Consider the following 55440-nt stretch of genomic DNA (forward strand, 5'->3'; position numbering starts at 1 on the left):
GCGTTCAATCTGAGCCATGATCAAACTCTTCAATTTAAGTTTGGTTGCCTATAAAGGCGGCTCAATGAATTGCTGAATTAACTGCTGCAACTAAAAGTTGCTTTGGTCACTTCATCAGACATTGAAAATCAAAAATTGTTTTTGATGCTCGATGCTGTGAGTGCCCACACAGATTGCTTGATTCAAATTGTTAAAGAGCAGGGTCTGAAACTATAACCCTCACCAACTTGCTTTGCAAGGTGGACCAGACGCGCACTGCGCCGTGCTGATGGAGGCGCATTATAGGGAGCGATTCTTGGCTGACAAGCAGAAATTGCGATTTTTTTTGATAAACGACGCCGACTGTTTAAGTAACGACCAATTCGAGTGATATACAAACAAAAAGGGCCCCGAGAGGCCCTTTTCAATTCCGTTGCCGCGACAAATCAGATGGAGAAGCTGGAGCCGCAACCACAGGTGGTGGTGGCATTGGGGTTGGTCACGGTGAAGCGGGAACCTTCCAGACCTTCGGTGTAATCCACACTGCCGCCTACCAGGTACTGCAGGCTCATGGGATCGATCACCATCGTCACACCACTTTTCTCAACGACGGTATCCCCGTCATTGATTTTCTCATCGAAGGTGAAACCGTACTGGAAACCGGAGCAGCCCCCCCCGGTGATGTAGACCCGCAGCTTGAGCTCGGGATTTTCTTCTTCGGTGATCAAGGTCTTCACCTTGTTTGCTGCCGCATCCGTCATCTGGATAGGCAAGGGGGCTTCTGCTACTGCACTCATTACTGACCTCACAACCGTTAAATCCACGAACATGGAAACCGTGAAATTATCCAATACCCGACCATTCAGTTCAAGTATTCACCGCTCCCTTACTGCGCCGCCGGCAGAGGCGAGGGTTGAGTCACCATGGGTTTGAGCACGTCCCCCCACTCCACCAGCAATTCCTGGGCGGGTTGACGGCCCTCCTTGGCGATGACGATCTTCACCCGGTCGGGCGTGAAGCCCTCCGGCAGTTGCCAGTTGCCTTCGAGCAGCTGGAAGTAGCGCAGTGAATAACGCCCCTCTCCGGCCTTCATGCCAAGATCCCGCCCAGTCAGGGTCTTGGGCTGGTCTGCCAGGCTGCCTTCCACCCGGATCTGCACCTGTCCCCGAAACAGCTCCCGCTTCTTCGCGGGCTGGGTCAGGGCCAGGCGATAGTGATAGCGACCCGGCACGCTGGTCTCCTGCAGGGTCAGGTTGTCGATAGATACCCCCACCTGATCACCGGTAGGGCGCATGATACGCTCGAAGAAGGCCAGCTGGCGCTTCTGCTCCTGAACCTGGACCTCCTGATCCTTGAGCATCTGCTGCAGCTGTTCGAAGGCCGCCTTCTGGGTAGCCAGCAGGGTGTCCTTGACCCCCAGATCCGTCTTGAGCTGACTGATGGCCTTGCTCTGTCGCTCCAACGTCTCTTGTTGCACCGTCATCAGGCTGCTCTGGGCGAGTTCCTGCCGATTCCCGACGAAATACCCGATGCTCGCCCCCACTGCCAGCACCACCAGTAACTTCACGATTTGGGACATAAGGCCTCTTCTATATATGCCGACATCATCACGGCCTGTATCCCTTCACTATACGCGACCTTGCTGGATTGCGCGGATAAACAAAGAGTTAACTTCCAGCCATGCTGCTTTCACCCCGCTTTTGACGCGCCGCAAGCCGTAAAGTTCGCTCTAGGATCTGGGAATAGATGGGACGTCCCCCCAGCCATTGCGCCACCAGAGTGGCGCCTATGGTGGTGATCATCATGGGCAGGATCAGCTGATAGTTGTCGGTCATCTCGGTCACCAGCACTATACCGGTAATGGGCGCACGCACGGTGGCAGCAAAAAGCGCCCCCATGCCGGCAATGGCGAAGGCGCCCGGCTCTATGCCCAGCTCGGGGAATGCCGCATGGAACAGATGACCGAAGATCACCCCGAACAGGGTGCCGAGGGCCAGTGTCGGCGCAAAGACCCCGCCGGGGGCACCGGAGCAGAAACAGACCAGGGTTGCGATCAGTCGCACCGAGAAGATGAGGAAGAGCGTGGCCATCGCATACTGGCCATCCATCAGATGAGGGATGAGCTCGGTGCCCCCGCCGGTCACCGACGGGGCGAAGAGAGACAGCACGCCGAAGGTGCCCGCCACCAGCATGCCGATGGCGACGAAACGATGGCGTTTGTTCTGGTGCAGGGCCAGGTAACCGTCCTGGCAGGCGAGTACCAGTTTGTTGAACACGAAACCCAGTACCCCGAAACAGCCCCCCATGAAGAGGAACAACCAGAGGGCTTTCAGGGCCGGTGCATCGTAGTGAGGCAGGGTGATGACGGGGGCCTGCCCTTTCATGTTTTGCAGCATCAGGGTCGCCATCACGGCCGAGATCCCCACCGCCTTGATGGCGAGGAAGGAGTAACGAAACTGCGGGCGCATCTCTTCCATCACGAAGAGGATCCCCGCCAGCGGGGCATTGAAGGCGGCGGCCAGGCCACCCGCAGCCCCGGCCGCCAGCAGGGCGTGGCCATGCTCCCTGGGCAGCCGGAAGATATCCGCCACCATCTTGCCGAGGTTGCCCCCGATCTGGACCGAGGGCCCCTCACGCCCCAGCACCATGCCGGAGCTCAGGGTGCAGATGCCGCCGAAGAACTTGACCGGCAACACCCGCCACCAGCGCACCGGCCGCAGCTCGTCCATGGCGCCCTCTATCTCGGGGATCCCCGAGCCCCCCGCCTCCGGTGCAAAGGCATGAGTGAGGAAATAGCCGATCATACCCAGCAGGGCGCTGAACCCGAACCCCAGCAGACCGAGCTGCCACCAGGGGCGCTCGGCCAGCAGATCCAGCCGCTGCCCGACCAGCCAGTGCACACCGGATTCAAACAATCCGCACACCAGGCCGGCCAGGACCCCGACCAGGGCGGCCAGTACCAGCACGAGGAGTGGCATCTTGTCCTGCCGGATCAGGCGCTGCAGGACAGGAGCACGACGCGGCGCGGCCGCCTCGCCGAGGGGGAGAGTTTGTTGCACCATGAGTAACCACATTCAACTGACGAGGATCGAAAACCCCGGTCTCGGCTCGGCTGCCCAGCACAGGGCCTTTCTGCTATAGTCGGCCCGTTTCATTTATCACGGGTGCAGACCGAGAGTCCGGGTAGCGAGATCGCAAAGCATACTCCTCCCGCCATGACCTGCCGAGCCGCAATCCGCAGCCTGCGCCCGGATGACGACCAAAATCCCATTAAGGATGATCCATGTCAAAATCAGATCAGCTGTTTGAACAGGCCCGCCAGACCATTCCGGGCGGCGTCAACTCACCGGTCCGCGCCTTCAATGGGGTCGGTGGCACTCCCCGCTTCATCGATCACGCCGATGGCGCCTACCTCTATGACGTGGACGGCCAGGCCTACGTGGACTACATCGGTTCCTGGGGCCCCATGCTGCTGGGTCACAACCACCCGGCCATCAAGGCCGCCGTCATCAAGGCCGTCGAGAAAGGCCTGAGCTACGGCGCCCCTACCGAGATAGAAGTGCTGATGGCCGAGAAGGTACGCCAGATCGTTCCCTCCATGGAGCAGGTGCGGATGGTCAACTCCGGCACCGAGGCCACCATGAGCGCCATTCGCCTGGCCCGCGGCTACACCGGCCGCGACAAGATCGTCAAGTTTGAAGGCTGCTACCACGGCCATGCCGACTCCCTGCTGGTCAAGGCCGGCTCCGGCGCCCTCACTCTGGGCCAACCCAACAGCCCGGGTGTACCGGCCGACTTCGCCAAGCACACTCTCACCTGTGTCTATAACGATCTGGATTCGGTGCGCGAGGCCTTCACCCAGTACGGCAGCGAGATTGCCTGCATCATCGTCGAACCGGTGGCCGGCAACATGAACTGCATCCCGCCGGTCCCTGGCTTCCTGGAAGGGCTGCGCGCTATCTGCGACGAGTTCGGCGCCCTGCTGATCCTGGACGAAGTGATGACCGGCTTCCGCGTCTCCCTGCGTGGCGCCCAGGGCCACTACAATATCGACCCGGATCTGACCACCCTCGGCAAGATCATCGGTGCCGGCATGCCGGTGGGCGCCTTCGGCGGCAAGAAGAAGGTGATGCAGCACATCGCCCCGACCGGCCCCGTCTATCAGGCGGGTACCCTCTCCGGCAACCCGGTTGCCATGGCCGCTGGCCTTGCCATGCTGGATCTGCTGCTGGAGCCGGGGCTCTATGAGCAGCTGAGCGCCAAGACCGCCCGGGTGGCCGAGGGGCTCAAAGCCGCCGCCGCCAAGCATGGCATTCCGCTTACCATCACCTATGTGGGCGGCATGTTCGGCTTCTTCTTCACCGAAGAGACCGAGATCACCCGCTACGAGCAGGTGACCCGCTGCGACATGGAACGCTTCAAGCGCTTCTACCATCTGATGCTGGAAGAGGGCGTCTACCTGGCGCCGAGCGCCTACGAGGCGGGCTTCCTGTCGCTGGCCCACGGCGACATGGAGATCGAACACACCCTGGCCGCCGCCGAGCGCAGCTTCGCCAAGCTGGCAGGCTGAGCCGCTGCCGGATGAACAAAGGGCCCCTCGGGGCCCTTTTTGTTTTTGCGCGCCACTGTGGCTCCTTCTGGTGCAACGTCCTCCTCCTATCCCCGGGCTTGCCACTTCCCGGTGCAACCGACGCCACAAAGGCTGTCATAAAACGGGCCCACTATTTGCACCACCCAGGAGACAGGAGCCCAGTTGAGCGAGGTTCATATGGCAGAGATGAGTCCCATCGATGTGCTGCGGCGCTATCAGGAGTACGAGACCGAGCTGGCCCCCCTGCTGCTGGGGCTGCTCACCCTCCCCCGGGAGACGTTCAAGACCTACCCCTTCGTTCAGGACGTCCGGACTCTGGCGGCGCACCCGGCCAAGCCCTGCATCCTGGCCCCCATGCCGGCGGCGCAGGGGCAACTGCGCCTGCTGGTGCAGGGCCACGGCCGCGAGCTGGAGATCAACCTGCACCAGCTGATCGCCTGGCTGATGGGAGACAGGGAGCGGCGCCGCGCCATCCCCTGGTTCAGGGCCGTTTATATCGTCCTGAGCCTGGCCCTGTTTCTCATCGTCGCCACCCTGATCTGGCACGGCCTCGAGCAGCTCTATCTGCTGCTGTGCGGCACCCAGCAGAACCGGCTTGGCGCCTTCAGTGCCATCATCTTCCTGACCCTGGCGCTGGCGGTGTTCGATCTCGGCAAGACCATACTGGAGGAGGAGGTGCTGCTGCATAAGGACATCTTCCGCCACAGTGCCATCCGCCGCACCATCACCCGCTTCATTGCCGCCATCCTGATCGCGGTCTCCATCGAGGGGCTGCTGTTGCTGTTCAAGGGCTCTCTCGGTCAGGTCGAGCTGCTCTGGCCTGCGGTGGGGGTGATGGGCTGTGCCGTGGGACTGCTGCTGGCGCTCGGTCTCTATGTGTTTCTCGGAGCCAGGGCCGAGGCCGCGCTGGTCGCCTCCGGCCAGCGGCAGCCACCCCACACGGGGGACACCCGCAGGCTCCTCACCCGTCGGTACAGGGGCTTCCGGCGACCACAGTGACGAGGCAAGCAAAACGGCGGGTGACCCCTGGGTCACCCGCCGTTTTGCACAGAAGGGATGAACGGATTGACTAGCCGGTGACTTCTGCCAACTGGGGTTGCGGCGCGCGACGGGCGGCACGCCAGGAGGCGTACATGGTCCAGGAGGTGTAGATGACGATGAAGGCCACCAGCCATTTGAGCATCTCCATATCCATGGACTGTACCAGCATGGCCGCCAGCACCACCCCGATGGGACCGAAGATCGCCACGGCCAGCACGGCCCTGGCATCGAAGGCCCCCTTGCGGATAAAGGTGCCCGCCGAAAAGACGCTGAGCACGGCGGTGGAACCCATCATGATGGGGAAGGCAGCCAGCGGATTCATCCCGAGCAGATAGACGAGGGTCATGCAGGGGGCGAACAGCCCGATGCCGACATTCATCAGCACCCCGAAGAGGAAGTTGCCTGCCAGGGCTATCCCGAGCTTGTAGCCACTGAGCCCCATCGCCTCTCCCCCGAGGGGGAAGAGCCCCAGCAACCCGGCGAAGATGAGCCCGGCCACCACCAGCAGGGAGACCGCCATCACCAGCCGGATGGTCTGGCGATCGAACGAGGCGACGTGGCGCGCCCCCCAGGCCGCCCCGGCTGCGGCGGCCACCATCATGCCGATCAGGGTCACCGGATCCACCTTGACCGCCCCGATGAAGATGAGGGACTGGGTCACGGTCGGCAGCACACACTGGCCGTTGAGGGTACCCGGCAACAAGCGATCGTCGATCAGCTTGAACTGCTTGTAGCAGGCGGTCTTCACCGCAAAGCTGCCCACCCCCAGGGTATCGAGAAAGTTCGCCACGAAACCGATGGCCGCCACCGGCCAGAAGGGCGTCGCCTCCAGCTGACCCTGGCGGCGCTTGTGCCACCAGGCGTGGATCAACATGAAGATAAAGACCAGGGCACAGCCGATAAACAAGAGACGCAGAAAAGTGACAAGCATAGGGGGACCTCCAGCAACGGGCGGCGATTCTAAGGCAGTGCCCGGAAAAAATCCTGGCCAGGATCAAGCTCTCGTCAGATGCAAACGTTTGGCGTCGCCGATTCTTGCTGGCGGATTTCGAATGACGCTAACCATACTTGCCATGAGGGCGACAGCCCGGGCTCATCGGGCGTAGTCCTGGTCATTTCGCGACGACCACAGCACCGATGGGACATAACAAAAGAAGGCGGGGTGACCCGCCTTCTTCTTTTTACTGCCTGGCTGCCCGGAAATCCCGGGCTATCCAGCGAGGCAGCCGGGGAGCGAGACGGTCGATCAGCCTGTCGGACAAGGGGGTCAACAGCAGCGGCGGCAGGCAGACAAGGGAGAGACTGAGGGCGCCGACATAGACGTCCGTCATCCAGTGGGCGCCGGCGAGGATGCGGGGGGCCGAGAACAGGGGCACCATCAGCACGGCGGTCACCGCGGCCCAGCGCGGCAGATAGCGCAGGGCGAAACCGGCGAAGATCATCAGGAACAGGGCGTGATCGCCGGGGAAACTGTCACCGGCGGAGTCCTTGGTCGGGATGGCACTGATTTCGGTCAGCCGCAGGGCCCCGTCCACCATCAGGGTAGGGCTGGGACGGCTGACGGGCAGCAGGTGGCCGAGCTGATTGATGACCAGAGCCCCCAAGAGCATGACGAAGCCCATGGCCACCAGGCGGCGGCGCCCCTGCTCGTCGGCAGAGAAGAAGCTGCGGGCCAGAATGCCCCCCATGCAGGCGAGGGCGGCCAGGTCGAACAGGCGATGATTGGTGATGGCCACCAGATCGGCCCAGCGGGCGGACTGGCCGAGCCAGCCATTGACCAGGTGGAAGGTGGCAAGATCCCACTGATCCCAGGGGCCATGGTCCGGCAGGGCGCCCCAACTGACGGCAATCAGGCCCCCGACCAGATAGAAAGCGATGAACTTGGACATGCCGACGGTTCCTTGGAAAAAGCCGGTATTCTAGGCCCGCAGAAAGCTGTTCTGAATCACAAAAATGTAAGCATTCGTGTCAAAACCGAACCTTGTTGAGTCCTCCCGCCCGATCGGTACAAGGGCCAGCCACCTTGGCGCCTCCACGGCTTGCGGCTAGTATGACCACTCCGTTTCTTCAGGATGATGATGATGCGCAGTTACCTTCGCATGATGCTGTTTGCCCTCGGCCTGCTGGCGGGTGTCCAGATCCCCGGGCTGGTCGATCTCTACTACCAGCGGCTGGACGCGCGCCTGCAACAGGCCAGCCTCGGCCTGGCCCCCTTCCAGCGCACCGCAGACCAGCACTTCAATGGCGATCTGCAGGCCCTGATCGCCCATTACGGCGCCAGCCAGGATCCCGTCTTCACCCAGGATGCCACCAGCCTGCAACAGCTGGTGAGCCAGCGGAACCACCTGCAGGAGGAATTCGCCTTCCGGGATCAGGCCTGGTACCGGCAGATCAGCCACCTGCTGCTGCGCGCCGATCCCCAGCTCTGGCAGGACACCCTGCACAACTACGGCTACGTGGTCCCCCTCAAAGAGGCTGCCATCTTCTGCGGAGTGGCGGCAGGCCTGATTGCCTCACTGGCCGGGGATCTGCTGCTCAGTCTCCTGCTGTGGCCATTTCGTCCCCGCCAACCGCTCTCCCGCCGCAGCCTGCGCTGAGGCTCTCAACGCCCTGACGATCACTGGAAAGGCTCGAGATAGGCCTCGATGGCCTTCTTGAGCCAGGCCAGCACCTTGCCATGGTGGGCGTTCTCCGACAGATAGACCCCGTAGTCGCGCCACTGCAGGCTGAACTTGTGCTTCAGGGTCAGCAGCTCCCCCTGGCGCAGCTGGCTCTGGATCAGCGGCGAGGGCAACACGGCCCAGCCCAGACCATCCAGCACCGCATCCCGCATCAACTCGAAACTCGACAGACCGATGTGCTGACCCCCGATGGGCAGCAGACTCTTGACCGAGAACTCGTCGACATAAGAGAGGGTGACCTGGGTGTGGCCGCTCAGATCCTGCTGCAGCACCCGTTTCAGACCGGCCAGCGGGTGGCTCGGCGCTACCACCATCAGGGTGCGGATGGGGTTCAGCACATCGATGCACAGGCCGCTGCGCTCCTGCTCCTCGGTGATGAGGCCGAAGGCGGCATCCACGAACCCCTCCTCCACCAAAGCAGGCAACTCGGGGGGCGATGCCAGCACCAGGGAGATGCTGGTACCGGGGAACTGGCGGCGCAGGGTCCCCAGCATGTCACGCCAGACCGATTCGGGGATGGCGTCGTCCCGCGCCACCCGCAGCGCCACCTCGGCGCCGGAGGCATGGTGCTCGCACTTGAGCTGCAGGCTGTTGGCCGCCTGCAGCAGCCGCTTGCAGTCATCCAGCACCTGCTCCCCGATCTCCGTCAATCGACTTCGATTCGCCCCGCGTTCAAAAAGTTCGACGCCAAGCTCCAACTCCAGTGCTGCGATCGCCGTACTGACTGCGCTGCGACTCTTGCCAAGGCGGCGGGCAGCATTGGCAATGGAGCCACTTTCCGCTGATTCCACAAAGAGTTCTATCTGATTGAGCTTCATAAAGGCGCTGGCATGCAGAGGATCCGGTCTTTACCTTAGCCCGCCCCTGTCGCACAAGGCAAACCCATGGCGTCCGATTAATCGACGCTGAGCGATTCCCGATGCGGCCGGGGCCCCGGCTATCCTTGCCGGGTCGAAGCCACAAAAGGACGTTTTATGTTAATCAGTCGCCTGTTATTGGCCCGGATGTTTTTGACCGGCGCCATCCTGACCGAGGTCGCCGGCACCTCCTCCATGACCCTCATCGCGGACAATGGCGCGGGTTGGCTCAGCTACCTGCCCATGTGGGTGCTCATCGCCCTCTCCTACTTGATGTTGGCCAAAGCCGCCAAAACAATCTCCATTGGTATCGCGTTCGCCCTCTGGGAAGGGCTGGGGATCGCCTTGATCACCCTGGTCTCGGTGCTGTTCCTGGATTACAGCATCAGCCCTCAGGCGCTGCTCGGGCTGGCGCTGGCCATAGTGGGGATTGTTATGGTGACCCTGGGTGAGACCCATGATGAGCCAACCTCGACGTCAACCTCACGTCCGATGAAGGAGGCCGTATGCACCCGTTGATCATCGTACTGGGCGCGGCGCTGCTGGACATAAGCGCCAACATGGCCATCAACCGCTCCGTGGGATTTCGCTACAAGGGCTGGGGCCTGCTCGGCATCCTGCTGGTGCTCTGCGCCTTCACCCTGCTGTCGGAGGTGGTCAGCACGGGCAAGATAGACCTCGCCATCGCCTACGCCACCTGGGGCGCCATCGGCATCCTGGGCACGGCCCTCGGGGGGCTGCTGCTGTTTGGCGAGCGCCTCAAGCCCATCGGCTGGGTCGGGATCCTGGTGATGGCGGTGGCAGTGGCCCTGCTCACCACCGCCTGATACGGGCAATCCCATGCAAAGAAGCCGCCCACTCGGGCGGCTTCTTGTGTTTATGGCGTCGGGTTGTGCGTCGCCTGCGCGGCGAGCCCGCCCTATCGCTGGGCTTCGTAGAGCTCCAGGGGCAGACCGTCCGGGTCGGCGAAGAAGGTGAAGCGCCGGCCGGTCAGCTCGTCCACCCGCACCGGCTCTACCGCCACGTCGTGTTGCAGCAGATGGGCGATGACCCGGTCGAGATCGGCCACCCGGAACGCCAGGTGACGCAGACCGCACGCCTCGGGCCGGGAAGGGCGCGGGGGCGGCGCCGGGAAGCTGAACAGCTCCAGCTGGCTGCCGTCCGGCAGCGCCAGATCCAGCTTCCACGACTGGCGCTCGGCCCTCAGGGTCTCGCTGACGATGGGCAGCCCCAACACCCGGTGATAGAAGTGGCGGGAGCGCTCATAGTCGCTGGCGATGATGGCCACGTGGTGGATGGCGTCGAACAGGGGATGGGTCATGGACACTCCTTGCAAAACGGGCAGCCTGGGCTGCCCGTTTCATTGCGTTGGTATCAGTTGAAGAAACCGTTGAACCACTTGTCCAGGGCATTGATCGGGTTCGGGTTGGAGACCGGGCTGGCACAGCTCATGGGCTCGGCCAGGCCGGCCAGCCTTGCCGGAACCTGCAGACTGCCCGGGCAGTCGCTCGCGACCCGGGCCCCGTTCGCACGGGAGAAGTTCGCCCAGCTCACCCCTTCCGGCATCTTCAGGCTCAGGCTGTTGACCCCGCGCTGGCCCATGTAGCCGCTGAACAACTGCAGGGCGCCGCTGGCACCGGTCAACCCGGCCGGGGTGTTGTCGTCACGGCCAACCCAGACGCTCACCAGCTCGTTGTTGTCCATGCCTGCAAACCAGGAGTCCCGCAGCTCGTTGGTGGTGCCCGTCTTGGCGGCCATGGTGGCGCCGGGGAACTTGGCGCCAAGCGCCCGGGCCGTGCCCTGGCTCACCGTCTTGGTCATGGCGAACAGGGTCAGCCAGCTAGCCTGGGGATCCGTCACCCGCTTCGCGGTCTCGTCATGCTGGTAGAGCTGGCTGCCATCGCCGTTCACCACGGCACGGATGGCCGACAGCGGCTGGGTCAGCCCCTGGTTCGCGATGGGCAGGTACATCTGGTTCACCTCCATGGGCGACAGGGCCACGGCCCCCAGCACCAGGGACGGATAGGGCTGGATCTCCTGCTGGACGCCCATCTTGTGCAGGGTGTCCACCACCTTGTCCAGACCGACCTGCATCCCGAGGTTGACGGTCGGCACGTTCAGGGAGCTGGCGAGCGCTTCCATCAGGGGCACGCTCTGGCGGAACTTGCGATCGTAGTTCTGCGGCGTCCAGATCTGGCCGTCCTGGCCGCGAATGCGGATCGGCTGATCTTTCAGCGGCGTGCCCAGGGTGAGGCCGTTGGAGAGGCCGGTCAGGTAGACCGCCGGCTTGACCAGGGAGCCGATCTGGCGGCGGGCATCCAGCGCCCGGTTGAAGCCGGCGTAACGGGGATCCCGCCCCCCCACCATGGCGACCACCTCGCCCTTGTGCCAGTCGGAGACCACCATGGCCGCCTCCAGCTTCTTCTTGCCGCGCTGCTTCTCGATGGTAGCCAGCCCCGTCTGCACCGCCTGCTCGGCGGCGTGCTGGGCGATGGGGTCCAGGCTGGTGAAGATCTTGAGGCCAGACTGCTTGAGCAGATCCGGGCCGAAGCGGTTCTGGATCTCCCGCTTGAGCAGCCCCATGAAGGCCGGGGTACGGCCATAGCTCATCTGGCCACGGGTAATGATGCCGAGCGGCTGCTTGCTGGCGAGCTCATATTCGGCCTGGGTCAGGCTGCCGTGATCCATCAGGAGCTTGAGCACCAGATCCCGCCGTGCCTTGGCACGGTCAGGGAAGCGCCAGGGATCGTAATAGGAGGGCCCCTTCACCATGCCCACCAGCAGGGCCACCTGATCGATGTCCAGCTCGTTGACCGGAATGCCGAAATAGAAGTAGGAGGCGAGCCCGAAGCCGTAGACCCCCTGGGAGAAGTTCTGCCCCAGATAGACCTCGTTGAGGTAGGCCTCCAGGATCTCGTCCTTGCTGTAGCGGTAATCGATGAGCACCGCCATGTAGGCTTCCTGCAGCTTGCGCCAGAGGCTGCGCTCGCGGGTCAGGAAGAAGTTCTTGGCGAGCTGCTGGGTGAGCGTGCTGCCCCCCTGCACGGTGCGCCCCGCCAGCAGGTTCGCCGCCATGGCACGCATGATGGCCACCGGCGAGACACCGCCGTGCTGGTAGAAGTCCCTGTCTTCCGTGGTGAGCAGGGTCACCAGCAGGCTGTCCGGCACCTCGGAGAGGCGAACCAGCAGGCGATCCTCCCGATCCTCGGTGTTGAGGCGATCGAGCAGCACCGGGTCCATCTGGGCGTACCCTAGCTGACGCTGGTTCTCCAGGGACTGGATCCCCTCCAGACGCGCGCCGCTGAAGGTGAGGCGCAGACCCCGGGCGCCGTCGGCGCCGTCGTGGAACTCGAACGGACGGCGCACCAGCTCGATACGATTGCCGTTGACCGCGTACTCCCCCGGGGTGTGGGGCTGGCGAACCTGCTTGTAGCTCAGCATGTTGAGCTCGCGCAGCATCTGGGTCTGGGAGAGGCGCTGCCCCGGGTACAACTCCAGGGGGCGGCTATAGACCATCACGGGCAACTGCCACTTCTCGCCGTCGAAGCGCTCGCGCACCTTTGTATCGAGATAGATGCCGAACACCACCATGAAGGCGCCCACCACCAGGGAGAGCTTGAAACCAAGCCAGAACAGGGTGCGCCAGATGGTGCGTTTGGGCGCCGCCTTCTTGGGTGGGCTCTTGCGTCGTTGGGTTGCCATAAATCCTCTTGTTTTCCTACTCGTCATCTCGCCTTCGCGAGCGGCCAGGCATGCCGGTTCCTGTGGTGGAGCGGCCCTGAGCCAGGTCCATCCTGTTCTGATCGCACCAGCCGGTCACTGTCGTGCCGGCTACTCCTGCAATCCCATCTTCTTCTTGGTCACCCGGGTCGGCATGGCCTCCAGCGGGTTGTCGGGCCAATAGTGGCGGGGGTAGCGCCCCTTCATCTCTTTCTTCACTTGCTCGTAGGATCCCGCCCAGAAGGCGGCGAGATCCGCGGTGATCTGCAGCGGGCGCTGGGCCGGGGAGAGCAGCTCAACCACCAGGGGCACCCGGCCATCGGCCACGCAGGGGGTGGCGCCCAGCCCGAACATCTCCTGGATGCGCACCGGGATCGCCGGGGCCTGGCCGGGCTGATAGCGGATCCGCACCCGGCTGCCGGTCGGCGCCGTGAAGTGGCTCGGCAGCGCCTCGTCCAGCCGTCTTGGCAGGGGCCAGGGCAGCGACTGGCGAAGGATGTCGCAGAGATCGAGTCTTTTCAACTGCTCCAGCCGGGTCAGGCCGCTCACCGAGGGCAACAGCCACTGCTCGAGGCTGGCCAGCAGACTGTCGTCGTCCATCGCAGGCCACCCCTCATCCGGCAGCCAGTCGGCGGCGCAGCGCAGGCGGGCCAGCAGCCCCTCGCTGGCATCATTCCAGGGCAGCACGTGCAGCCCCTTGCGACGAATACCCTGCAACAGGCAGCGCCCCTTCTGCTCGTCCGAAAGATCCGTCAGCGGCCGCTGGCTCAGCACCAGTTCACCCAGCACCTGCTGGCGCTCGGCGCGAACCCGCTCCTCCCGATCGTCCCAGTCGAACCACTGGCGCTCGCTCACCAGTTCCGGCAGCTGGCGCACCAGCTCGTCCAGCTCCACCGGCTCGGCGATGAAGATGCGACTGCCACGCTCGTTCTGGCCCATCTCGACGGCAATGAGCGCCCCCTGCCCCTGGCAGGGATGCCCTTCTACCAGATCGCAGCTCACCCCACCACTGAGCTGGTAGCGTTGACCGCTGCGCAGCTTGCCGATGCGATCCGGCCAGGCGAGGGCGCAGAGCAGCCCCAGCCACTGACCTTGCGCATTGGCGGGACGCGCGCCGAGCCGCTCGAACCAGCGGGCGGCCCCCTGGCGTAGAGCGCCCTGGCGGCGGTGGAACAGCACGGAAAGGCGCTCCGATCCTCGCAGATCTTCTTCCAGCAGCGCCACCAGGAAAGCCGCATCGGCGACAATCCCTGTCAGACCCTCGGCCTCCAGCTCCCGGGCACGCAGCAGCATGCGGGCTAGGCGGGGATGAGTACCGAATGCCGCCATGGCACGGCCGGCCGGGGTGAGTTGTTGCTCCCCCTCCGGTTTCATGGCGCCGAGGGCCACCAGCAGCCGCTGGGCACTTGCCACGGCCGCCGCCGGGGGTGGGTCCAGCAGCGGCAGATCTTCCACCCTGGCCCCCCACTGGGCGGCGTCCAGCAAGAGGCCGGTCAGCTCCTGGGTGAGGATGTCGGGGGGGCTCTGCTCGGCAAGGCGCTCCTGCACCTCGCTGCTCCAGAGCCGGTAACAGACGCCGGGGCCGAGGCGACCGGCCCGTCCTGCCCGCTGGGTAGCGGAGGCCCTGGCGATGGGGCGGGTCTCCAGCCGGGTGACGCCGCTCTTCATATCGAAGGTGGCGCGCCGCTCCAGCCCGCTGTCGATGACTACGGACACCCCCTCTATGGTGAGGGAGGTTTCCGCCACATTGGTGGTCAGCACCAGCTTGCGGCTGCCCGCCGGGGCCGGTTCGATGGCCGCCTGCTGGGCCGCCATCTCGAGGCGACCATAGAGGGGGGCGAGGCGCACGTCCTCCGGCAATCTGCCCTCGAGCCACTGGGCCAGCCGCTCTATCTCCCCCTGCCCCGGCAGAAAGACCAGGGCGCTGCCAGCCTGGCTGGCGAGCGCCTCCAGCACCACGGCACCGACCTGGGGCTCCAGCCACTGCTGGCGATTGGCGGGGCGGTAGTGGTATTCAATGGGGAAGCCACGCCCCTCGGAACGGATGACGGGGGCCTCCGGCAGCAGGGTCTCGAGGGCCATGCCCTCCAGGGTGGCGGACATGATCAGCAGCTTGAGATCGTCCCGCAGCCCCTGCTGGCTCTCGATGGCAAAGGCGAGCGCCGTATCCGCGTGCAGGCTGCGCTCGTGGAATTCATCGAAGATGACCAGCGACACGCCGCTGAGCTCGGGATCCTGCTGCAGCATCCGGGTCAGCACCCCCTCGGTGACGATCTCGAGCCGGGTGGCGGCGCTGGTGCGGCTCTCGCCCCGCACCCGCAGGCCGATGCGCTCGCCCACCTTCTCCCCCAGCTGGCGCGCCAGGAAACTCGCGATGTTGCGTGCCGCCAGGCGCCTGGGTTCCAGCATGATGATGCGCCCGGGCAGCCGCTGCTGGCGCACCAGCTCCAGGGGCAGCAGGGTCGACTTGCCCGCCCCCGGCGGGGCCTGCAGGATCACGCTGGCGTGGTGGTCGAGGGCGGCAAACAGCTCGGGCAACACCGAGACGATGGGGAGTGGGGACAAAGCGGCGCAAACCTTCTGTGATGACAGTGAAACGGCGTCCATTCTGCCACAGCCACCCGGCCATCGTAAGCGGCAGCGCCCGGGGCCGGGCAGGCGAGCCACGACACGGCAAGACATCCACGGAGTCGCTGCCATAGAATGGGTCTTTCGATGTACGCCACGAGGACCGACACGCCGCATGCCCAAACTCTTCTTTGCCCTGCCCCTGCCCGACCTGGCCCCCGAGCTGGTGGCCTGGCGCGACCAGCGCTCCTGGCCCGGCCAGCCGGTGCCCGAGAGTAACCTGCATCTGACCCTGGCCTTTCTCGGGGAGGCCGACGAGCGCACACAAGCCCGCCTGATCGCGGCCGCCGAGCGCCAGCACTGCCCCCCCTTCACCGTCACCCTGGATCAGACCGGCTGGTTCCAGCGGGCCAGGGCGGCCTGGGTGGGGCCCAGGGAGTGGCCGAACGAGCTGACCGTCCTGGCCCGGGCCCTGCGCCGCCACGGCGAAAAGCTCGGGCTGGGCAACGGCGAGCAGGGCTACCGCCCCCATGTCACCCTGGCGCGCAAGGCCACTGAAGCCCCCCGCGAGCTGCCCGCCCCCCACTTCCTGCTCGAGGCGGATCGCTTCTGCCTATATCAGTCCGTCAGCACCCAAGACGGCGTCCACTATGAACCGCTCGCCTGCTGGCCCCTGCGGGCCCGCGTCAAGACACCCGAGACCGAGGAGCCGGCCTGATGATCTTCGATCCCCCCCTGCAATCCGGGCTGCTCGTCAGCCGCTACAAGCGCTTCCTGACCGATGTGCAACTCGAAGGCGGCGAGCAGATTACCATCCACTGTGCCAACACCGGCGCCATGACCGGCTGCGCCCTGCCGGGCACCCGGGTCTGGTACTCCACATCCGACAACCCCAAGCGCAAGCTGCCGAGCAGCTGGGAGATCGCCGAGAGCCCGGCGGGCCACTTCATCTGCGTCAACACCGCCCGGGCCAACCAGATCGCCCGGGAGCTGATTGAGCAGGATGCCCTCGCGCCGCTCTCGGGCTATGCCCGGCTGCGCACCGAGGTGAAATATGGCGAGGAGAACAGCCGCATCGACTTGCTGCTGGAGGATGATCACAGACCGGATTGTTACATCGAGGTGAAATCCGTCACCCTGCTCGACGAGCGGGAACAGCCGGGCATGGGGTACTTCCCCGATGCCGTGACCACCCGAGGCGCCAAGCACCTGCGTGAATTGATGGCCATGAAGGCGGCCGGGCACAGGGCCGTGCTGCTGTTTATGGTGTTGCACTCCGGCATAACCAGGATGCGCCCTGCGGCCCACATCGATCCGCACTATAGTCAGCTTGTTGAGCAGGCGATCGCGGCAGGGGTTGAAATTTTATGCTATCGCCCCCATGTTGGGGTGCAGGGCATGGTGGCACAAGATTTTATCCCGTTTGAATCTGGCCATCTGCTACCCGAGGGCAGGGCATAAATATGGAAGTGGGTAACATTATTGACAAGGCTTGTTTGCCTCCCGTTGACCCTTCTGCTATAGATGTCGCCCTCAATTTATGGATGGCACGGGTAGCGTGCTGAATTAGGAGACAGGGCATGCCAACAGGCGAAAACAGGAAATCTCTGGGCCCCCTGGCCATTGCGGGTGTAGAGCCTTACCAGATGAAAGCCGGTGAGGAGTACATGAATGACCAACAGAAGGTTCATTTTCGCAAGATCCTGGGAGCCTGGCGCAACCAACTGATGCAGGAAGTTGACCGCACCGTTGACCACATGAAGGATGAGGCTGCCAACTTCCCGGATCCCGTGGATCGCGCCGCGCAGGAAGAAGAGTTTGCACTCGAGCTGCGCACTCGCGATCGTGAACGCAAGCTGATCAAGAAGATCGAGAAAACCCTGCTGCTGCTCGAAGAAGATGACTTCGGTTACTGCGAGCACTGCGGCATCGAGATCGGCATCCGCCGTCTGGAAGCCCGTCCGACCGCCGACCTCTGCGTCGACTGCAAGACGCTGGCCGAGATCAAGGAAAAACAGATGGCTGGCTGATGCCGCCCATCCCGTGAAGAAAGAAGGGAGCGTGCACGCTCCCTTTTTTATTGAGCTTTTGGCCGGGTCGTCCCAGAATGCAGCCTCAATGCATCGTTCACCCGAATTGCCATGGTCATGACTCCCCTCTCCCCCGACCGGCCCTATGTCGGCCGCTTCGCCCCCTCCCCGTCCGGTCCGCTCCACTTCGGCTCGCTCGTCGCCGCTCTCGGCAGCTTCCTGCAGGCCAGATCGCGGCAGGGCCACTGGCTGGTGCGCATCGAGGACATCGACCCCCCGCGGGAGATGCCGGGGGCGGCAGGCCTTATCCTGCAGACCCTGGAGGATCACGGCCTCGCCTGGGATGGGGAGGTGATGTACCAGAGCCGGCGCCACGAGCGCTACGACGAGATCATCGCGCGCCTCTACGACGCCGGGGATCTCTACTGGTGCCACTGCACCCGGCGTGAGATCATGGCATCGGGCGGCTTCTACAACGGTCACTGCCGCACCCTGGGGCTCGCGGCAGAGGGGTGCGCCGCCCGCTTGCGCCAGCACCACCCCGTCTATCGGTTCGAAGATGCGCTTCAGGGGGAGATCACTGTGCCGGCGGCCCTGGCGGAGGAGGACTTCATCGTCCGGCGCCGGGACGGCCTCTATGCCTACAACCTGGCGGTGGTGGTGGATGACATGGACAGCGGCATCACCGAGATAGTGCGCGGCGCCGACCTGCTGGAGCCCACGGTGCGCCAGATAGCCCTCTACCAGACCCTGGGAGCGCCGGTCCCCGCCTGGGTGCACCTGCCGCTGGCGGTGCTGGCGGATGGCAACAAGCTCTCCAAGCAGAACCATGCGCCGGCCCTGGCGCGCGACGAGCGCAGCCAGGCCCTGTGGCAGGCGCTGGCGTTTCTTGGCCAGTGCCCGCCTCCCGAGCTCAAGGCGGGCTCGGTGGACGAGATCATCGCCTGGGGTATCACCCACTGGCGGCTGGACAGAGTCCCCCGCCAGCAGAAGATCGCGCAGGGGCAGAACTAGCGCCCGCTGCATTTTGCCCCAAAGGACCCAATCAAGGGGAAGCAGGCCACACCGTTTCTCATTTGGTTGGGGCTGAGCGATGGCCAGAGCCCGCTGCCTTTCTTGCCCCAAAGGGCCCAATCAAGGGGAAGCAGGCCACACCGTTTCTCATTTGGTTGGGCTGAGCGATGGCCAGAGCCCGCTGCATTTCTTGCCCTAAAGAGCCCAATCTAGGGGAAGCAGGCCACACCGTTTCTCATTTGGTTGGGGCTGAGCTATGATAGGCCGCTATTTTTTTGGCCTCCCGTCAATTTGAAGTCATAACGAGGTGTACCATTTTTTCCCAGATCGCAAACTTTTGCCGCAAAGTGCTCGGCAAGGAAGACGGCGAGCAGTCGGTGGAGTCCCCCATTCCGGCCCGAGTAGCCGGACAACGCCGTACCTTGAGCCGTGACCAGCACCCGATTTCGCGCAAAGAGATCAGCGAGAATGCCCTCAAGGTGCTCTATCGCCTGAACAAGGGGGGCTACGAGGCCTACCTGGTCGGCGGCGGCGTCCGTGACCTGCTGCTCGGGAAGACCCCCAAGGATTTCGACATCGCCACCGACGCGACGCCGGAACAGATCAAGGCGCTGTTCAGCAACTGCCGCCTCATCGGCCGCCGCTTCCGCCTGGCCCACATCGTCTTTGGTCGTGACGTGATCGAAGTGGCCACCTTCCGGGGTCACCACCATCAGGTCAATACCAGCAAGCACGTGTCGGCCCAGTCGGATGAAGGCATGCTGCTGCGCGACAACGTCTACGGCACCATAGAAGAAGACGCCGAGCGCCGCGACTTCACCGTCAACGCCCTCTACTACAGCGCCAAGGACTTCACCCTGCACGACTTCGAGGGCGGGCTGGAAGACTTGGCCGAGCGCAGACTGGAGCTCATCGGCGATCCCGAGACCCGTTACCGGGAAGACCCGGTGCGCATGCTGCGCGCCGTGCGTTTCGCCGCCAAGCTGGACATGACCATCAGCCCGCGCACCGCCGCCCCCATCCGGGAGCTGGCGCCGCTGCTGCAGGACATCCCGGCCGCCCGCCTGTTCGAGGAGACCCTCAAGCTGTTCCTGGCTGGCGACGGTCTCGCCACCTACAAGCTGCTGCGCGAATACGGGCTGTTCCAGCCCCTGTTCCCCCAGGTCGCGGCCCTGTTCACCCCGCACGGCAACTCGCCCTACGAGCAGTTCATCGAGCAGGCGCTGATGGACACCGACGCCCGGGTCCGTGAAGAGAAACGCGTCACCCCCGCCTTCCTCTACGCCACCCTGCTGTGGGGCGCCGTCGAGGCCCGTGCCCGGGTGCTGGAAAACGAGAGCGGCCTGCCCTGGTACGACGCCTTCATGCTGGCCATCAACGAGGTGCTGGACGCCCAGGTGCGGATCATCGCCGTGCCGCGCCGCTTCACCACGGACGTGCGCGACATCTGGGCCCTGCAACAGCGGCTGACCCGCCGCCAGGGCAAGCATCCCGAGCGCGCCATGGAGCACCCGAAATTCCGCGCGGCGTTCGACTTCCTGCTGCTGCGCAACCGGGTCGAGCGCGGTCTCGGCGAGCTGGCCAGCTGGTGGGAGCGCTATGTGGCCTCCAACCCGGATGTGCGCCCGCAGCTGCAACGGGAGGCGACCCGCCGCCCTGCGAGCGGCGAACGCGCCGAATCCCGCAGCGGTGATGGCGAGAAGCGCAGCGGCAATGGCCGCAACCGTCGTCGCCCCCGCCGCCGCAAGCCGAAATCGGCAGAGTAAGGATCCGTCGATGATCGAGGTCTTCGTCGCCATCGGCTCCAACCTGGCCGAGCCCCTCGGCCAGGCTCGCCGCGCCATCGCCGCGCTGGCGACCCTGCCGGAGTCCGAACTGCTGCAGACCTCCCACCTTTACGGCAGCCGCCCCATGGGCCCTGCGGATCAGCCTGACTACGTCAATGCCGTGGCGCGGCTCCACACCCGGCTCGGCCCTCTGGCGCTGCTGGATGAGCTGCAGCGCATCGAGCTGGCGCAGGGACGGGTGCGCAAGGATGAGCGCTGGGGCCCGCGGACCCTGGATCTCGATCTGCTGCTGTACGGCGAAGAGATCATCCGGCATGAGCGCCTGACGGTGCCTCACTACGGCATGAAGGAGCGGGAGTTCGTGCTGCTGCCCCTGGCCGAAATAGCCCCCTCCCTGGTGCTGCCCTGCGGCACCCCGCTCACCGAACTGGTTGCCCGCTGCCCGCGCAATGGACTCGAGATCCTGGCCGGCGCGGCAGGCGAGTAGAGAAGAGTAGGAACAACGTCATGAGCAAAATCACCACCACCGGCCTGTTGAAAATGAAACAGGACGGCCAGAAAATCACCGCCATCACCGCCTATGATGCCACCTTTGCCAAGCTGTTTGACGACGAGGGCGCCCAGGTGCTGCTCATCGGTGACTCCCTCGGCATGGTACTGCAAGGGGGGGACGACACCCTGGCGGTCAGCATGGACGAGATGGTCTATCACACCCGCTGCGTGGCCCGCGGCACCAGCAAGGCCCTGGTCGTGGCTGACATGCCGTTCATGAGCTATGCCACCCCGGAGCAGACCTACCAGAACGCGGCGCGCCTGATGGCCGCCGGCGCCCGCATGGTGAAGATGGAAGGGGGCGACTGGCTGTGCGAGAGCATTCGCCACCTGACCCGCAACGGGGTGCCGGTGTGCGGTCACCTGGGGCTGACGCCGCAGTCCGTCCATGTGTTTGGCGGCTTCAAGGTGCAGGGGCGCGACGAGTTCCACGCCCAGGAGATCTACCGCCAGGCCCTGGAGCTGCAGGCCGCCGGCATCCAGCTGCTGGTGCTGGAGTGCGTGCCCGTCGCCCTGGCCGAGCGCATCACCAAGGCGCTGCGCATCCCGGTGATCGGCATCGGCGCCGGCCCGGCTACCGATGGCCAGATCCTGGTGATGCACGACGCCTTCGGCATCACCTCCGGCTATGTGCCCAAGTTCACCAAGAACTTCCTGGCCGAGACCGGTGACATGCGTGCCGCCATTCGTCTCTATGTGCAGCAGGTGAGCGACGGGACCTTCCCGGGCCCGGAGCACTGCTTCAACTGATGTGATGCCGTCATGCACGCGGGGGCCTGCGCCCCCGCGTCGCCCTCCCCTCTGACTGCATGACCCCTCTCTTTTTTGATTCCTCTGAAGGTGAACTGCCGATGTTGGTTGTGAACAATCCCGCCGCGCTGCGCGAACAGACAGGTCAATGGCATCGCGAAGGCCGTGCCATCGCATTCGTGCCCACCATGGGCAATCTGCACCAGGGCCATCTCACTCTGGTTGAAGAGGCCCGCCGCCATGGCGACAAGGTGGTGGTCAGCATCTTCGTGAACCCCTTGCAGTTCGACAAAGCAGAGGATCTCGCCAACTATCCGCGCACCCTGGAGCAGGACTGCGCCGCTCTGGAGGCCGCCGGGGTGGACATGGTCTTTACCCCGACCCCGGAAATCATGTATCCCCAGGGGCTCGCGAGCCAGACCTTCGTCGAGGTGCCCGGCCTCTCCAGCCTGCTGGAAGGGGCGCTGCGCCCGGGGCACTTCCGCGGGGTCAGCACCGTCGTCACCAAGCTCTTCAACCTGGTGCAGCCTGACGTGGCCTGCTTCGGCCAGAAGGACTACCAGCAGCTCGCACTCATTCGCAAGATGGTGGCCGACATGGCCATGCCCATCGAGATCGTGGGCGTGCCCACGGTGCGTGCCGAGGATGGCCTGGCGCTCTCCTCGCGCAACGGCTACCTGACCGCCGCCGAGCGCGCCCTGGCCCCCGAGCTCGCGCGCACCATGAACTGGATCGCCGAGCAGATCGAAGGGGGGGATCGTCACCTCCCCTCCCTGGTGGCCCGCGCCAGCCAGCGCCTCGACAACGCAGGCTTTCGGACCGATGCCATCGACATCGTCGATGCCGATACCCTCGAATCCGCCAGCGCCGAGAGCCAGCGCCTGGTGATCCTGATGGCCGCGTATCTGGGCAAGGCCCGCCTTATCGACAACCGCGTGGTCACCCTCAGGGGCTGATCGCGGCAAGGAGAGAAGATGTCCAAGAAGGTTTATTGCATCGCCCAGTTCCAGCCCAAGCCGGGCCAGGAGCAGGCCCTGTTCCGGGTCCTGCAGGGGCTCGAACCCAACACCCTGCGCGAGGATGGCTGCCTGCAGTACATCGTTACCCGCCACCTCCAAAGCCCCTTCGCCGAGGGGGAGAGTTTCCCCATCGTCTTCAACGAGATCTGGCGCGACATGGCGAGCTTCGAGGCCCACTGCCAGCGCAGCGAAATCAAGGGGTTCTTCGAGCGCTATTGCCTCGCCGATGACGGCCTGGCCGCCAAGTGGAACGTCTGCGTCTACAGCGACGAACCGGCGGACTATGACGCCCCGGCGCTCTGACGCCGAAACGTGCAAATAAAAAGGCGCCCGAGGGCGCCTTTTTGCTGGCCGGTTTGCGCCTCAGTGGCGCAGACCGGTGCCGCGGGAGATGAGCCACCAGGCCAGCCCGTACAGCACCAGGATGAAGCCGATGATGATGAGATAGGCGGTGCCGAGGGGCACGTCGGAGATGCCGAGGAAGCCGTAGCGGAACGCGTTCACCATGTAGATGATGGGGTTCACCTGGGAGACGCCCTGCCAGAACGGCGGCAGCAGGCTGATGGAGTAGAAGACGCCCCCCAGATAGGTCAGGGGTGTCAGGATGAAGGTCGGGATGATGCTGATGTCGTCGAACGACTTCGCGAACACCGCGTTGATGAGCCCCCCCAGGGAGAACAGGATGGAGGTCAGCAGCACGGTCACGCAGACGCTGAACAGATGGTGGATCTGCAGCGGCACGAAGAACAGCGACACCAGGGTGACGATGAGGCCGACGCAGAGGCCGCGTGCCACGCCACCGCCCACATAGCCGGCGATGATGATGTAGTTCGGCACCGGGGCCACCAGCAGCTCCTCCACGTTGCGCTGGAACTTGGCGCTGTAGAAGGAGGAGGCGACGTTGGAGTAGGAGTTGGTAATGACCGACATCATGATGAGGCCGGGCACGATGAACTCCATGTAGCTGAAGCCCCCCATGTCACCGATGCGCGACCCGATGAGGTTGCCGAAGATGACGAAGTAGAGGCTCATGGTGATGGCGGGCGGCACCAGGGTCTGGATCCAGATCCGGGTGAAGCGGCTCACCTCCTTGGCCAGGATGCTCTTGAAGGCGATGTAATAGGTCATGGGGTTCATGCTTTGCGACCCTCCTCTACCAGATTGACGAACAGCTCTTCCAGCCGGTTTGCCTTGTTGCGCATGCTCAGCACCTGCACCCCCTGGGCGGAGAGCTGCTCGAACAAGCTGTTGAGGGACTGGCTCTTCTCCAGCTCCACCTCCAGGGTGTGCTCGTCCTGCATCCGGCCGTTGAACTCGGGCAGATTCGGCGCCCGGCTGCCCGGCACCAGATCCAGCAGGAAGGTCTCGCGGCCCAGCTTGCCGAGCAGGCTCTTCATGCTGGTGTTCTCGATGAGGCGTCCCTTGTCGATGATGCCGATGTTGCGGCACAGCATCTCCGCCTCTTCCAGGTAGTGAGTGGTGAGGATGATGGTCACCCCCTGCTCGTTGAGCTCCTTGAGGAAGCTCCACATGGAGCGGCGGATCTCGATGTCCACCCCGGCGGTCGGCTCATCCAGGATCAGTAGCTTGGGTTCGTGCATCAGGGCACGGGCGATCATCAGCCGGCGCTTCATGCCACCGGAGAGGGTACGGGCCGCCATGTCGCGCTTGTCCCAGAGATCGAGCTGGCGCAGGTACTTCTCGGCGCGCACCTTGGCCTCGGCCTTCGGCACACCGTAGAAGCCGGCCTGGTGAGTCACTATCTGGCTCACCTTCTCGAACATGCTGAAGTTGAACTCCTGGGGCACCAGGCCGAGCTGGGCCTTGGCCATCTCCAGATCGGTGTCGATGTCGTAGCCAAACACCTTCACCTTGCCCTGGGTCTTGTTGACCAGGGAGCTGATCACACCGATGGTGGTGGACTTGCCGGCTCCGTTCGGACCGAGCAGGGCGAAAAAATCCCCCTGCTTGACGGTGAGATCGATACCCTTGAGGGCTTCGACGCCCCCCTGATAGGTCTTCTTCAGACCGCTGATTTCCAATGCGTTCATTGCAACCCCTGTGATGGATGAGCCCATCCCGAGACAGAAAAGGCGGCCAAGGCCGCCTGCAAGCAGTCGATGGTGAAACGCCATCCTGCTTTCGCCACTGTGAGCCTGGCTTATTCCTGCGGAACGACCTTGCCGATGAACGGCAGATTACGATATTTCTGGGCGTAGTCGATACCACAGCCCACCACAAATTCGTCCGGAATGGAGAAACCGATCCAGTCTACCGGAACCTGCACCTCGCGGCGGGACGGTTTGTCCAGCAGGGTGCAGATGGCCAGGGACCTGGGTTCACGCAGAGAGAGGATTTCGCGCACCTTGTTGAGGGTGTAGCCGGTGTCGATGATGTCCTCGACGATCACCACGTCCTTGCCTTTGATGTCGTCATCCAGATCCTTGAGGATGCGCACGTCGCGGGTGCTGTGCATGCCGGAGCCATAGCTGGAGGCGGTCATGAAGTCCAGGGTGATGGGCAACTGGCACTGGCGGCAGAGGTCGGCCAGGAAGACGCAGGAGCCGCGCAGGAGGCCGATCATGACCACTTCTTCGGAGCCCTGGTAACGGGCGGTGATCTCTTCACCCAGTTTGGCGATGCGGGCTGCGACCTCGGCCTCGGGGATCATCACCTCGACAATGTGTTTCATCACATACTCCAATAATGGCCAAAGGGTTATTGGCCGTTCATTAACACCAAAACCGAGGATTCTACCACTCCAACCGAGAGGCGTCAGGCATACGTGATGCTTTTATCGGCTTATTTTACTTGATAGAGTTAGCAAGCCTTCGGGCATTATCGGTGACAATACTATAAACACCATAATCAATAACTATTAGATGAAAATACTATGGAACCACGCGCAGAAATAAGACGTCGAACCCGGCTGTCGCCGGAGGCTCGTCGGGATCAATTGATGGAGTGTGCCGTCGAGGTATTTTCCCGCCGCGGCATCGGCCGTGCGGGGCATGCCGAGATTGCCGAACAGGCCAAAGTCTCCGTCGCCACTGTTTTCAACTATTTCAATACCCGTGAAGATCTGGTCGATGAAGTACTGACGGAGATCGAAGCCTACGTCCAGCAGATCCTTGATCAGGCCTACAACGGCCAGGGATCCGCCAGGGAGTGCATCCACCGCCATGTGAAACTCGCCGTCGATGCGGCCTATGACATGCCGGACCATGCCAGCATCTGGCTGGAATGGAGCTCCTCGGTGCGGGAAGAGGTGTGGCCCCGCTACACCCGGTTGCTGGACAAGATGATGGCCATGATCACCCCCCGTCTCCAGACCGCCATGGACAACGGCGAGATCAAGAGCGTGCTGTCGGCTCAGGATCTGGCCCGCTCCCTGACCGGCTTTGGCTACGTCATGATGCAGATGATCAATCAACCCCAGCGTCCGAACCGGGAAGAGGTGACCGATTTCCTGTTCAAGTACGTGACGGCCCCCATCCAGGCCTGATGTTCCCCCTAACAGAAGCGGCGCCGACCTTCGCAGGTCGGCGCCGCTTCTTTTTATCCGCCTCGCGCCCTATCAAGGCTGGGCATAGCCCCAGCGGTGGGTCAGCTCGTGGGCGATCCCGAGGTGATCCAGGATCCGCGCCACCATGAAATCCACCAGATCCTCGATGCGCTTCGGCTCGTGATAGAAGCCGGGCGCCGCAGGCATGATGGTCACTCCAAGACGGGCGAGCTTGAGCATGTTTTCCAGGTGGATCGCCGAGAAGGGGCTCTCGCGGGGCACCAGGATGAGCTGGCCGCGCTCCTTGATCACCACGTCCGCCGCCCGCTCCAGCAGGTTGTCCGAGGCGCCGCTGGCGATCGCCGAGACAGTGCCCATGGAGCAGGGACAGACCACCATCTGTTTTGGCGCAGCCGAGCCAGAAGCGACCGGTGAGAACCACTCCGCCGATCCGCAGGCTACTATCTGCCCCTCCTTGGCGCCATATTGACGACAGAGGTAGGCGGATAACTCCTTGGGACCACCCGGCCACTCCTGCTGCTGCTCGGTCTTGAGCACCACGCGGGCGGCGGAGGAGGCGAGCAGGTAGACCTTGTAGTCCGCCTGCACCAGACACTCCAGCAGGCGCAGGGCATAGGGAGCGCCGGAGGCGCCGGTCAGCGCCAGGGTAATGGCCTTGTTCATCATGCCTCTTGCCGTTCCTGGAGGCGGGCGATCAGCTTGCCATGGATGCCGCCGAAGCCGCCGTTGCTCATGATCAGAATATGATCCCCCGCGCGGCTCTCGGCCACCAGGGTGTCAATCAGCCCATCCAGATCGTCGAAGACCCGGGCCGGACGGCGCATGTGGGCGGTCACCTCGCCGAGATCCCAGCCGATGTTGGGAGGCTGGAAGAAGAGCACCTCGTCGGCACCGTCGAAGCAGCCCGCCAGCTCCTCCTTGTGCACCCCCAGCTTCATGGTGTTGGAGCGCGGCTCCAGCACCGCCAGGATGCGGGCCTTGCCTACCTTGGCGCGCAGGCCGCCGAGGGTGGTCTCGATGGCGGTGGGGTGGTGCGCGAAGTCGTCATAAACGCTGACACCCGCGACCTCGCCCTTGAGTTCCATCCGTCGCTTGGGGGACTTGAACCGGCACAGGGCAGCAATGCCGTGCTCCACCATGACGCCCGCATGACGGGCGGCGGCGATGGCCATCAGGCCGTTGTTGACGTTGTGCTCGCCGATGCACTCCCAGCGCACCTCCCCCTGCTTCTCGCCATCCAGCCACACCTCGAAGGCGGAACCGTCGTCGGCCAGCTTGACCGCCTTCCACTTGGCGTCGTCCTGACCCACCAGCTCCACCTCGCTCCAGCAGCCCATCTCGCGCACGGCGGTGAGGTTGTCATCTGCCTGGGGGAACAGCACCCGGCCGTTGCTCGGCACGGTGCGCATCAGGTGGTGGAACTGGCGCTGGATGGCGGCGAGATCCGGGAAGATGTCCGCATGGTCGAACTCCAGGTTGTTCATCACCAGGGTGCGCGGATGGTAGTGGACGAACTTGGATCGCTTGTCGAAGAAGGCGCAGTCGTACTCGTCCGCCTCGATGACGAAGAAGGGGGCAGAGCCCAGGCGCGCGGAGACCGGGAAGTTGCCCGGTACGCCGCCGATGAGGAAACCGGGTTCGAGCTTGGCGTACTCCAGCACCCAGGCCAGCATGCTGGCGGTGGTGGTCTTGCCATGGGTGCCCGCCACGGCCAGCACCCAGCGATCCTGCAGCACGTGCTCCAGCAGCCACTGGGGGCCGGAGATATAGGGCAGGTTGCGATCCAGCACATACTCCACGCAGGGGTTGCCACGGCTCATGGCATTGCCGATGACCACCAGATCCGGGGCCGGGTCGAGCTGGGAGGGATCATACCCTTCGGTCAGTTCGATGCCCTGCTGCTCGAGCTGGGTGCTCATGGGGGGGTAGACGTTGGCGTCCGAGCCGGTGACCCGATAGCCAAGCTGCTTTGCCAACACCGCCAGACCACCCATGAAGGTGCCGCAGATCCCGAGAATGTGAATGTGCATACCACTGCCTTTTCCAGTAAAGGGAGTGCGCATTCTAGGATCTGTTGACCTGATGGCACAAGCCGCGACCATGGCGAGAGGAGAGTCGGCCATGGCAAGACGACAGAAATCGGACAATGCCGGGAGAGATGGCATCCCTGCACCCGGCTCCCTGCCCTCGAAATATGGTCATTTCACGGGACATCGCTATAATGTCGGCCTGCAAACTTGACTCCAACACTCAAAGGAAACGTCATGAGCCTGAACCTGGTACCGGCCGGCAAGAGCCTGCCTGACGACATCTACGTCATCATCGAAATCCCGCAGAACGCCGACCCGATCAAATACGAAGTCGACAAGGACAGCGGCGCCATCTTCGTTGACCGCTTCATGTCCACCCCGATGTTCTACCCGTGCAACTACGGTTATGTGAACGCCACCCTGTCCCTGGACGGGGATCCGGTCGACGTGCTGGTTCCGACTCCCTACCCGCTGCTGGCCGGCTCCGTCATTCGCTGCCGCCCGGTCGGCGTGCTGAAGATGACCGACGAATCTGGTGAAGACGCCAAGATCGTGGCCGTGCCGCACTCCAAGCTGACCAAGCAGTACGATCACATCCAGGATGTGAACGATCTGCCCGAGCTGTTGAAAGCCCAGATCCAGCACTTCTTCGAGCGCTACAAAGAGCTGGAAGCGGGCAAGTGGGTCAAGGTCGAAGGCTGGGGCGACAAGGCCGCTGCCGAAGCAGAGATCAAGACCTCTGCCGAGCGTTACGCTGCCAAATAAGCGTATCCTTGGTGAAAAAGGCGCCTCAGGGCGCCTTTTTTATTGGTCGTTGCGGGGACGGACCGGGAGGGTCCCCCTGAATGTAGAGGTCGCGCCCGTTTTGCCGATAGGGGCGGTAATAGTCGTCACCACAGCGGTACTCCTGCCCGGCGCCCCCCACCACCTCGCAATTGACCGGCAGCACCTCCAGCCACTTGACGGCCTGCTGGAAGCGCAGCCACTCCTGCCACTCATGCTCCCGCGCCAGTTTATCCCGCAGCGCGAAGGTGTCCGCGCTGGAGAGCCCCTGATTGACGATGACCTGCCCTGCCTGTGCCGACGACGTTCCCAACACCAGCAGAAGCACTGGAACCAGCTTCATGATCATTTCCCGCATGACTTATTTCCCAAATTAAATTTAAAACCAAATCAGACTATTACCAATATTCCCATCACCAGACCAATCCAAATGCCGGTCACTCACCTAGTTGTTTATTATCGACCCTGGCTGGACGCACACCATGAAACTGGCATTAGGGCTGCTGTGGAGCCTGCTTCTCGGTTCTACTGCGGGGGCCAACGAGATCAATCTGAGCTGGCAGTGGCAATCCGCCGACGGGCAGCGCAAGCACCTGCAACTGACCAAGGATGAGCGCGTCTTCTCCGCCAGCCGCCACGAGATGACGCAACTCGATACCGCCCTCAACTTCCCGCTGGAGACGCTCTACTCCTACATCAGCCCCCGCCTCTACAACAGCATCAACCAGATCAACGAGCACAGCCCCGAGACCGCGACCAAGTTCCGCAACCTGGAGCAGGCATTCACCCTGCACGACAGCAGCTTCGAATCCATCCAGTTCTGGCAGGCCTACCGGCAATATCAGGAGGATGCCTTCTACCAGATGCGCGTCCAGCCCTGCATCCACCCGGCCAATCAGAAACTGCCCTGCGTGCGTCCCAACTATTCCCAGCTGTTCTACCAGTTCAAGGGGGATCTCAAACCCCTGGCCCGGCAGTTTCTGGCCAAGGACCTCGCCACCAGCGTCGCCCTGGTGCAGGAGTGGCTGAGCGGCATCCCCACCCCACCCGAGCAGATGGACCACTTCGCACCGCCCTTGCAAGCCTTGCAGGCCAACAAGGCCGACAGCGACGAGAAGGCGCTGCTGATGGCCAGCCTCCTGGCCGAGCTCGCGCCGCAATACAGTCTCAGCATCATCTACCCGAACATCAGCATCGGTAGCGTCTCGCCGGCCTGGCTCGCCATCACGGCGGACAGCGGCCTGCAAGGGGATACCCTAGTGATCGGCAACCAGCGCCACGTGCTGCTGACCGGCTCCCCCCTGCTGGCCCAGCAGATGACCATGGCCCAGATCCCCCTGGTGAGTGAACCCCTCTACTGAACACCGCCATCAATATTTGATTTTCAGCGGCATCGTGCCATCCTTGCCGCCCTCCTTCGGGGGCGGGAAAAATCACTGGCACAGCCACCACCTTACCCTGCGAGGATTTAACACTTTTTAAACAGATCCGATCAGTTTAGGATGTCCAGGGTCCCATTCCCTCGATCCAAAAATCGTTATAACATCACAAAGGAGTGTCATACGGATGAAACATCTCGTGCTTACTCTGGCGCTGCTGCCAACCCTGGCCATGGCTCACAACTTCAAGGAGTCGGCCCAGGTGCCGCTGGTCAATATCAGCGACAGCGGGGAGCTGGTGCTCAAAGAGAAAGAGATCGGCTATCAACCCTGGCAGAGCAAGGTGTTGAACGGCAAGGTCTTCCTGATCCAGCACATCGCGGGTCGCTCCAGCGCCAAGGAGCTGAACGCCCCCATGATCGAGGCGATCAAGGCGGCCAAGCTGCCCCACGACAAGTACCAGACCGTGACCATCATCAACAGCAATGATGCCATCTGGGGCACGTCCGGCTTTGTGAAGAGCAGCGCCGAGGACAGCAAGAAGGAGTTTCCCTGGTCCTCCATGGTGCTGGATGCCAAGGGCATGGCCCGCAACGCCTGGGATCTCGCACCGGAGAGTTCGGCCATCATACTGCTGGATAAAGAGGGCAAGGTGCTGTTTGCCAAAGATGGCCAGCTCGATGCCACCGAGATAACCAAGGTGATGGGGCTCATTCAGTCCCACATCTGAGTCAGAGAAGAGGGGCGCTGATGGCGCCCCTTTCATAGGGGTCTATGGGTCGTACCAAGCTGAAGATCTGGTTGTTGCTGCTGGGCTGGTTGTGGTTGCAACCGGTGCTGGCGCAGCATCCGCTCGAAGCCGACCTGCCCGGTCACAGTCACGCCTGCATCCTCTGCGCCCTGCATCTGGATGGCAAGCTGGCGCTGACGCCGACCCTGCCCGCCCCGCTTTTGCAGACTACCGCCGGCCTGCTCGCCGACGCACACCTGCCCGCCATAGCGACCACCCCGTCGACCCGCTGCCGTATTCGTGCCCCGCCACTGCTTCATCCCTTCTCCGGTTAAATCTATTTCTTCCAATTTTTTCAAAGGATTAACGATGAAAGCAGTCACCCTGTTGCTGGCCGCTGCCGCTTTTGGCGCCCAGGCTAACCACGATGAACACGACAGTCACGGCCACGGTGCCCACGAACACGGCCACGGCCACCTCAATCTGGTGCTCGACGGCAAGCAGCTGATGATCGAGTTGCAGGCCCCCGCCGCCGACCTGGTGGGTTTCGAACACGCCGCCAGGAGCGATGAGGAGAAGGCCCGCTATGCCGAGGCCATGACCCTGCTCAAGCAGCCCGACGCCCTCTTTCACCTCGACCCGGCCGCCGGTTGCACCCTGACCCAGCAGGAGCTCAATGTCCCCAAGGAAGATCACGATCACGATCACGACCATGACCATGACCATGACCATGACAAGGCTGCCAGCGATCACGATGACCACCATCACGATGACGCCGGTCATGCCGATCTCGGGGCCATGTATACCTACACCTGCGAGACCCCGGCCAAGCTGACCGGCCTGGAGGCCACCCTGTTTGGCCGCTACCCGAGCCTGGAGAAGCTGAGCGTGCAGGGCATACTGCCCACCGGCCAGACTGCGGCCGAGCTCACCCCGTCCGCCAACAAGCTGAGCTGGTAACGCCATGAACAATGCCGTGGTTGAGATCCGCGATCTGGCCTTTGCCTGGCCGGGTCACGAGGCTGTCCTCGATCTGCCCGCCCTTCGTATCCAGGAGGGGGAGCGCGTCTTCATCAAGGGGCCGTCGGGCTGTGGCAAGTCCACCCTGCTCGGCCTGCTGGCCGGGATCCAGACCGCCGACCACGGCACCCTGGAGGTGCTGGGCCAGCCCCTGGCCCGGCTCTGTGGCCGTGCCCGCGACCAGTTCCGGGCGGCCAATCTGGGATACATCTTCCAGCAGTTCAACCTGCTGCCGTTTTTATCCGTGCAGGACAACGTGACCGCAGCCCTCACCTTCTCCCCCGCCAAGCGGGCTCGCCTGAAAGGGAGCCCGGAGCAGGAGGCCCGCCGCCTGCTGGGGGAACTGCAACTACCGGTGGATGCGCTGCACAGACCCGTCCATGCCCTCAGCATCGGCCAGCAGCAGCGGGTGGCCGCCGCCCGGGCCCTCATCGGCTCGCCGCCGCTGGTGATCGCCGACGAGCCCACCTCGGCCCTCGACACCGACAACCGGGCCGCCTTCATCAAGCTGTTGTTCGAGGAGTGCGACCGGCAGGGCTCGACCCTGGTCTTCGTGAGCCACGACCCTTATCTGGAGCCGCTCTTCCCACGGGTGGAGAACCTGCAACAGCTCAACCGGAGGGCCGCATGATGACCCGCACCTGTTTGTCCGCCTTCCCCCGCCACGCCTCGCCGCGGAGGTGCGCATGCTGACCCTCGCCCTCAAGAGCCTCTGGGCCCGCCGCCTCACCGCCGGGCTCACCCTGCTGGCGGTCGCCATCAGCGTCACCCTGCTGCTCGGGGTGGAGCGGGTGCGCAGCCAGGCGCGCGACAGCTTCGCCAACACCGTCTCCGGCACCGATCTCATCGTCGGCGCCCGCTCCGGCCAGGTGAACCTGCTGCTCTACTCGGTGTTTCGCATCGGCAACCCCACCAACAACGTGGGGTGGGAGGCCTATCAGGCCATCAAGGCCAGGCCCGGCATCGCCTGGACCATTCCCCTCTCCCTTGGCGACTCCCACAAGGGATTCCGGGTGCTCGGCACCAACGGGGACTACTTCACCCACCTGAAGTACGGCCAGCAGCAGTCCCTGCAGCTGCGCGAGGGGCGGCCGTTCGAGACGCCGTTCGAGGCGGTGCTCGGTGCCCAGGTGGCCGAAAAGCTCGGCTACAAGCTGGATCAAGCCATCGTCATCGCCCACGGCGCCGGTAACACCTCCTTCAGCCAGCACGACAACCTGCCGTTCAAGGTGGTGGGGATACTGGCGCCGACCGGCACTCCCATCGATCGCACCATCCATGTGCCGCTGGCGGGGATAGAGGCTATTCACCTCGGCTGGGACACCGGCCGCCACAGCAAGAACGTCACCCCCGAGCAGGCGCTGGCGCAGGATCTGACCCCCAAGACCATCACCGCCTTTATGGTGGGCCTCAGCAACCGGATATTGGCGTTCCAGCTGCAACGCGGCATCAACACCTACCCGCAGGAGCCCCTGATGGCGATCCTGCCTGGGGCCGCCCTGCAGGAGCTCTGGGGGCTGATGAGCGTGGCAGAGACAGCTCTCTCGGTCATCGCGGGCTTTGTGGTGGTGGCGGGGCTCATCGGCATGTTGACCACCCTGCTCGCCGGCCTCAACGAGCGGCGCCGCGAGCTCGCCATCCTGCGTTCCCTGGGGGCTGGCCCCGGCCACCTCTTCCTGCTGCTGGCGCTGGAAGCCATGGCCCTCACCGCCGCAGGCATCACCCTCGGGGTAGCCGCGCTCTATCTCGGCCAGGGGCTTGCCACCCCCTGGCTGCTCAGCCACTATGGCCTGCAATTGAGCCTGGGGTTGCCGAGTGCCTACGAATGGCAACTGCTGGGGCTGGTCTGGCTGGCGGGCATGGTCATCGGCCTGCTCCCCGCCGCCCGCGCCTACCGTTACAGCCTGAGCGATGGCATGAGCATCCGGATATGACGATGACAAGGTGGACGGGGGCTGACCGCCGCCCGCGTCCACTCTGCGTTACAGCCTGAGCGATGGCATCCGCGTCTAGAGCGCGACCTCACCCAACAGAAAAGGACAGAAAATGAAGTGGAACATAGTGGCGCTGCTGGCCAGCCTGCTGGTACTGCCCGCCATGGCAGCCGATTACAAGACCATCGACTGGGATGTGCTCATCCCGGAAGGGGAGAAGCTGCTGCCCCCGCCCCAGGTGAGCCATGACGGCAACCTGGCCTCGGTGCCCCAGCCTGTGGGGGGCGTCAACAAGAAGCTCGACCAGCAGGAGGTGCGCATCCCGGGCTTCGTGGTGCCCCTGGAAGGGGATGCCAAGACGGTCACCGCCTTCCTGCTGGTGCCCTACTTCGGCGCCTGCATCCACGTGCCGCCGCCCCCCACCAACCAGGTGATCTACGTGAGCTACCCCAAGGGAGCGCCGGTGGATGACCTCTGGGACGCCATCTGGGTCAAGGGCAAGATGCGCACGGTCAGCTCAAGCCACGAGATGGCCACCGCCTCCTACTCCATGGAGGCGGTCGAGGTCAGCGTCTACGAAGAGTGACCCCTATGGCCTCCCCCGGGAGGCCATTTCTTTATGCCGTGACGGCCCCGCCAAGGGGATTGTTCATGGGCCCGGTTGGAGTAACATTCACTACCAGACCCTGCCATCACGGAGCCAGCATGGCTGACCTGCCCCCCAAGAAAGAGAGTTCCATCCTGAGCAGCCAGGAGCAGACCCTGCGCCTGGCCCGCAGCCGTGGCATCGATGGCATGCTCACCCGCAACAGCGACAGCACCTTCGAGCAGCGCGCCCAGTTTCGCCAGCTGGCGGAGCTGGCCGCCCGCCAGCGCAACCTGGAAGCCATCATGGTGATGGCCACCCGCCACTGCGCAGAGACGGCCGCCGGCGGCGAGATGGACGGCGACTGGCTGACCCGCTTCCTGCAACTGGCGGAAGACATCAGCATGGTGCCCATGCAGCAGCTGTGGGGGCGGATCTTCGCCCTGGAGGTGGCGACCCCGGGTCGCTTCTCCATCCGTGCCCTCAATACCCTCAAGGAGATGACCCAGCGGGAGGCCCAGCTGTTCCAGCGGATCTGCGCCCTCTCCTGCCACTACGAGGGGAGCGACGAGCAGCGCCTGCTGCTCGGCATGCACAAGGGGGCGGGTCTGCTGAGCCGCGCCAAGGTCACCCGCATGGGGCTCGGCAAATACCGGGTGCCCTACAGCGCCCTGCTGTTGCTGTGCGATCTCGGCCTGCTGCACCGTGGCGAACTCGAATCCGGTCCCCTGCCCGCCGACGGCGTCGAGCTGGCCTTCGGCAACCAGCGCTGGCGCCTGCGCCTGCGCCAGAGCAACCTCACCCTGCTCTACTACCGGCTCACCCCCATCGGCAACGAGCTCGCCCTCTTGCTGGAGGAACCGCCTCTCGAAGAGTACCTGCAGGATCTCAAGACCCTGCTCTCCACCCACCTGCTGATCGAGACCCAGATCCCCGCGAGCACGGCCGACACGCCCGCCTGATCTCTTCGGTACCCGGGGCGGCCCCTTGCCAAATTGCGAAACCGCCCCCGCCGTTGCCAAAATGGCTCTCAAAAAGCGAATCGATTCAAGCCGCTACCGAGACCCTGCCGCCCCTTTTGGCTCTTTACGGACCTGGGTCGAACATTATTCGCCTTGAGCGCCTTTTGAGCGTTTTCGGCCACTCTGGTGCACGACTTGCAACGGGACTCATCACCTCGTCACAGTCGGACACTGCCATGAGAATCAACCAACCCGTTACCCAGCGTGAGCGCCTCTACCCCGAGCACCAGAACCTCATCTCCACCACGGATCTGGATAGTCGCATCACCTATGCCAACGACGAGTTCTGCCAGATAGCTGGCTTCACCCTGGCGGAGCTGCAGGGCGCGCCGCACAACCTGGTACGCCACCCCGACATGCCGCCCCAGGCCTTCGCCGACATGTGGGCCCACCTGCGAGAGAGGAAGAGCTGGATGGGCCCGGTCAAGAACCGCTGCAAGAACGGGGACCACTACTGGGTCAACGCCTTCGTAACCCCCATTCAGGACGCGAGCGGCAAGGTGGTGGAGTACCAGTCCGTGCGCACGGCGCCGGACGAGGGGGTCAAGCAGCGGGCAGAACGCGTCTACGCCGCGCTGCGCGAGGGCAAGGCCCCCCTGGCACTGCGCCTGCCCCCCTTCTCCCACACCCTGGGGATCCTCCTCTGCCTGCTGCTGGGCCTCGCGGCCCTGCTTGCCTTCGGCTACCAGCAGGGCATCGGCTACCAGCAGGGCATCGGCTGGCCCCTTGGCCTCGGCGCCCTGCCCCTGGTGCTGGCGCTCGTCATCAACCAGGTCCTCTCCCGCCGCCTCGCGCGACTCGACAGCCTGGCCCGCAGCCGCTTCGACAATCCCTTGATGCAGCTGCTCTACACCGGCCGGGTCGATCGCCTGGCCGCCGTCGAGCTCGCCATGAAGATGAACCAGGCGGAGTTCAATGCGGTGCTGGCCCGCACCCAGCAGACCTGCCAGCAGATCCTGACATCCGCCCAGACGGATCTGCATAACGCCGAGACCATCACGGGCAACCTGCAGCAGCAACAGGCCCAGACCAGCCAGGTGGCGACAGCCATCACCCAGATGGCAGAGTCCATCCGCGAGGTCTCCCACAGCTCGACCGCCGCCTCCGACCGGCTGGACGAGACCGCCGACCTGTTCCGGGAGGGCAATCGCAGCGTGCAGGCCACCATCGAAGAGGTGGAGGGGATGCACGGCGAGCTCATCACCTCCCGCGCCGTGATCGAGGCCCTGGCCGGCCAGTGCCGGGCCATCGACGGCATCCTGGACGTCATCAACAACATCGCCAACCAGACCAACCTGCTGGCCCTCAACGCCGCCATCGAGGCGGCCCGGGCCGGCGAGGCGGGCCGCGGCTTCTCGGTGGTGGCGGACGAGATCAGATCCTTGGCCATCAAGACCCAGTCCTCCACCGGCGAGATCCAGAAGATGATAAGCCTCTTGCAAGCCAGTGCCGGGGATGCGGAGCAGGCCATGGCGCAAGGGGAGAAGCTCTCCGCCAGCTGCCGCCTCAAGGCCGCCGCCACCGGTGACGTGCTGCAACAGATCAGCGATCGCCTGCTGCAGGTGGCCGCCGGCAGCAACCAGATCGCCCAGGCGGTGCAGGAGCAATCCCAGGTCACGGCCGACATAGACCGCAGCGTGCTCAGCATCAAGACCCTGGCGGACGACTCCAGCCAGGGCAGCCGCCACGCTGTGCAGGGCATAGTCCAGCTGGTGCGCCAACTCGGCGAGCTGGAGCGACTGGTGCGCCAGTTCCAGCCACACCCGGCCCCGCCCTCCCCTGCCAGCGGCCCCGAGCTGACCATAAAAGCCCCCGCGGCCCTCGCCGCCCGCTGACAAGAGCCCAGAAGACAAAGGGGCCCGGCATCGCCAGATACCGGGCCCCTTGCGCGAATGTCCCCCTGATAGCGCCGACAGCAGCCCCTGTCCCAGCGCCCTGTCGCACCGGCCATGGCATAGCGCCCTCGCAGGGTCGAGGGGCGCATCACCGAGCACGTCGGCCCCCCATCAATGCCCGACCAGATTCTCACTCCAGATAGCAACCGCCCCATTCCCATGCACCCTGGGCGCGGGGACGCCCCATCACCCCACCATGTCACTCAATTTATTGATCTTGCCCGAGAAACGACCAATTTCCCCTTCCCTACCCGGCCCCGTTCGGTAACATGGTCGTTTGGAAACCCTCTCGTCGGAGTCAGCCATGAGCCAGACCAGAGCCACACCGCAGGGAAAGCGCAGCAGGCTGGAGGCTGGAATTCAGGGGCGGTAGCGTGTTTTTTGCCAGTTGGTACAGAGCGCAGCGACGCCCAACAGACAAGCATGGTCACATGAACCAGAGTGGGATAAAGATGGATGGGGTCGAACGGTAACTAAAAATAGGTGATGCAACCAAAGTCAGACTGGACTTCCAGCCACGTTGTATTGCTCCTGATGAGGTTGATGTCCCTCTCGGTTTTGGCGTTGAAATTCTATTTTCTGCTGCACACATGATCGATATTGAACGACCACCTCAAGAGTATATTGATTGGCAATGAGGTCAAAAGCCAGAGGGAACCTGGTCACGAAACGGATGCACAATCGATGGGTAAAAAGAAACTTTCATCGCTCGGTGTTTTCAGTCCCATTGACCTAAATGGTTATTTTTGTTGCCGCAGAGTTTAGCGGTCGTATGTTATCAGCCCCTTGATGGGCATTACTATTCACAAGGACGTGTCATGAAAAAATCCTCTATTGGTGCTGTGTTTTTACTTAGTTCAAGTGCGTTAGCCAACCCATATAAAAGTGAATTTGTTGATGTGGCATTTCAAATACAAGAAGGAAAGAATACATTTCAACTGGTCTGTCAACCCAAGCTCACCATGGGGGAGCTGCCCAAAAACTGGGTTGATACTTGCAATGAGATTGGCAAGAAGTTTTTGGAGTTGGCTGTCGAAAGCGGAATGAAGGTCGACCCCATTGACAACGCGTTTGGTTTGGCTGGTGAACTTGCTCAAAAAATGTCGAGTGACTTACCAGAAAATGTTGTCCCCACACAAATTATTAGCCGTGAATTTGGTGGTTAATCGCTGATAACAAGGCGTGAGTACCAATAAAAGCCAGGCTAGCCCGTAGGTTCGAATAGCGCAGCGTATTCGGACAATCGCGAATAACCCCGCAACGATATAAGCAAGGATCGGGCCCCCCTTGCGGGGCTGATATCGGCCTCCTTGAGGTGGCGCAAGGCTCGCCGCTGCCACTATAAGTGAATTTATGGGTTTTCCGCTGATGACCCAATTTTTCTTATAGTGGCTGCTGCCAGCACACAAATGCTTGTAGCGACCCCCATCTGCGCTCTATTTGCTGCTTACGGCTTGCAGCCAGAGTGACTACCCGGTTGCCGGGATAACTCCGCCTTCAGACGCCACAACTCATGTAAGACGGCGCAACTGAGCAGCTACAGGTAGTTCCCCAGCCTTAGAGCAGCCAGCAACTCCTCCACCACAGGCCTCCATCGGCTTACCGGCGTTAAGTAAGTGGATGTCTGGATTCTCCGGCGCCTCATAGGCGGAGTCGATACCGGTGAAATTGCGGATTTTGCCCCCACGCCTTCTTGTAGGGGCCTTGGGATAGCGGCGAGCAGTGCATCGACATTCTCCTCGATAAACCCATTAGTCAAGTTGGTGGGTTTCTCTGATTTTTCGGGCCCTCCTTAGTCACATAGGTAGCACTATATTTTTACCTCCAATTAGCTGATACAAGGTAAAGGGAAAGCCTATCAGAAAGAGAATTCTTAGAGCCCTATATTGATACGCCACCAATACATGGAACAAGTATGATAATTGAATGTCCGAAATGTTTTAAAAAAAATAATTTACATCTAAAAGCAAAAGTTAAATGTGGCCATTGCCAAGAAGAATTAACAGGAAGCACTTCTAAAAAACCTATTATGTCAGGCGGTGCTATATTAGTTATTGGCCTTGTGAGTGGACAAGTGGCTGATTTTGTTTTGTTTGATAATCGATATCCAATGCACGTCGAGTATTCTATTGTTGATGCATGTGCCAACTCAAATCCAGAGCTGGTAAGTAAAAATATCTATATTGATAGAAGGAATGTTTGTTTATGTGCAATGCAAGACACTATGAATGAGATTTCATACATTAGATACAAGGCTGATAAAGAAAGCTTTTTATCAGCATTTCGAAAAAACTCTAATGAGTGTATGAGGCGGGAAGGCTAGCTTCACCGCCTTTTCTTATCTAGAGTTATTTTCCACTTTTTGAAGGTGCGTTTCCTCTTCCTCCTCCTGAGGGATTACCTGTCGTCGACGGCCAGTTACCACCTGTTCCGGTGTGTGAAGAAGGGCCTCGACTACTTCCCCCCTTACCAGTATTACCTGCATTACCTGAATGTGAAGTGCTACCTTTTGCCATATCTCATCACTCCCTATATAAGTTCACATGTCCAGAGTCAGGCTGGACATGTCAACACTAATGATGATGTGGGGGACATTTGGAGACAAAGATGCAACCAGATGATTTTGCAGCAACAATTAAAAATGAGATATCTAGAATAGGCTGGAGCCTTAATGATTTTGTCAGGGAGTATGATAAGCATCACTCATATAAATCAAAGCTCACCATTGACTCGCTAAAAAAACAGTTATCAAGAAGAACGACCAACCAAGTTTTACTTAAAAATTACCTTAACTTCATCTATCAGCATGAGGCATGGAGGAAGCTTGATAATATCAAGCCCTTGTTTATAGATGATAAACTTGAGGATGAGTTCATTCTTGAAATGGCCAAAATATCATGTGAAATCACAAAGAAAATAAAAAAAATCTAATTTCCGCCACCGTCTGAACGCAACAATCTGGCATACAGTTTGGTAAGTACTCATCTCGGTCACAGACAGATTTGCTTTTCCTGGACCACCTGCGCCGAGGAAACAATGCACTGTCGTGAGACAGGAGTTTCGAGAGACGGAAAGTAAATGTAATCCCTTTAAATAACACTGTCAGAACTGTATCAGGGGGAATTAGAGGTGCTCGACAATATAGAGCTAATCTGCGGAGGGAATCATTTATTTTCATGTTTATTGCGCCTAAGTTCAGCCAGCAATAGACAAGGGGGCAAACACCCCCTTGTTTATCAACACTCAACGCAGACAATCGACATCAGTCAATAAGCCCCCGCAGCCTTAGCGCAGTCAGCAGCTCATCCACCAGCGCTGCCACAGGCTTGCCGGCGTTAAGCAGGTGGATCTCAGGGCTTTCCGGTGCCTCATAGGCTGAATCGATACCGGTGAAGTTGCGAATTTCCCCCGCTCGCGCCTTCTTGTAGAGCCCCTTGGGATCGCGCTCTTCGCACAGGCTCAGGGGGGCATCTACGAACACCTCGACAAACTCCCCTTCACCCACGAGATTGCGCACCAGATCCCGCTCGGCGCGGAATGGCGAGATAAAGGCGGTGAGCACGATCAGGCCCGCATCCACCATCAGTTTTGCCACCTCGCCAACCCGGCGGATGTTCTCCTGACGGGCGGCGTCATCGAAGCCCAGATCGCCACAGAGGCCGTGACGCACATTGTCCCCATCCAGCAGATAGGTGTGCTTGCCTTCCGCAGCCAGTGCCTGCTCCAAGGCTCCCGCCAGGGTGGACTTGCCCGCCCCCGACAGCCCGGTGAACCAGATCACCAGCGGCTTTTGCCCTTTCAATTCGGCCCTACGCTCTTTGCCCACGGCATGGTCGTGCCACACGATATTGCTCATTTAACACTCCTTGTGACGCTCACGCCTTTACGCCAGCGCCTTGGCTTTCTGCCTTAACATAAGCGGCCTTAGCGACCTTAACATGGCCCCGATATCAGCCCTTAAAACGGAAACAGCAGGGGCACCATGACGATCACCCCGATGCTGTACGCCAGGGAGACCGGAAGGGCCAGCTTGAGGTAGTCCGGCATCTTGTAGTTGCCCGCCGCATAGACCATCAGATTGGTCTGGTAGCCGTAGGGCAAAATAAAACTGGAACTCGCCCCGAACAGCACCGCCAGAATGAACGGCATGGTGGAAACATCCATGCTGAGCGCCAGCTGGTATCCCATGGGGAAGGCCAGGGCCGCCGCGGCGTTGTTGCTCATCAGCTCCGTCAACACCAGGGTGAACAGGTAGATGCCGATAAAGGCGACGAAGGGGCTGGCACCGTTGAACTCCCCCATCAGCCAGTCGGCGATGAGCTTGGCCAGGCCGCTCTGCTCCAGCTGATCGGCGATGGCGAGCGCCCCGCCCACAACCAGCCAGATATCCAGCGGAAAGCGGCGGCGGATCTCGTCCAGGGTCAGGATGCGGGTAAACAGCAAGACCACCAGCATCACCAGCAGCCCCTTGAAGAGCGGCACCAGCTCGAACACCGACAGCGCCAGCACCCCGAGGAAACCGAGCACCACGGCGGCGCTGCGCTTGCCATCGAGCCGGGTGGAGGCCTCCAGCCCGCTCACCACCACGAATTCCCGGGAGAGGGACTTGTTGCCGGCAAACTTGGGGCCGGGGGCCAGCAGCAAGGTGTCCCCTGCGTGTAGTTCAATCTGACCGAGGCCGCCGGTGAGCTGGGTCTCGCCCCGGCGCACCGCCAGCACCACCGCATCGAAGTGGGTACGAAACTCGGCATCCTTGATGGTCTGACCCACCAGGCGCGAGCTGTGGCTGACGATCACCTCTACCAGGTGCTGGCCGTTGAGCCGGTGCTGGCCGTAGAGATCCAGCCCCTTGAGCTCCTGCAGCACGCCGACGCTCTCCACGTCGCCGCAAAACAGCAGCATGTCCCCCTCGTGCAACTCGTGCTCCGGCTGCACCGGGCAGATCACCTGATCGCCGCGGATAATCTCGGCGAGATAGAGGCTTTTCAGGCTGCGCAGGCCGTTCTCCTTGACGCTGCGCCCGGCCATGGGGGAGCCGGGGCCCACCTTGGCCTCGAGAAAATAGCCGGATTCGCGGCTCATCTCGGTGTCCTGCTCCGGCAGGTGGCGGGCAAACAGCAGCACGGCGACCAGGCCGGTCAGCAGGGTGCCCGCCCCCACCATGAAGAAGTCGAACATGCCGAGCGGCTTGGCCCCCATCTTGATGAGGAAGCTGTTGACGATGAGGTTGGTGGAGGTGCCGATCAGGGTCAGCACGCCGCCAAAGGTCGCCGCGAAGCACATGGGCAGCAGCAGCCGGGAGGGCGCATGGTTGGGGTTGCGCTTGACCGCCCCCAGCATGGAGGCCACCACGGCGGTGTTGTTGACGAACGCCGACAGGAAGGCGGTGGAGAACCACACCTTCACCAGCACCTTGTTGAAGGAGCCGGTGCCCACCAGGTTGGCGAACCAGCTCATGACCCGGGTCTTCTCCACCGCGAGCGACACCAGCAGCAGCAGCACCAGGGTCAGCAGGGCACTGTTGGTGTAGCCCGCCACCACGGCGTTGATGTCCGCCAGGCCGCTCAGGTAGGTGATGAGCACGGCGCCCGAGAAGAGCAGCGCCGGGCGGAGTCGGCCCTGGATCAGCAGGGCGACGAGGGCAGCCAGCAGACCCAGCACCAGGGATTGTTGCCAGGTCATGGGCTTATTCCTTGCTTGCGTCGTTGCTGATGGTCAGCGCCTGCCAGTGGGGGAAGTGCTTGCGCACCAGGGCGTTGAGCTCGATTTCGAACTCGCTGTATTGCCCTGCCACGGCCTTGGCCGCCAGCCCTTCCACTATCATGCCCGCGCCCACGGTGACGTTGGTCAGCCGGTCGATCAGGATGAAGCTGCCGGTATCGCGGATCTCCTGGTAGGTATCGAATGCCACCGGATCGGTCAGGCTGAATTCGCACAGGCCGATCTCGTTGAGCTTGAGCTCGGAGGCCGGCAGCTCGTCCAGCTTGTTGATCTCGATGCGGTGGCGGATGGCCTCCACCTGGCCGCGGCTCTTCTTGGTGGCCAGCTTGACGTCATAGACCCGGCCCGGCTGCAGGGACTCTTCCCCCATCCAGACGATGTGAGCCAGCACGTTCTGGGTCACCTGGGGCTTTTTCGCCGCATCCACCAGCAGGTCGCCCCGGCTGATGTCGATCTCGTCCGCGAAGGTGACCGTGATGGCCTGACCCGGCAGGGCATACTCCAGATCCCCGTCGAAGGTGACGATGCGGGTCACCGTGCTCTCCTTGCCGGACGGCAGCACAGCGAGGCGGTCGCCGACCCGCAGGATGCCGGAGGCGAGCGTGCCCGCGAAGCCGCGAAAATCGAGGTTCGGGCGGTTCACATACTGCACCGGCAGGCGCACCGGGTGACGCTCCAGCTCGCGCTCCACCTCGGCAGACTCCAGCAATGAGAGCAGGGTTTCGCCCTCGTACCAGGCCAGCTTGTCGCTTTGGTTGACCACGTTGTCACCGTCCAGGGCCGAGACCGGCACGATGTGGATGGTGTCGACGCTGAGCTTCTTGGCGAACTCGCGATACTCGGCGCTGATGCGCTCGAACACCTCCTGGCTGAACCCCACCAGGTCCATCTTGTTCACCGCCACCACGAACTGCTTGATGCCGAGCAGGCTCGCGATAAAGCTGTGGCGACGGGTCTGATCCAGCACCCCCTTGCGGGCGTCAATCAGGATGATGGCGAGATCGCAGGTGGAGGCACCGGTGGCCATGTTGCGGGTGTACTGCTCGTGGCCCGGGGTGTCCGAGATGATAAATTTGCGCTTCGCGGTGGAGAAGTAGCGGTAGGCCACGTCGATGGTGATGCCCTGCTCGCGCTCCGCCTGCAGGCCGTCCACCAGCAGCGCCAGGTCGAGCTTCTCGCCGGTGGTGCCGAGCTTCTGGCTGTCGGACTCCAGCGCTTTGAGCTGATCTTCATAGATCTGCTGGGAGTCGTGCAGCAGGCGGCCGATGAGGGTGCTCTTGCCGTCGTCCACACTGCCGCAGGTGAGAAAGCGCAGCAGGCTCTTGTGTTGCTGGGCGTGCAGGTAGGCTTCGATGCCCTGTTCGCTGATGGCGGTCTGAATATGGTTGTTCATGATGCGATTCCTTAGAACATTTTTTTAGAAATAGCCCTGACGCTTCTTCTGCTCCATGGAGCCGGCCTGATCGTGGTCGATGAGCCGCCCTTGCCGCTCGCTCGAGGTGGTCAGCAGCATCTCTTCGATGATCTCCGGCAAGGTGGTGGCGTTGGACTCGATGGCCCCGGTCAGCGGGTAGCAGCCGAGGGTACGGAAGCGCACCAGCTCCTGTTTCACTTCGTCGTCCGGGCCGATGGGCATGCGATCGTCATCCACCATGATCTTGATGCCGCCGCGCTCCACCACGGGGCGCATGGCCGCGAAATAGAGCGGCACAATGTCGATGTTCTCGAGATAGATGTATTGCCAGATGTCCAGCTCGGTCCAGTTGGAGAGCGGGAAGACCCGGATGCTCTCACCCTTGTTGACCTGGCTGTTGTAGACGCGCCACAGCTCGGGGCGCTGGTTCTTGGGATCCCAGCGGTGGGACTTGTCGCGGAAGGAGTAGACCCGCTCCTTGGCACGGGACTTCTCCTCGTCGCGGCGGGCACCGCCGAAGGCGGCATCGAAGCCGTATTTGTTGAGCGCCTGCTTGAGCCCCTCGGTCTTCATGATGTCGGTGTGCTTGCTGCTGCCGTGGACGAAGGGGTTGATGTCCATGGCCAGACCGTCCGGGTTCTTGTGCACGATGAGATCCAGTCCGTACTTCCTGGCGGTCTCGTCGCGGAACTTGATCATCTCCTTGAACTTCCAGTTGGTGTCCACGTGCAGCAGCGGGAAGGGGATCTTGCCCGGATAGAAGGCCTTGCGGGCCAGGTGCAGCATGACGGAGGAGTCCTTGCCGATGGAGTACATCATCACCGGGTTTTCAAATTCGGCAGCCACCTCGCGGATGATGTGGATGCTCTCGGCTTCCAGTTGCTGCAGATGGGTCAATCTTTCACGGTCCATGTCTGGGTCCTCGGTTCATTGCGCTCGCGCCTGGTCGGGGCGCGGTCTGGGTTCAGTTCGGTGCCGCCTGGGCAGCATCGTCAAATCGATTCGTGTCTCGGCCTCAGGCCAGGCTCACCAGCTTGAGCTCGTGGCCGCTCTCGGCCCCCTGCTCCTGCGCCCTCTCGCCAAACCAGGCCAGCCGTTTGCGCAGGGAAACCACCTCGCCGATGACGATAAGGGAGGGGCTCACCGCCTGGGTGGCCAGTTCGGCCAGATCAGCCAGGGTGCCGGTCAGCACGCGCTGACGGGCCATGGTGCCCCGCTCTATGATGGCGATGGGGGTGGCGGCGCTTCGGCCATGGTTCACCAGTTGCTGCTGGATATGCTCGGAGCGCATCAGCCCCATGTAGATAACCAGGGTCTGGTTGGTGGCGGCGAGCTGCTGCCAGTCCGGCTCCTTGCCCTCCTTCTGGCAGTGACCGGTGATGAAGACGGCGCTCTGGGCATGGTCGCGGTGAGTGAGCGGAATGCCCGCATAGGCGGTGGCACCGGCGGCCGCCGTGATGCCGGGCACCACGGAGAAGGGGATGCCTTCGTCTGCCAGCACTTCCAGCTCCTCGCCGCCACGGCCGAACATGAAGGGATCCCCTCCCTTGAGCCGCACCACCCGGTTGCCCGCCCTGGCGTATTCCACCAGCAGGCGGTTGGTCTCTTCCTGGGGCACGCTGTGGGCACCCGCCTTCTTGCCGACCGACACCAGGGTCGCATCGCGGCGCACCAGGTCCAGGATCTCGGCGGAGACCAGCTGGTCATAGAGCACCACCTCGGCCTGTTGGATCTGTTGCAGCGCCTTGAGGGTCAGGAGGCCAGGATCCCCTGGGCCCGCCCCTACCAGCACCACCTCGCCCACCTCGGTCCGGGCCTTGTCCAGCCCCTTGTTCAGCCAGCTCTCGGCCCCTTGCCAATCGGCTTTCTCAATCAGGCCGGCCAGGGTGTTGGAGGCAAAGGCGCGCTCCCAGAAACGGCGGCGATCGGAGAGGGAGGCCAGCACCTGCTTGGCCCGGCTGCGCACCCGACCGGAGAGCTCGGCCAGGCCGCCGAGGTGGCGGGGCAGCAGGCTCTCGAGCCGCTCACGCAACAGGCGCACCAGCACGGGGGCCTTGCCACCGCTGGAGACGGCCACCACGATGGGGCTGCGATCGATGATGGAGGGGAAGATAAAGCTGGAGTGCTCGGGGTCGTCCACCAGGTTCACGAAGAGGCCGCGCTCGGTGGCGCTCTGATAGACCAGGGCGTTGACCGCGAGATCGTCGGTGGCGGCCACCACCAGGATCTGGCCCGCCAGATGGGCAGGCGCGAAGCGCTCGGCCAGATGGGTGAAGCGGCCGGCAAATTCGTGGAAGCCGGGGTCGAGATCGGGGGAGACCAGGGTCAGGCGGGCACCTGCCGCCAGCAGCAGGCGCGCCTTGCGCAGGGCAACCTCGCCCCCGCCCACCAGCAGTACCGGGCGGCCTTCCAACCTGGCAAACATAGGTAAATAATCCATCAGGGCCCACTCCTCGGCATCGCGACATCTGGGGCGACTATAGGCAGGAGCGCTTATCCCTCAAAATAATAAAAAATGCTCTTTAATGCGTTTTGGTAATTAGTAAAACCGTATTGCGGCAAAGGGATATGAATCCCTTGTGGTGGATGGCGCCAGACCCTAGGCTAGTGAAAGTGTTTCATAAGGAGCTTAATCATGAATGAGTCATTGATTGTATTGGGGATCTTCATATTCCTGGTACTCGCCACCCTGAGCGCAGGCATCAAGATAGTGCCACAGGGTTTCAACTGGACCGTTGAGCGCTTCGGCCGCTACACCCGCACCCTCTCGCCGGGCCTCAACCTGCTGATCCCCTACATCGACCGCATCGGCCACAAGATCATCATGATGGAGCAGGTGCTGGACATCCCGGCCCAGGAGGTGATTTCCCGGGACAACGCCAACGTCACCATAGACGCCATCAGCTTCGTGCAGGTGGTGGATGCCCGCAAGGCGGGCTATGAAGTCAACGATCTCACCAGCGCCATCCGCAACCTGACCATGACCAACATGCGGACCGTGCTCGGTGCCATGGAGCTGGACGAAATGCTCTCCCAGCGCGACACCATCAACGAGAAGCTGCTGCGCACCATGGATGCCGCCACCGCCCCCTGGGGCATCAAGGTGACCCGGATCGAGATCAAGGATGTACGTCCACCGCTGGCACTGGTCGAAGCCATGAATGCCCAGATGAAGGCCGAACGCCAGAAACGGGCCGAGGTACTGGAGGCCGAAGGGGTGCGCCAGTCCAAGATCCTGAAAGCGGAGGGGGAGAAGCAGTCCCAGATCCTCAAGGCCGAGGGCGAGCGTCAGGCCGCCTTCCTCGCCGCCGAAGCGCGGGAGCGGGCCGCCGAGGCGGAAGCCAAGGCGACCCACATGGTGTCAAAAGCCATCGCCGAAGGGGATCTGCAGGCCATCAACTACTTCGTGGCCCAGAAATACACCGAGGCGCTGGCCCGCATCGGTGAAGGCCCCAACAGCAAGGTGGTGATGATGCCGCTGGAGGCGGGTAGCCTGATCGGCGCCGTGGCCGGCATGGCCGAGCTGTTCAAGGATGGCAAGGGCGGCAAATCATGACAGCCCTGTTCGAGGGGCTGACCCACTGGCACTGGCTGGGGCTCGGCTTCGTGCTGCTCGCCATCGAGGTGCTGGGGTCCGTGGGCTTTCTGCTCTGGACCGGCATCGCCGCCCTGGAGGTGGGGCTCCTGCTGCTGGTCTGGCCCTTCGGCTGGCAGGCGCAGCTGCTGCTGTTTGCGGTGCAGTCCCTGATCACCACCTGGGCCTGGTGGCGCTGGCAGCACCGCCGGGATCGCTCCGGGCAGGATGCCGCCGCCCCCATCAACGAGCGGATGCAGAGTTATCTGGGACGGGAGCTGACCCTGCTGGATGACGTCAGCCAGGACATGAGCCGGGTCCATCTGGATGACACCGTCTGGACGGTGCGCTGCGGTCAGCCGCTCCCTGCGGGCACCAGGGTCAGGGTGACGGGGCATGACTCCCATATTCTGCTGGTGGAACCGCTGCCCTGAGCGGGCCCGCCTCCCGGCCATAAAAAAACGGGCCCGGCGCTCTCGCGCCGGGCCCGTTTTTCAATGAGGTGCTGGCTTAGTTGGCCTTGGCATCGCTCACTGCGGCTTCAGCCTTCTCGGCTACGTCAGCAGCAGCCTTCTCGACAGTAGCGGTCGCTTCGGAAGCAGCCTTCTCGACGGTAGCAGACGCTTCGCTAGCGGCGTTCTCAACAGTGGCAGCAACTTCTGCAGCCGGAGTAGCGGCCGGCGCGGCGGCTTCTTCTTTCTGACCACAGGCGGTCAACATCAGACCCAGGATACCGGCTACCAGTACTTTGTTCATGTGCATACCCTCAAAAAAAGATGGAGAGATGGTGTGAATGACCATCACAGCGCCCCGGCTCCCGGCAGAAAAACCACCGGCATGAGCCCGAAGGCGCGCGAAATATATCTCCATACGCGCCCGATGAAAACGCGTATCACAATGATATTTTCTCGTTGCCTTGATAAGAGAAACTACTTTAACGACAAATATTAATATAAAGCACCCACAAACTCGCAAGGCGACACAACAAAACACCAAATTAGAGTCGAATGATGCTCAAAAATTGTCATTTTACCTTTCGCCCGTCGAGCCGTTAAATCGCCTCAATCAGACAGCTTCTGACAAGGAAGACGCCGCCCCTGGCTGTCACTCTCCCTGGCCAGATCCAGCAGTGCCATCACCGCCAGCGCCTCGGGGGCAGGCACAGGGTTGGCCCCTTCTCCCTTGATGGCGACACAGACCGCGCGGTAGTAGGCGCCGTAGTCCCCCGCCTCACCGGCCAGGGTCTGCTGCACAAGCTCGCCGTCCCGGATCCGGCTGAGCTGGCCGGGCTGCGGATCCGCACCCCAGTCCGCCGCCGGAGGGCGCTTGCCCTGCTTGAGCTGCTCTTCCTGCACGTCCATGCCGAACTTGATGAAGGATCCTTCGCTGCCGTGGATGACAAAACGCGGCATGGTGGCCGAGACCAGACAGCTGCCGTGCAGAATGACCCGTTTCTCGCCGTAGCCCAGCACCACGTGGAAGTAGTCATCGCTCAGTGCCCCCGGGCGCTGCCGGGCGAGATCGGCCTGGATCCAGTCAGGCTGGCCGAACAGTTGCAGGGACTGATCCAGGATATGGGGGCCGAGATCGAACCAGAGGCCGGAGCCCGGGCCACCCGCCTCGCGCCAGCGCTGGCGCACTTCGGGGCGATAACGGTCGAAATGGGATTCGAACTGGGCTACCTGTCCCAGCGCCCCCTCCGCCAGCAGGCGGCGCACGGTGAGAAAGTCCCCGTCCCAGCGCCGGTTGTGGAAGATGCTGAGCAGGCGCTGCTGCTCCTCGGCCAGCACCACCAGCGCCTCGGCCTCTGCCAGATCCAGAGCGAACGGCTTGTCGATCACCACGTGCTTGCCCGCCAGCAGAGCCTGGCGTGCGATGGGAGCATGGGTGTCGTTCGGCGTGGCGATCACCACCAGATCCACGGTCTCGTCCGCCAGCACCTCGTCAAGGGAACCGACGAGGCAACCGGGCAACTCGGCCTGCACCTTGGCGGCATCCCGGCTCACCACCCAACGCAGGGCGAGACCGGGGGTGGTAGTCAGAAAGGGGGCGTGAAAGGTCTGCCCTGCGAAGCCATAGCCCACCAGGGCGGCGTTGATTGTGTGGCTCATGCGGTTGTCTCCACGGGTAGCATGTCATGGGGAGCAGGCGAGCCATCGCCTGCATAAAGAGAAGGGGGCTCAAGGCCCCCTGAGTGTGCTCATCAGAGCACAGGATTTATTGCAAACACAAGCGCCGCCCCTGACGTGTCATCAGTACCAGCAAGGGGGGCAGCAACAGCCACATGTGCAGGGCCAGCTGGCTCAGGGGATCCGGCATCAAGGCACCGGTGAGCCCCACCAGGGCGCCAGAGCCGCTCATCTGGAACAGACCGAGCAGGGCCGCCGCCGTGCCGGCGCAGTGGCCGAAAGGAGCCAGGGCCATACCGGCTGCGGCGCCCAGGATCATGGCGAAGCCGATGCTGGAGAGGAACACCGGCCCCATCATGGCCAGCGGATGCGGGATGTGCATGGCCAGCGTCAGGGAGATGGCGCAGATCAGCAGCACCAGCAAGCCGAGGCGCAGGGTCCGCCTCGGCCCCACCCTGGCGATGAAGCGAGGAGCCAGGAAGCAGGCCAGGATGTTGAGGACAGCGTTGGCGGTGAACCAGTAGCTGAACCCGTTCATGTCCAGACCCAGCTTCACCATCAGCTGCACCGGCGCCGCAGTGACATAGGCCAGGATCACCGCCATCGCCAGCATGCACAGGGCCGCGTTGAACAGGAAGCTCGGGGAGCGCAGCACCGGGCTGTAGCGGGACCAGCTGATGAGCGGGCCGCTGCTGCTGGTCTCTTCCGGGCGAGTCTCCGGCATCCGCCACAGCAGCCAGCTGCCGACCACGACGGCGTACCCGGCCATAAACCAGAAGTTCGCCGACCAGCCGGCCTTGGCGGTGAGCCAGCCACCCAGCAGAGGGGCCAGCGCGGGAATGAAGCAGATGGCGCCGTTCAGGTAGGAGATCATCTGGCCACTCTTCTTGGGGCCATAGCTGTCACGTACCACGGAGAAAGCGGCAACCGAGGTGGCACAGGCCCCCAGGCCTTGCAGCACCCGCGCCAGCATCAGCTCACCGAGGCTGGCGGCAAAACCGGCGCCCAGCGCGCTCAGGCCATAGAGCAGCACGCCGCCCAGGGCCACGGGTTTGCGGCCATAGCGATCGGCGAGCGGGCCCACCAGCAACTGTCCCATCCCCATGCTAAACAGGAACCAGGTAATGGTGCCCTGCATCAGGGTCACTTCGGCCCCCAGTTGCTCGGCCATCTGCGGGATGGCGGGCAGGTAGATGTCGATGGCCAGCGGGCTGAACAACACCAGGAGTACAAGCAGAAGAATCAATGGCATCAGTCACCTCAAGCCCTAGGAATATCGATTGGTGCGCGAGTCTACTGACTCACAGTAATGAATTGAAATGGTATTTAATCACTTCGGTTATTCCCTATGGGAAAGATGTATTTTATCTGCTTGTCACGCCGGACAGATTGTAGCCCGAACGGAACCCAGCATCGGACAATTGCGCTTTTACTCGGCCCCGCCCCCGCATAGAATGCGCAGATTATTTTTGCGGAGGTGTGTGATGAACAAGCTTGTCCTGGCAACAGGGAACCAGAAAAAGGTGAAGGAATTGGCCGCTATGCTGGCCGATATGAAGATCCAGGTGATCCCGCAGAGCGAGTTTTCAGTCTCCGATGCCGATGAGACCGGCACCACCTTCGTCGAGAATGCCATCATCAAGGCCCGTCACGCCGCCCGCGTCACCGGCCTGCCCGCCGTGGCCGACGACTCCGGCCTGGAAGTGGACCTGCTGCACGGCCGTCCCGGCGTCTACTCCGCCCGTTTTGCCGGCGTTGGTGCCAGCGACAAGGAGAACATCGACAAGCTGCTGGCCGAGCTCAAGGGCGCCCCGGATTACCTGAAAAGCGCCCGCTTCTGGTGCGTGCTGGTCTACATGCGCCACGCCGACGACCCCACCCCCCTCATCTGCCAGGCGAGCTGGGAGGGGATGATCATCGACGAGCCCCGCGGTCAGCACGGCTTTGGCTATGATCCCGTGTTTTTCGTCCCCGACCACGACTGCACCTCGGCCCAGATGCCGGCCGAGCTGAAGAACCAGCTCAGCCATCGCGGCCAGGCCCTGGCCAAACTCAAAGCAGCCCTGGCGGCGGTCAACTAAAGCGCTGCCTAACGCCGCGTTGTCATCTACAATGGGGGCCGTCGGCCCCCGTTTCGTTGGCGGCGCCCGGCCCGTTGTCATCGGCAGCCAGGGCCACCCGACCCCTTTTGATTTTTTGAATACTGGAAACCCCATGCTGCAACTGCCGCCCCTCTCCCTCTATATCCACGTGCCCTGGTGTGTCCAGAAGTGCCCCTATTGCGACTTCAACTCCCACGCCCAGAAGGGGGAGCTGCCCCACCTCGAGTACGTGGCGGCCCTGCTGGAGGATCTGGAGCAAGACCTGCACTGGGCCCAGGGACGGCCGCTCTCCTCCATCTTTATCGGTGGCGGCACGCCGAGCCTGCTCTCCGTGGCGGCCATGCAGGCCCTGCTGGACGGGGTGCGCGCACGCATTCCCCTGACGGCGGACTGCGAGATCACCATGGAGGCCAACCCGGGCACGGTAGAGGCGGACAAGTTCGCCGGCTTCCAGCGGGCCGGCATCAACCGCATCTCCATCGGGGTGCAGAGCTTCCAGCAAGAGAAGCTGACCCGCCTCGGCCGCATCCACGGCCCCGAGGAGGCGCGCAAGGCGGCCGAACTGGCCCACGCCATCGCGCTTCCCACCTTCAACCTGGATCTGATGCACGGCCTGCCGGATCAGAGCCTGAACGATGCCCTCTACGATCTGCAGCAGGCCATCGACTGCGCGCCGCCGCACCTCTCCTGGTATCAGCTCACCATAGAGCCGAACACGGCGTTTGCCTCCAAGCCGCCCAAGCTGCCGGAAGACGACACCCTGTGGGACATCTACGAGCAGGGGCACGCCATGCTGACCGCCCAGGGCTATCAGCAGTACGAGATCTCGGCCTATGCCAAGGCGGGATATCAGTGCCGCCACAACCTCAACTACTGGCGCTTCGGCGACTACCTGGGGATCGGCTGCGGCGCCCACGGCAAGGTGACCGATCTGGCCAACGGCCAGATCCTGCGCACCGCCAAGGTGAAACACCCCAAGGGGTATCTGGACCCGAGCCGCCCCTATCTGGATGAGCAGTGGCAGGTGAGCGCGGACGATCTGCCGCTCGAGTACTTCATGAACCGGTTCAGATTGTTTGAACCGGCCCCCAAGCGCGAGTTCGAGGCCTATACCGGCCTGGCGCTGGAACGGGTGGAGACGGTGCTGGACATCGCCCAGAGCAAGGAGCTGATCGAGGATCTCGGCGACAGCTGGCAGCTCACCCCCCTCGGCCATCGCTATCTGAACGTGCTGCTCGAACTCTTTATGGACGAGTAAGAAGGCGTTCACACATCTTGCAGCGAAGCCGTGAGCAAACGGTCGCTTTCGCAACAACAATCAGGGCGCCATGGGCGCCCTGATTGTTTTGAGATGAAGGGATGGAAACCCGCTCAGCAGCAGACGCATACCATCTGCTGTTGGCCGGGCTCCCACCGCTTGCCGTGCTTGGCCTTGCGCTGATAGCTGCCCTTGCCCTTCTTGCTCGCCTCGACCCGGGCCTGGAACAGGGGGGAGGTCACCAGTGCCTTGAGGTGATTGTCCTGGATGATGCCACGCTGGTGGGCGTGGGTGAGTTCTGCGGTGACGGCGGTCACCTTCTTCTTGGCCATATCGGCTCCTTGATGGGGTTGTCGTGTTTGCCATCGCCCCTGCCACCACAGGCCTGGAGCAGGCGGCGAAAAACGCGCCGATTGTGCGCCTCTCTCGGCCCGTCTGCAAGAGTGCTGGCGGGATCCTCAGGCCGGTTGATATACGACCCGCACCAGCCCGCTCGGCAGCACGGTACTGGACACAGGCCTCAGCGCGCCGGGCAGGGATCCAGCAAAGAGCGGCACCCCGCGCCCCAGGGTGACCGGCACCCAGAACAGGGTCAGCTCGTCGACGACCCCGGCCTGCAGCCCCTGGCGCACCAGATCGCCACCATCCAGATAGAGGTGGCGGCTCCCCTCCTGCCAGAGCGTATCCAGCACCTGTGGCAGCGCCCCCTGCCGGAAGGTGACGTGGGTGCGGGGATCGGCCGCCCTGTGGGTCAGCACCACCAGCGGCTTGTCCCCGTAGGGCCACTCGGGAAACCCGAGCACGGTGTCATAGCTGTTGCGCCCCATCAGCAGGGTATCCGCGCTCGCCATCAGGCCCGCATAACCGGTCTCCTCCTGAGAGTCACCGCCAAAGGGGGTGAGCCACGCCAGATCGCCCCCCTCCCCCGCGATAAAGCCGTCGAGGGAGAGGGCGAGAAAGGCACTGACCCGGGGGCGCTGCAGTTCAGTGCTCATGGTCGTGATGCTCGTGGCGGGAGGGGGCGCCGGACTCCAGGGTCTCCAGGATGGCGCAGTGCTCTGCCGAACGCGGACCGCCGCAGCAGATGTCGGAGAGCTCCCTCAGGTTCTCGCGAAAACGGGTCAGCTCGACGATTTTCTGCTCCACCTGTTCGAGCTTGGCGTCGGCCACCGCCTTCACCTCCTGGCAGGTAACCTTAGCCTTGTTGGTGTCGAGGGCGAGCAGCTCGCCGATGTCCGCCAGGGAGAAGCCCACCGACTTGGCACGGATGATGAACTCCAGCCGCCGCCTGTCCTGCTCCCCGTAGAGGCGATAGCCCGACTCGTTGCGAAGGCCTGGCGAGATGAGACCGTTCTTCTCGTAAAAGCGCAGGGTGTCCGCCTTCACCCCGCACGCCCTGGCCAGCTCCCCGATCCGATACATGGTCCTCTCCCCCTGCATGACATCCCCGACATGGTACTCAATATAAACCGGCCTCCACTATCGCCCCTTTGCCCGGCGATTGCCAGCCAAAGGCAGGAAAGGGGCAGCAAACCCGCCCCATCATGGCCCTTTATCCCCAAAACACTGAAAAGACAAACGTTTCACAAAAAACCACCGGAAAACGTTTAACGCCGCATCCCACAAGGCTTTGTCTCTTTAAAAAATCCACCACGGCTCACATTTTTTGTGTAGAATACGCGCCCACAAGAGAGCGTCGCGTCAAGCGGGCATTTCCTAAAACGCTTTTGCCAACGGCCAGCCTTCTG

Annotated in this window: 58 protein-coding genes and 1 pseudogene; 32 read left to right on the forward strand and 27 right to left on the reverse strand. The window is 62.7% G+C overall.

The genetic code is table 11. The annotated features are described in order from the left end of the window. Positions 1-425: 425 nt before the first annotated feature. The 3 genes from erpA to clcA all read right to left on the reverse strand — a co-directional run bounded on the left by erpA (position 426) and on the right by clcA (position 3041). Positions 426-776: an iron-sulfur cluster insertion protein ErpA gene (erpA, locus tag J9885_RS00995; protein WP_010675554.1), complete on the reverse strand. Its 351-nt coding sequence runs from the start codon at positions 774-776 to the stop codon at positions 426-428. Between the two features lie 89 nt (positions 777-865). Continuing rightward, a complete protein-coding gene (locus J9885_RS01000) occupies positions 866-1558 on the reverse strand; it encodes a DUF6776 family protein (RefSeq protein WP_210547805.1) in 693 nt (230 codons plus the stop codon). Between the two features lie 88 nt (positions 1559-1646). Then, positions 1647-3041 carry a H(+)/Cl(-) exchange transporter ClcA gene (clcA, locus tag J9885_RS01005; RefSeq protein WP_210547806.1) on the reverse strand — a complete coding sequence of 465 codons (1395 nt, stop codon included), beginning with the start codon at positions 3039-3041 and terminating at the stop codon, positions 1647-1649. A gap of 221 nt (positions 3042-3262) precedes the next feature. Here clcA and hemL point away from each other — a divergent pair, with 221 nt between their 5' ends. Next, positions 3263-4549 (forward strand): glutamate-1-semialdehyde 2,1-aminomutase, encoded by a 1287-nt coding sequence (gene hemL, locus J9885_RS01010; protein WP_210547807.1) that lies wholly within the window; start codon positions 3263-3265, stop codon positions 4547-4549. A gap of 198 nt (positions 4550-4747) precedes the next feature. After that, positions 4748-5569 (forward strand): hypothetical protein, encoded by an 822-nt coding sequence (locus J9885_RS01015; RefSeq protein ID WP_210547808.1) that lies wholly within the window; start codon positions 4748-4750, stop codon positions 5567-5569. A gap of 70 nt (positions 5570-5639) precedes the next feature. Here the strand turns inward: J9885_RS01015 and J9885_RS01020 are convergent, their stop codons facing one another. Both J9885_RS01020 and J9885_RS01025 read right to left on the reverse strand, forming a co-directional pair. After that, on the reverse strand, positions 5640-6542 hold the full coding sequence (locus tag J9885_RS01020; protein WP_043764208.1) for a sulfite exporter TauE/SafE family protein: 903 nt from the start codon (positions 6540-6542) through the stop codon (positions 5640-5642). A 250-nt stretch (positions 6543-6792) separates the two neighbouring features. Next, positions 6793-7500, reverse strand: coding sequence for a phosphatase PAP2 family protein (locus J9885_RS01025; RefSeq protein WP_043764207.1), 708 nt, complete (start codon positions 7498-7500; stop codon positions 6793-6795). A 192-nt stretch (positions 7501-7692) separates the two neighbouring features. Between J9885_RS01025 and J9885_RS01030 the strand changes: the two genes are divergently transcribed. Beyond that, positions 7693-8208, forward strand: a complete 516-nt coding sequence (locus J9885_RS01030; protein WP_210547809.1) for a DUF2937 family protein — start codon at positions 7693-7695, stop codon at positions 8206-8208. Between the two features lie 20 nt (positions 8209-8228). Here J9885_RS01030 and J9885_RS01035 read toward each other — a convergent pair whose 3' ends face one another. Continuing rightward, positions 8229-9110, reverse strand: a complete 882-nt coding sequence (locus J9885_RS01035; RefSeq protein WP_043764205.1) for a LysR family transcriptional regulator — start codon at positions 9108-9110, stop codon at positions 8229-8231. Between the two features lie 156 nt (positions 9111-9266). Here J9885_RS01035 and J9885_RS01040 point away from each other — a divergent pair, with 156 nt between their 5' ends. Both J9885_RS01040 and J9885_RS01045 read left to right on the forward strand, forming a co-directional pair. After that, entirely contained in the window at positions 9267-9668 is a 402-nt protein-coding gene (locus J9885_RS01040; RefSeq protein ID WP_210547810.1) for an SMR family transporter, read from the forward strand. After that, a complete protein-coding gene (locus J9885_RS01045) occupies positions 9656-9976 on the forward strand; it encodes an SMR family transporter (RefSeq protein ID WP_043764202.1) in 321 nt (106 codons plus the stop codon). Before J9885_RS01040 ends, J9885_RS01045 begins: the two co-directional genes overlap by 13 nt. A 92-nt stretch (positions 9977-10068) precedes the next feature. Here the strand turns inward: J9885_RS01045 and J9885_RS01050 are convergent, their stop codons facing one another. The 3 genes from J9885_RS01050 to hrpB all read right to left on the reverse strand — a co-directional run bounded on the left by J9885_RS01050 (position 10069) and on the right by hrpB (position 15434). Continuing rightward, positions 10069-10470, reverse strand: coding sequence for a VOC family protein (locus J9885_RS01050; RefSeq protein ID WP_210547811.1), 402 nt, complete (start codon positions 10468-10470; stop codon positions 10069-10071). A gap of 53 nt (positions 10471-10523) precedes the next feature. Further along, positions 10524-12851 carry a penicillin-binding protein 1B gene (gene mrcB, locus J9885_RS01055; RefSeq protein ID WP_210547812.1) on the reverse strand — a complete coding sequence of 776 codons (2328 nt, stop codon included), beginning with the start codon at positions 12849-12851 and terminating at the stop codon, positions 10524-10526. A gap of 129 nt (positions 12852-12980) precedes the next feature. Continuing rightward, positions 12981-15434, reverse strand: a complete 2454-nt coding sequence (hrpB, locus tag J9885_RS01060; protein ID WP_210547813.1) for an ATP-dependent helicase HrpB — start codon at positions 15432-15434, stop codon at positions 12981-12983. A 178-nt stretch (positions 15435-15612) separates the two neighbouring features. On the opposite strand from hrpB, the gene thpR reads away from it, so the two are divergent. From thpR to J9885_RS01105, 9 genes are all read left to right on the forward strand, one after another. Then, entirely contained in the window at positions 15613-16155 is a 543-nt protein-coding gene (gene thpR / locus J9885_RS01065) for an RNA 2',3'-cyclic phosphodiesterase (protein ID WP_210547814.1), read from the forward strand. Continuing rightward, complete coding sequence (gene sfsA, locus J9885_RS01070) at positions 16155-16898, forward strand: DNA/RNA nuclease SfsA (protein WP_043764200.1); 744 nt, start codon at positions 16155-16157, stop codon at positions 16896-16898. The genes thpR and sfsA overlap by 1 nt, the downstream gene beginning before the upstream one ends. Positions 16899-17017: 119 nt before the next feature. Continuing rightward, positions 17018-17467, forward strand: coding sequence for an RNA polymerase-binding protein DksA (dksA, locus tag J9885_RS01075; protein WP_029314801.1), 450 nt, complete (start codon positions 17018-17020; stop codon positions 17465-17467). A 111-nt stretch (positions 17468-17578) separates the two neighbouring features. Beyond that, complete coding sequence (gene gluQRS / locus J9885_RS01080) at positions 17579-18481, forward strand: tRNA glutamyl-Q(34) synthetase GluQRS (protein ID WP_210547815.1); 903 nt, start codon at positions 17579-17581, stop codon at positions 18479-18481. A 275-nt stretch (positions 18482-18756) separates the two neighbouring features. Beyond that, positions 18757-20247: a polynucleotide adenylyltransferase PcnB gene (gene pcnB, locus J9885_RS01085; RefSeq protein ID WP_210547816.1), complete on the forward strand. Its 1491-nt coding sequence runs from the start codon at positions 18757-18759 to the stop codon at positions 20245-20247. Positions 20248-20257: 10 nt separating this feature from the next. After that, positions 20258-20755 carry a 2-amino-4-hydroxy-6-hydroxymethyldihydropteridine diphosphokinase gene (gene folK / locus J9885_RS01090; protein ID WP_134697006.1) on the forward strand — a complete coding sequence of 166 codons (498 nt, stop codon included), beginning with the start codon at positions 20258-20260 and terminating at the stop codon, positions 20753-20755. 20 nt (positions 20756-20775) lie between these two features. Beyond that, complete coding sequence (panB, locus tag J9885_RS01095; RefSeq protein ID WP_134697007.1) at positions 20776-21570, forward strand: 3-methyl-2-oxobutanoate hydroxymethyltransferase; 795 nt, start codon at positions 20776-20778, stop codon at positions 21568-21570. 101 nt (positions 21571-21671) lie between these two features. After that, the gene (gene panC / locus J9885_RS01100; RefSeq protein WP_134697008.1) at positions 21672-22526 is read left to right on the forward strand and encodes a pantoate--beta-alanine ligase; all 855 of its coding nucleotides are present in this window, start codon (positions 21672-21674) and stop codon (positions 22524-22526) included. A gap of 18 nt (positions 22527-22544) precedes the next feature. Then, entirely contained in the window at positions 22545-22892 is a 348-nt protein-coding gene (locus J9885_RS01105) for a putative quinol monooxygenase (RefSeq protein WP_134697009.1), read from the forward strand. A 60-nt stretch (positions 22893-22952) separates the two neighbouring features. On the opposite strand, the gene J9885_RS01110 is transcribed toward J9885_RS01105, so the two are convergent. The 3 genes from J9885_RS01110 to hpt form a co-directional block, all read right to left on the reverse strand. After that, positions 22953-23726 carry an ABC transporter permease gene (locus J9885_RS01110; protein ID WP_043764194.1) on the reverse strand — a complete coding sequence of 258 codons (774 nt, stop codon included), beginning with the start codon at positions 23724-23726 and terminating at the stop codon, positions 22953-22955. Further along, positions 23723-24640 carry an ABC transporter ATP-binding protein gene (locus J9885_RS01115; protein ID WP_043764193.1) on the reverse strand — a complete coding sequence of 306 codons (918 nt, stop codon included), beginning with the start codon at positions 24638-24640 and terminating at the stop codon, positions 23723-23725. Before J9885_RS01115 ends, J9885_RS01110 begins: the two co-directional genes overlap by 4 nt. Positions 24641-24750: 110 nt before the next feature. Continuing rightward, positions 24751-25281, reverse strand: a complete 531-nt coding sequence (hpt, locus tag J9885_RS01120) for a hypoxanthine phosphoribosyltransferase (RefSeq protein WP_043764192.1) — start codon at positions 25279-25281, stop codon at positions 24751-24753. A gap of 201 nt (positions 25282-25482) precedes the next feature. Here hpt and J9885_RS01125 point away from each other — a divergent pair, with 201 nt between their 5' ends. Then, positions 25483-26094: a TetR/AcrR family transcriptional regulator gene (locus tag J9885_RS01125; protein ID WP_043764191.1), complete on the forward strand. Its 612-nt coding sequence runs from the start codon at positions 25483-25485 to the stop codon at positions 26092-26094. A 72-nt stretch (positions 26095-26166) separates the two neighbouring features. Here the strand turns inward: J9885_RS01125 and J9885_RS01130 are convergent, their stop codons facing one another. After that, on the reverse strand, positions 26167-26778 hold the full coding sequence (locus J9885_RS01130; RefSeq protein ID WP_210547817.1) for a flavin prenyltransferase UbiX: 612 nt from the start codon (positions 26776-26778) through the stop codon (positions 26167-26169). Further along, entirely contained in the window at positions 26778-28145 is a 1368-nt protein-coding gene (gene mpl, locus J9885_RS01135; protein WP_210547818.1) for a UDP-N-acetylmuramate:L-alanyl-gamma-D-glutamyl-meso-diaminopimelate ligase, read from the reverse strand. Before mpl ends, J9885_RS01130 begins: the two co-directional genes overlap by 1 nt. Before the next feature lie 234 nt (positions 28146-28379). Here mpl and ppa point away from each other — a divergent pair, with 234 nt between their 5' ends. After that, entirely contained in the window at positions 28380-28910 is a 531-nt protein-coding gene (ppa, locus tag J9885_RS01140) for an inorganic diphosphatase (protein WP_005335667.1), read from the forward strand. A gap of 25 nt (positions 28911-28935) precedes the next feature. Here ppa and J9885_RS01145 read toward each other — a convergent pair whose 3' ends face one another. After that, positions 28936-29286 carry a hypothetical protein gene (locus J9885_RS01145; RefSeq protein WP_210547819.1) on the reverse strand — a complete coding sequence of 117 codons (351 nt, stop codon included), beginning with the start codon at positions 29284-29286 and terminating at the stop codon, positions 28936-28938. A gap of 124 nt (positions 29287-29410) precedes the next feature. Between J9885_RS01145 and J9885_RS01150 the strand changes: the two genes are divergently transcribed. From J9885_RS01150 to J9885_RS01195, 10 genes are all read left to right on the forward strand, one after another. Then, entirely contained in the window at positions 29411-30289 is an 879-nt protein-coding gene (locus tag J9885_RS01150; RefSeq protein ID WP_210547820.1) for a hypothetical protein, read from the forward strand. Between the two features lie 205 nt (positions 30290-30494). Continuing rightward, positions 30495-31037: a YtfJ family protein gene (locus tag J9885_RS01155; protein ID WP_043764188.1), complete on the forward strand. Its 543-nt coding sequence runs from the start codon at positions 30495-30497 to the stop codon at positions 31035-31037. A gap of 44 nt (positions 31038-31081) precedes the next feature. Further along, on the forward strand, positions 31082-31372 hold the full coding sequence (locus J9885_RS01160) for a hypothetical protein (protein ID WP_210547821.1): 291 nt from the start codon (positions 31082-31084) through the stop codon (positions 31370-31372). Positions 31373-31406: 34 nt separating this feature from the next. After that, on the forward strand, positions 31407-31997 hold the full coding sequence (locus tag J9885_RS01165; protein WP_210547822.1) for a DUF2796 domain-containing protein: 591 nt from the start codon (positions 31407-31409) through the stop codon (positions 31995-31997). A gap of 4 nt (positions 31998-32001) precedes the next feature. Further along, on the forward strand, positions 32002-32688 hold the full coding sequence (locus J9885_RS01170) for an ABC transporter ATP-binding protein (protein ID WP_210547823.1): 687 nt from the start codon (positions 32002-32004) through the stop codon (positions 32686-32688). 55 nt (positions 32689-32743) lie between these two features. Further along, positions 32744-33991: an ABC transporter permease gene (locus J9885_RS01175; RefSeq protein ID WP_210547824.1), complete on the forward strand. Its 1248-nt coding sequence runs from the start codon at positions 32744-32746 to the stop codon at positions 33989-33991. 112 nt (positions 33992-34103) lie between these two features. Then, positions 34104-34577, forward strand: coding sequence for a DUF3299 domain-containing protein (locus J9885_RS01180; RefSeq protein ID WP_210547825.1), 474 nt, complete (start codon positions 34104-34106; stop codon positions 34575-34577). Between the two features lie 119 nt (positions 34578-34696). After that, positions 34697-35539 carry a TIGR03899 family protein gene (locus tag J9885_RS01185; RefSeq protein WP_210547826.1) on the forward strand — a complete coding sequence of 281 codons (843 nt, stop codon included), beginning with the start codon at positions 34697-34699 and terminating at the stop codon, positions 35537-35539. A gap of 236 nt (positions 35540-35775) precedes the next feature. Further along, a complete protein-coding gene (locus tag J9885_RS01190) occupies positions 35776-37434 on the forward strand; it encodes a PAS domain-containing methyl-accepting chemotaxis protein (RefSeq protein ID WP_210547827.1) in 1659 nt (552 codons plus the stop codon). 878 nt (positions 37435-38312) lie between these two features. Beyond that, on the forward strand, positions 38313-38660 hold the full coding sequence (locus tag J9885_RS01195) for a hypothetical protein (protein ID WP_042864969.1): 348 nt from the start codon (positions 38313-38315) through the stop codon (positions 38658-38660). A 371-nt stretch (positions 38661-39031) separates the two neighbouring features. On the opposite strand, the pseudogene J9885_RS01200 reads toward J9885_RS01195, so the two are convergent. After that, positions 39032-39188 (reverse strand): annotated as a pseudogene (locus J9885_RS01200) (adenylyl-sulfate kinase); the annotation flags it as partial. Between the two features lie 221 nt (positions 39189-39409). Between J9885_RS01200 and J9885_RS01205 the strand changes: the two are divergent. Next, complete coding sequence (locus tag J9885_RS01205) at positions 39410-39817, forward strand: hypothetical protein (RefSeq protein ID WP_210547828.1); 408 nt, start codon at positions 39410-39412, stop codon at positions 39815-39817. 284 nt (positions 39818-40101) lie between these two features. Continuing rightward, the gene (locus J9885_RS01210) at positions 40102-40425 is read left to right on the forward strand and encodes a hypothetical protein (protein WP_210547829.1); all 324 of its coding nucleotides are present in this window, start codon (positions 40102-40104) and stop codon (positions 40423-40425) included. Between the two features lie 331 nt (positions 40426-40756). On the opposite strand, the gene cysC is transcribed toward J9885_RS01210, so the two are convergent. The 5 genes from cysC to cysG all read right to left on the reverse strand — a co-directional run bounded on the left by cysC (position 40757) and on the right by cysG (position 47069). Then, positions 40757-41350 (reverse strand): adenylyl-sulfate kinase, encoded by a 594-nt coding sequence (gene cysC, locus J9885_RS01215; RefSeq protein WP_210547830.1) that lies wholly within the window; start codon positions 41348-41350, stop codon positions 40757-40759. 101 nt (positions 41351-41451) lie between these two features. Beyond that, on the reverse strand, positions 41452-43176 hold the full coding sequence (locus tag J9885_RS01220; RefSeq protein WP_210547831.1) for an SLC13 family permease: 1725 nt from the start codon (positions 43174-43176) through the stop codon (positions 41452-41454). Positions 43177-43180: 4 nt separating this feature from the next. Further along, complete coding sequence (gene cysN / locus J9885_RS01225; protein WP_210547832.1) at positions 43181-44608, reverse strand: sulfate adenylyltransferase subunit CysN; 1428 nt, start codon at positions 44606-44608, stop codon at positions 43181-43183. Positions 44609-44632: 24 nt separating this feature from the next. Further along, positions 44633-45541 (reverse strand): sulfate adenylyltransferase subunit CysD, encoded by a 909-nt coding sequence (gene cysD, locus J9885_RS01230; RefSeq protein ID WP_210547833.1) that lies wholly within the window; start codon positions 45539-45541, stop codon positions 44633-44635. A gap of 103 nt (positions 45542-45644) precedes the next feature. Next, the gene (cysG, locus tag J9885_RS01235; protein ID WP_210547834.1) at positions 45645-47069 is read right to left on the reverse strand and encodes a siroheme synthase CysG; all 1425 of its coding nucleotides are present in this window, start codon (positions 47067-47069) and stop codon (positions 45645-45647) included. 195 nt (positions 47070-47264) lie between these two features. Between cysG and J9885_RS01240 the strand changes: the two genes are divergently transcribed. After that, positions 47265-48185: an SPFH domain-containing protein gene (locus J9885_RS01240; RefSeq protein WP_134694684.1), complete on the forward strand. Its 921-nt coding sequence runs from the start codon at positions 47265-47267 to the stop codon at positions 48183-48185. After that, complete coding sequence (locus J9885_RS01245) at positions 48182-48637, forward strand: NfeD family protein (protein ID WP_210547835.1); 456 nt, start codon at positions 48182-48184, stop codon at positions 48635-48637. Before J9885_RS01240 ends, J9885_RS01245 begins: the two co-directional genes overlap by 4 nt. Positions 48638-48713: 76 nt before the next feature. Here J9885_RS01245 and J9885_RS01250 read toward each other — a convergent pair whose 3' ends face one another. From J9885_RS01250 to J9885_RS01260, 3 genes are all read right to left on the reverse strand, one after another. Beyond that, on the reverse strand, positions 48714-48959 hold the full coding sequence (locus tag J9885_RS01250; RefSeq protein WP_043764213.1) for a hypothetical protein: 246 nt from the start codon (positions 48957-48959) through the stop codon (positions 48714-48716). A 305-nt stretch (positions 48960-49264) separates the two neighbouring features. Continuing rightward, positions 49265-50314, reverse strand: coding sequence for an oxidoreductase (locus J9885_RS01255; RefSeq protein WP_210547836.1), 1050 nt, complete (start codon positions 50312-50314; stop codon positions 49265-49267). Between the two features lie 106 nt (positions 50315-50420). Then, positions 50421-51584, reverse strand: coding sequence for a multidrug effflux MFS transporter (locus tag J9885_RS01260; RefSeq protein WP_210547837.1), 1164 nt, complete (start codon positions 51582-51584; stop codon positions 50421-50423). Between the two features lie 232 nt (positions 51585-51816). On the opposite strand from J9885_RS01260, the gene rdgB reads away from it, so the two are divergent. Further along, a complete protein-coding gene (gene rdgB / locus J9885_RS01265) occupies positions 51817-52413 on the forward strand; it encodes an RdgB/HAM1 family non-canonical purine NTP pyrophosphatase (RefSeq protein ID WP_043764171.1) in 597 nt (198 codons plus the stop codon). Between the two features lie 133 nt (positions 52414-52546). Next, positions 52547-53692, forward strand: a complete 1146-nt coding sequence (hemW, locus tag J9885_RS01270; RefSeq protein WP_210547838.1) for a radical SAM family heme chaperone HemW — start codon at positions 52547-52549, stop codon at positions 53690-53692. A 113-nt stretch (positions 53693-53805) separates the two neighbouring features. On the opposite strand, the gene J9885_RS01275 is transcribed toward hemW, so the two are convergent. From J9885_RS01275 to zntR, 3 genes are all read right to left on the reverse strand, one after another. Further along, positions 53806-54024, reverse strand: a complete 219-nt coding sequence (locus tag J9885_RS01275) for a ribosome alternative rescue factor ArfA (protein WP_210547839.1) — start codon at positions 54022-54024, stop codon at positions 53806-53808. Positions 54025-54150: 126 nt separating this feature from the next. After that, positions 54151-54687 (reverse strand): dihydrofolate reductase family protein, encoded by a 537-nt coding sequence (locus tag J9885_RS01280; RefSeq protein ID WP_210547840.1) that lies wholly within the window; start codon positions 54685-54687, stop codon positions 54151-54153. Then, positions 54677-55114: a Zn(2+)-responsive transcriptional regulator gene (gene zntR, locus J9885_RS01285; RefSeq protein ID WP_043764212.1), complete on the reverse strand. Its 438-nt coding sequence runs from the start codon at positions 55112-55114 to the stop codon at positions 54677-54679. Before zntR ends, J9885_RS01280 begins: the two co-directional genes overlap by 11 nt. Positions 55115-55440 lie beyond the last annotated feature (326 nt).

Origin of the sequence: Aeromonas sp. SrichE-2G (assembly GCF_017939565.1) — a bacterium.
GTDB lineage: Bacteria > Pseudomonadota > Gammaproteobacteria > Enterobacterales > Aeromonadaceae > Aeromonas > Aeromonas taiwanensis.

Coding starts and splice junctions, on each gene's coding strand:
- J9885_RS01050 (WP_210547811.1), bottom strand. CDS start 10,470: ATGACCCATCCCCTGTTCGACGCCATCCACCACGTGGCCATCATCGCC.
- J9885_RS01155 (WP_043764188.1), top strand. CDS start 30,495: ATGAAACATCTCGTGCTTACTCTGGCGCTGCTGCCAACCCTGGCCATG.
- folK (WP_134697006.1), top strand. CDS start 20,258: ATGATCGAGGTCTTCGTCGCCATCGGCTCCAACCTGGCCGAGCCCCTC.
- J9885_RS01175 (WP_210547824.1), top strand. CDS start 32,744: ATGCTGACCCTCGCCCTCAAGAGCCTCTGGGCCCGCCGCCTCACCGCC.
- hemL (WP_210547807.1), top strand. CDS start 3,263: ATGTCAAAATCAGATCAGCTGTTTGAACAGGCCCGCCAGACCATTCCG.
- hemW (WP_210547838.1), top strand. CDS start 52,547: ATGCTGCAACTGCCGCCCCTCTCCCTCTATATCCACGTGCCCTGGTGT.
- J9885_RS01245 (WP_210547835.1), top strand. CDS start 48,182: ATGACAGCCCTGTTCGAGGGGCTGACCCACTGGCACTGGCTGGGGCTC.
- J9885_RS01210 (WP_210547829.1), top strand. CDS start 40,102: ATGCAACCAGATGATTTTGCAGCAACAATTAAAAATGAGATATCTAGA.
- panB (WP_134697007.1), top strand. CDS start 20,776: ATGAGCAAAATCACCACCACCGGCCTGTTGAAAATGAAACAGGACGGC.
- erpA (WP_010675554.1), bottom strand. CDS start 776: ATGAGTGCAGTAGCAGAAGCCCCCTTGCCTATCCAGATGACGGATGCG.
- J9885_RS01185 (WP_210547826.1), top strand. CDS start 34,697: ATGGCTGACCTGCCCCCCAAGAAAGAGAGTTCCATCCTGAGCAGCCAG.
- J9885_RS01035 (WP_043764205.1), bottom strand. CDS start 9,110: ATGAAGCTCAATCAGATAGAACTCTTTGTGGAATCAGCGGAAAGTGGC.
- J9885_RS01160 (WP_210547821.1), top strand. CDS start 31,082: ATGGGTCGTACCAAGCTGAAGATCTGGTTGTTGCTGCTGGGCTGGTTG.
- J9885_RS01015 (WP_210547808.1), top strand. CDS start 4,748: ATGGCAGAGATGAGTCCCATCGATGTGCTGCGGCGCTATCAGGAGTAC.
- dksA (WP_029314801.1), top strand. CDS start 17,018: ATGCCAACAGGCGAAAACAGGAAATCTCTGGGCCCCCTGGCCATTGCG.
- J9885_RS01220 (WP_210547831.1), bottom strand. CDS start 43,176: ATGACCTGGCAACAATCCCTGGTGCTGGGTCTGCTGGCTGCCCTCGTC.
- mpl (WP_210547818.1), bottom strand. CDS start 28,145: ATGCACATTCACATTCTCGGGATCTGCGGCACCTTCATGGGTGGTCTG.
- panC (WP_134697008.1), top strand. CDS start 21,672: ATGTTGGTTGTGAACAATCCCGCCGCGCTGCGCGAACAGACAGGTCAA.
- ppa (WP_005335667.1), top strand. CDS start 28,380: ATGAGCCTGAACCTGGTACCGGCCGGCAAGAGCCTGCCTGACGACATC.
- J9885_RS01115 (WP_043764193.1), bottom strand. CDS start 24,640: ATGAACGCATTGGAAATCAGCGGTCTGAAGAAGACCTATCAGGGGGGC.
- J9885_RS01145 (WP_210547819.1), bottom strand. CDS start 29,286: ATGCGGGAAATGATCATGAAGCTGGTTCCAGTGCTTCTGCTGGTGTTG.
- clcA (WP_210547806.1), bottom strand. CDS start 3,041: ATGGTGCAACAAACTCTCCCCCTCGGCGAGGCGGCCGCGCCGCGTCGT.
- J9885_RS01045 (WP_043764202.1), top strand. CDS start 9,656: ATGCACCCGTTGATCATCGTACTGGGCGCGGCGCTGCTGGACATAAGC.
- J9885_RS01195 (WP_042864969.1), top strand. CDS start 38,313: ATGAAAAAATCCTCTATTGGTGCTGTGTTTTTACTTAGTTCAAGTGCG.
- J9885_RS01040 (WP_210547810.1), top strand. CDS start 9,267: ATGTTAATCAGTCGCCTGTTATTGGCCCGGATGTTTTTGACCGGCGCC.
- hpt (WP_043764192.1), bottom strand. CDS start 25,281: ATGAAACACATTGTCGAGGTGATGATCCCCGAGGCCGAGGTCGCAGCC.
- gluQRS (WP_210547815.1), top strand. CDS start 17,579: ATGGTCATGACTCCCCTCTCCCCCGACCGGCCCTATGTCGGCCGCTTC.
- J9885_RS01030 (WP_210547809.1), top strand. CDS start 7,693: ATGCGCAGTTACCTTCGCATGATGCTGTTTGCCCTCGGCCTGCTGGCG.
- cysD (WP_210547833.1), bottom strand. CDS start 45,541: ATGGACCGTGAAAGATTGACCCATCTGCAGCAACTGGAAGCCGAGAGC.
- thpR (WP_210547814.1), top strand. CDS start 15,613: ATGCCCAAACTCTTCTTTGCCCTGCCCCTGCCCGACCTGGCCCCCGAG.
- zntR (WP_043764212.1), bottom strand. CDS start 55,114: ATGTATCGGATCGGGGAGCTGGCCAGGGCGTGCGGGGTGAAGGCGGAC.
- cysC (WP_210547830.1), bottom strand. CDS start 41,350: ATGAGCAATATCGTGTGGCACGACCATGCCGTGGGCAAAGAGCGTAGG.
- J9885_RS01190 (WP_210547827.1), top strand. CDS start 35,776: ATGAGAATCAACCAACCCGTTACCCAGCGTGAGCGCCTCTACCCCGAG.
- J9885_RS01275 (WP_210547839.1), bottom strand. CDS start 54,024: ATGGCCAAGAAGAAGGTGACCGCCGTCACCGCAGAACTCACCCACGCC.
- J9885_RS01260 (WP_210547837.1), bottom strand. CDS start 51,584: ATGCCATTGATTCTTCTGCTTGTACTCCTGGTGTTGTTCAGCCCGCTG.
- J9885_RS01110 (WP_043764194.1), bottom strand. CDS start 23,726: ATGAACCCCATGACCTATTACATCGCCTTCAAGAGCATCCTGGCCAAG.
- J9885_RS01205 (WP_210547828.1), top strand. CDS start 39,410: ATGATAATTGAATGTCCGAAATGTTTTAAAAAAAATAATTTACATCTA.
- mrcB (WP_210547812.1), bottom strand. CDS start 12,851: ATGGCAACCCAACGACGCAAGAGCCCACCCAAGAAGGCGGCGCCCAAA.
- rdgB (WP_043764171.1), top strand. CDS start 51,817: ATGAACAAGCTTGTCCTGGCAACAGGGAACCAGAAAAAGGTGAAGGAA.
- J9885_RS01105 (WP_134697009.1), top strand. CDS start 22,545: ATGTCCAAGAAGGTTTATTGCATCGCCCAGTTCCAGCCCAAGCCGGGC.
- J9885_RS01280 (WP_210547840.1), bottom strand. CDS start 54,687: ATGAGCACTGAACTGCAGCGCCCCCGGGTCAGTGCCTTTCTCGCCCTC.
- cysN (WP_210547832.1), bottom strand. CDS start 44,608: ATGAACAACCATATTCAGACCGCCATCAGCGAACAGGGCATCGAAGCC.
- J9885_RS01255 (WP_210547836.1), bottom strand. CDS start 50,314: ATGAGCCACACAATCAACGCCGCCCTGGTGGGCTATGGCTTCGCAGGG.
- J9885_RS01180 (WP_210547825.1), top strand. CDS start 34,104: ATGAAGTGGAACATAGTGGCGCTGCTGGCCAGCCTGCTGGTACTGCCC.
- sfsA (WP_043764200.1), top strand. CDS start 16,155: ATGATCTTCGATCCCCCCCTGCAATCCGGGCTGCTCGTCAGCCGCTAC.
- J9885_RS01240 (WP_134694684.1), top strand. CDS start 47,265: ATGAATGAGTCATTGATTGTATTGGGGATCTTCATATTCCTGGTACTC.
- J9885_RS01125 (WP_043764191.1), top strand. CDS start 25,483: ATGGAACCACGCGCAGAAATAAGACGTCGAACCCGGCTGTCGCCGGAG.
- J9885_RS01025 (WP_043764207.1), bottom strand. CDS start 7,500: ATGTCCAAGTTCATCGCTTTCTATCTGGTCGGGGGCCTGATTGCCGTC.
- J9885_RS01250 (WP_043764213.1), bottom strand. CDS start 48,959: ATGAACAAAGTACTGGTAGCCGGTATCCTGGGTCTGATGTTGACCGCC.
- J9885_RS01170 (WP_210547823.1), top strand. CDS start 32,002: ATGAACAATGCCGTGGTTGAGATCCGCGATCTGGCCTTTGCCTGGCCG.
- J9885_RS01000 (WP_210547805.1), bottom strand. CDS start 1,558: ATGTCCCAAATCGTGAAGTTACTGGTGGTGCTGGCAGTGGGGGCGAGC.
- J9885_RS01150 (WP_210547820.1), top strand. CDS start 29,411: ATGAAACTGGCATTAGGGCTGCTGTGGAGCCTGCTTCTCGGTTCTACT.
- J9885_RS01165 (WP_210547822.1), top strand. CDS start 31,407: ATGAAAGCAGTCACCCTGTTGCTGGCCGCTGCCGCTTTTGGCGCCCAG.
- cysG (WP_210547834.1), bottom strand. CDS start 47,069: ATGGATTATTTACCTATGTTTGCCAGGTTGGAAGGCCGCCCGGTACTG.
- J9885_RS01130 (WP_210547817.1), bottom strand. CDS start 26,778: ATGAACAAGGCCATTACCCTGGCGCTGACCGGCGCCTCCGGCGCTCCC.
- J9885_RS01020 (WP_043764208.1), bottom strand. CDS start 6,542: ATGCTTGTCACTTTTCTGCGTCTCTTGTTTATCGGCTGTGCCCTGGTC.